This is a genomic window from Streptosporangium sp. NPDC002524 (assembly GCF_040295985.1).
Classification (GTDB): domain Bacteria; phylum Actinomycetota; class Actinomycetes; order Streptosporangiales; family Streptosporangiaceae; genus Streptosporangium.
This window is the reverse complement of sequence record NZ_JBEOWK010000018.1, coordinates 115,343-173,013: the sequence shown is the minus strand read 5'-3', so window position 1 is coordinate 173,013 and position 57,671 is coordinate 115,343. Positions and strand designations below refer to the sequence as shown.

Genomic DNA, 57,671 nt, shown 5'->3' with positions numbered 1-57,671 from the left:
GAGTTCGTCCGGTGGGAGGGGCGTGCCCGTCCGGTGGGCGGGGACGGCGGCGCGAGGTTCACTCGCCGGACGGGGTTCCCGGGGTTCTAGGTCTCCGGCTGGCGGGGTTCCCGGACGCTCCCGGGACCGTCAGGGTTCCTTGGCCTCGCCGAACGTCATGGCCAGGTGGGAGATCGTGCTGGTCGCGAGGGCGCGCTTGGGCAGGCCGAGCTCGCTCAGCTCCCTGGCGATCGGGTGGTTGCCCAGGCGGATGAGGGCGCCGCCGGGGCGCGTGCGGATCCCCCGGGGGGTCAGCGACCAGGGGATGCGGCGGGTGACGCCGTCCAGGTGGCTGTAGGCGTCGAGGGCGGTCACCATGCCGGTGCCCGGCACCGGGACGCCGGGTTTGATCAGCAGGTCCAGCACCAGGCGGCCGTCCTTGCGGACGATGCACCGCTTGTAGGGGGAGGACATGCGCAGGTCGATGTCGGCGAGCTCCTTGGGGAAGCCCCAGATGGCGCGGCCCGCCTCCAGGGTGAAGCCCTGGTCGACCGGGAGCCAGTGGACGAACACCCCGGCGCCGGTGCGGCGCAGCTCGGACAGGTTCGCGCGCAGCCCCCCGCCGGGAACGTGGCCCGAGCCCGGGGGCCTGGCCAGGAAGGCGACGCCGAACTCGTGGTAGCGGTCGAGGTCGCTGTCGAGATAGTCGGCGAACACCAGCGTGCACAGGGCCTTGCGGGGCAGCACCTCGGCGACGTCCAGATGCGAATAGGCGATCACCGCCCGCGCGGCGTCCGCCCTGACCAGGTAGGACGCGCTGCAGACCATGACGTCGCGGACGCGGACCGGCATGGTGACCTCGCGCCCCTGGATCAGATGGCGTGCCATGCCTCCAGTACACCAATCTCCTGGCTCGACGTCACTGGTTTACCCGCCCATTCCTCCAGCCATCCGACGAAAGCGCCCGCGTGGTCCGGCCAGTTGTGGTGGGCCAGGGCCTCGGCGTGGCCGCGCGCGCCCATCGCGGCCGTCCCTTCCGGGTCGTCCCGCAACGCCAGCACCGCGCGTACCGTCGCCCGCGCGTCCCGGAAGGGGACGACGACGCCGCACCCGATCCCCTCGACGACGGACGCCGCCGCGGGCAGGGGGGTGGTGATCACCGGGACGCCCCGGGACATGTAGTCGATGATCTTGGCCGGTACGGGCCGGGGGCCGGGCGCGTCGTGCGGGAGCGACAGTCCGGCGATCGCCCCCTCGGCCATCCGCAGCGCGTGCCGGTTGGGCACGTAGCCGTACCAGTCGAGCAGGCCCTCCCGCTGCGCGTCCCGCAGCATCGGCCTGATCCGGACGTCCGCGGAGCCGATCAGGTCGAGCCTGACGCCGTGCGGGAGCAGCAGCCGGGCCGTCTCCACCAGCTCGGCCACGCCTCCGGCCTCGGAGAGGTGGCCGACGTGGACCACCCGGTTCCGGCCGGGCCGCGCGGGCGGCGCCGAGGGCACGTAGGCGGCGTTGGGCACGACCGGGTGGGGGCCGGAGAACCGCTCCCGGTAGGAGTCCTCGGCCAGGATCAGGTGCAGGCGGTGCTCCGCGCGGGCCTCGACCCGGCGTACCAGCGCGGGCAGGGCCCGGCGCAGGTGGCCGGGGGCCGCGCCCCAGGCGGTCCCGACGTCCCCGCGCACGTCCCAGACGGTGACGGGGCGGCTCCTGGGCAGGCGGAACAGCAGCTCCATGTCGTGGACGACCAGCAGGTCGGCGCCCTCCACCCCGCGCTTGAGGGCTCCCCGGGCGGCCTTCAGCGACCGCCTGCGGCGCCCGGCGGTCGCCCGGGGCACGTCGATCGCCCGGATCCCGGGATCCGGGGTGACGTTGCAGTCGGTGAAAGGGGCGACATAGGTGATCTCATGCCCGGCGTCGAGGAGCGACCGGATCTGCCGATGCATGATCCGGGCGTCCTCTGGGTGATGAGCGATTGTCACGACGCATACCCGCATATCCCGATGCTGAGTGTTCGTTCCGTCATCACCGGATGTGTGGGGTTAATTACCGGGTAACTGACGCTGAACTCTCCCTGGCGGCGGGCGTGGCGTCGGCCGATGGGGTGGTAGCGGCGATGGTGCCGGCGGGAGGGGAGGGCCGGCGGTAGAGCCATACCAGGCGGGGTTCGAGCATCCACTTGAAGAGCCTGCGGGTCTCCGGCAGGCACAGCACGATGGCGAGGGCGAGCGAGCTGCACGCGATCGCCGCCACGCCCAGCGGGCCGTACAGCCAGGGGAAGCTCAGCCAGCCCTGGTCCTTGGCGATGACCACCACGACGCCGTGGAGCAGGTAGGCGTACAGGGTGCGGGTGCCGAGGTCGGAGAACCAGGTCTCGCCCCGGGGCACCAGCGCGAGCACCGCGACCGTCATGACCAGCGCCGCGACCAGCACGGCGCCGCGCACGCCGAAGCCCAGCCACCAGGACATGTCCATGGCCTTGAAGCTGTAGCGGAAGTAGATCGGGTCGAGCGGGACGCGGGGCGCGATGACGATCGCCACCCCGGCGGCGCCGACGAGGACGACCGCTGAGGTGATCTTGACCCAGAGGGGCTTGAGCAGGTCGAAGTGCTCCGGCTTGAGCAGCAGGCCGAGCACGTAGAACGGCAGCAGGCCGAAGAAGCGGTCGATGCTGAAGTCGCCGGAGATCTCCGAGAAGCCCGCGGCCATGTAGATGACCACCGCGACCAGCAGCGGCTGCCGCATCCGCGTCCAGATGGGCGTGGAGATCCGCCAGAGGACCAGGGCCAGCAGATACCAGTTAAGCCAGGCCGGATCAATTATCGTCAGCGTCCACTTCTGGCCAAGCCCGTAGCGGAGCAGCGCGTAGCCGATCTCCACGACCACGTACGGGATCAGCAGGGTGTCGACCAGCTTGTTGATCTTCGCGTTGGAGTTCCAGAAGTTGCGCCCCAGATAGCCGCTGATCAGCACGAACGCCGGCATGTGGAACATGTAGATGAACAGGTACGCGGACTCCGCCGAGTGCGCCTTGAGGGTGGGGACCAGCGAGTGGCCCGTCACCACCAGGGCGATCAGGACGAACTTCACGTTGTCGAGGTAGGGCTCGCGCTTCTTCCTGGCCGGAGGGGCCGGGGTCTCCTCCTCGACGACCGGCTCGCGCTCGCGCTCCGCCCGCAGCTCCTGCTCGGCCTGCGGGCCCTGGCTCCAGAACGAGGGCTCGCTCTCCCGGTTGCTCCTCTCCCTCTCCCAGTAGGAGAAGGGACGCTCACCGGCCGGCCGGGGCTCCTGCCGGGGGCGCGGGGGGGACGGCGGCCGTGCCGGGTCCGGGAACCGTACGGGAGCCTGGGGCTCGCCGGGCAGCCGTGGCCGTCCGGGCAGCTGGGAGTCTCCGGGGACGCCGGGCTGCGCCGGGGCGGGCATCTGGCCGTGAGCCTGGCGGGGGGCCTGGCCGGGGGTCTGAGGGCGCCCTCCCGGCGCGGCTCCTCCCAGCGGGGCTCCCGGCTGGGGGACGCGCGGCGGCGTGGGCGGCGGGGCCCAGTCGGGCCGGGGGATCGGCGCCTGGGGGGCGCCCTGCGGGGGAGTGGGGCCGTCCTGCGCCCACGACGGCAGGGACGAGGGGGAGTCCTCCCGTGCGCGCGGCGACGCCGAAGGGGAGGAGCCCTCCCGTGCGCGCGGCGGGATCGGGGGAGGGGTGCCCTCCCGTGCGCGCGGCGGCGCCGGGGGATCCTCCTGGGCCCACGACGCCTGCGCCCAGGACGATTCCTGCGCCCACGCCGGCCCTTCCTGGGACCAGGTGGGCTCCTCGCGGATCCACGAGGGCTCCTGGGGGACCGGCTCGGCCTCCAGGGGCTTGGACAGGTCGAGCGGGTCGTGGGAGCCGTGAGGGCCACCGGTGTGGGGCTCGCGGTACGCGGGATAGCCTCCCCATTCGGTGACCTCGCCGGGACTCTCCTCCCAGCCGTCCCCGGCGTCGCGCCGGGACGCCCTGCCGGAGGTGGCCGGACCCGCACCCGGCGGCTCGGGCCACGAGGGCTGGGACCCGCCGGGCGCCTGCGTCTGGCCGGGCGTGGGCCACGGGGCGGATCTCCGGCCCTGCCCGCCGGTGGACCCACCGGAGCCGGGGTCGGAGCCGCCGTCGTCCTGGGGGGCCGGCACCTGGAAGGATCGGATGTCGCTCACGAGGGGAAGGCTCAGCTATCTGTCGGAGACCGGGGAGTAGTCGGGCAGATCGGCGGGGCGCCCGGGTGGAGGGGCCGGGAGTGCGGGCAGGCGTTCGCCTCGCCGCCTTGAACAACCCTAAACCGACTGTGCGCCCTCTGTCGCACGCGCGCACTTCGATTCGGGCGGTTCTCGGGTAATCGTGACTGTCCACAATCCCGTGAACGGCCGGTTCCCGGCACCTCTCCCTGCGGGGGCTTCCCGTCACCCGGGCACGGTGCCCGGTTCGCCGGGTTCAACCGGCTGGTTCCGGCCGCTTCCCGCTGATTCCCGTCGCTTCCCGTCGCTTCTCCGGGCGAGGGCTTCCTGTCACCCGGGCATGGTGTCCGGTTCGCCGGGTTCAACCGGCTGGGTCCGGGGCTTCCCGTGGCTTCCCCTGGCGAGGGCTTCCCGTCACCCGGGCATGGTGTCCGGCTCGCCAGGTTCAGCTGTCGCCGTCACCTTCGCCGTCCTCTCCGTCCGTACGGTCGGACTCCGCCCGGCCGTCAGGTGCAGGGGTTGGTCTTGCTGTCGACGACCTTGTCCGTGAGGGCGTCGGGGATCTTCGGGAGGGCGCGGACGCCCGGCCAGTCGGCGCCGATGACCAGCTGGACGACCGGCCCGGTCGGGGCCTTGCCCCCCGGGGTGGGCGGGGGCGCCACGGACGGGACGTACTTCTCGGTGGTGACCGGCTTGACCTTGCCCGCGACCGCGGCGCGCTTGTCGCCGGAGAGCCTGGCGGCCAGCGCGTCGCCGTACGAGACGCCGTCGGCGGTGTCCTTCTTGGCGTAGCGGATCGTGGTGGTGGGCACGTTGCCGGTCGCCGGGCGGGCGTTGCCGACGTGGGTGACCACGAAGCCCTGGTCGGCCAGCTCGGCGGCGACCTCCCTGGCCCTGTTCGGGGTGTCCGTGCCGTTGAACACCTGGACCCTGACCTGCTCGCGCTTGACGGCGGGCTTGGCCTTGGGGTCCGGGGGCGGGGTGACCTCGGTGTCGCTCTTGATCGCGGCGAACAGCTGGTTCGCGTACGGCTGCACCCAGGCGACCCGGTTGGGGTCGTCGGGGTGGGGCCCCCACGGGACGGTGATCAGCTTGACGCCGCCCGCGGTCAGCTTCTGGGCGCTCTGCCCGATCTGCAGCAGGGTGCCGGTGTCCTTGGCCAGCTCCTCGTCCATCCGGACGGACTTGGCGGCGGTGTTGATGAAGTTCAGCATCTTGCCGGGGTCGGTCAGCAGCTCGCTGCTGGTGGCCTTCTTCACCACCTGGCTGAGGAAGACCTGCTGGCGCTTGATGCGGCCGATGTCGCTGCCGTCGCCGTAGCCGCGCAGCCGGACGTAGCCCAGGGCCTCCTCGCCCGCCAGGAGGTGCCAGCCCGCCGTGAGGGTGAGCTTGGCCTTCTTGTCGTCGACCGGTTTGGTCAGGCAGACCCTGACGCCGCCGAGGGCGTCCACGATGTTCTTGAAACCGGTGAAGTCGACCTCGACGAAGTGGTCGATGCGGATGTCGGTGAGCGCCTCGATCGTGGTGATCGTGCAGGTGATGCCGCCCTCGTTGTAGGCGGCGTTGATCATCTCGGTGCGGGCCGCCACCGGCGCGCCCGTCTCGGACTCGCAGGCGGGCATGTCGACCACCGAGTCGCGGGGGAAGCTGACGAACGTCGCCTTGTCGCGGTCGGGGGCGATGTGCATGAGGATGATCGTGTCGGTGCGCTTGCCCGCGTTGGCCATCTTCTGGCCGTACTTGAGGTTGTCGCCCTCGCGGGTGTCGGAACCCACGATCAGCACGTTGAGCGCGCCCTTGACGGCCGCGGGCCGGTTGTCGCCGAGCTTGTCGTCGATCTTGAGGCCGCTGATGTTGCCGACCGTGTTGCGGTAGACCCCGTATCCGCCCAGGGTGCCGAGCACCAGCAGGCCGGTCGCCGCGATGCCGGCCCAGGCGCCGACGGTGAGCCGCCCCTGCTTGCGGCCCTTGCCCCTCGGGGCCGCCTCCTTGGGCTGCGTCGGGAAGTCTCTCGGCGGGCTCTCCGGGGGAGGGCCGTCCCCTCCCGCGCGCCGCGCGCCCCGGCGGCCGTGGGAGGCGGGTTCGCTCCGGCGGTCTCTGACGGCCGCCTGCCGGTGGTCGCTCATGCGATCCTCCCGCTAGGCGGCGTCGTCCGGTGCCCGTGCTCGATCATCGAGCTCAAAGGGTAGATCACGAGGTGCGCGCCAGGAGTCGTGATGATGCGAACTTGGCCAAGACCGCCCCCTGACACCGCCATGATGGATCCGGCGGCCAGCATACTCAAATACGGACATTAGTAGGAATGTTACTGAAATTAGGTTTACGTACGGCAAGTGCCGCCGCGAGGCAGGCGGCGGGCACGGCCGGCAGCACGTACCGGTAGTCGAACTCCGCCACCGCCGCCGGCATCACCAGCAGCACCACCGCCACCGACCAGGGCAGCGCCCACGCCGTGGAGTCCGGGCGAAAGCGCCGGACGCACGCCGCCGCGGGCGGTAGCAGCAGGATCACCAGGACCGCCGCGCCAGGCAGTCCCGCGATTCCCTGATAGGTACGGATCCAGCCCGCGTACGGTTCGACGATCCGGGTGGAGATCGGGCCCTGTTCGTAGCGCTTCGCGGCCTCGGCGCCCACGGTCGCCGGATAGCGCCCCGGCGGCGCCGGCGGTGTGGCGGGGAACTGGTAGTAGTCGTAGATCTCCTGGTCCGGGTAGACCGGGCGGCCCACGGTGAACGACCGGGCCAGCTCCGAGGTGACCGAGCCGAGATAGTCCAGCGGCTGGCTCAGGATCGCCAGCGACGCGAACCGCCCGGCCAGCGTGTCGTTCGTCCTGGTGAAGGTGATGCCGGGCAGTTTGACCAGCGGTGAGTCCTGCGCCCAGACGTACTCCTGCGCGGGAGGCCGCCGCGCCGCCGGGCGGGGGTCGCAGAGCACGGCCAGGTCGGGCGGCGGGCGCATCACGCCGCAGTCGGCGAAGGTCATCGTCTTGCCGTACAGGAAGACGCCGTTCGCGCCCACGATGCCGATCCGCTGGTACGTCGCGTGGAACCAGGCCCCGTACCCGAGGATGGGCACCGTCGCCGCGGCGAGCATCACCCCCGCCGCGAGCACCCGGCCGCGCTCCCTGAAGATCAGCCAGGCCGCGAAGAGGGCCACCAGCGGCAGCCCGACGGTCCTGGTCAGCGTCGCCGCCGCGAGCAGCAGGCCGATCCCGCACGCCGTACGCCATCCGACGGAGCCGCGCACGGCCAGGCAGGCCGCCGACATGACCAGGACCGCGAACAGGGTGTCGGAGACCAGCAGGTGCTCCAGCTGGATCTGGTACGCGTCCAGGAGGGAGGGCACGGACGCGAGCGTGGCCGCCCAGCCGGGCGCCCCCAGGCGCCGCGCGGTGAGATAGACCAGCACGCCGACCAGCAGCCCGAGCAGGTGCTGGGCCAGCGCGACGACGGCGAACTCGTGGAACGGTTCGAGCAGCCGCATGAACATCGAGTATCCGGCGGGACGGACCAGGTCGGGCCGGGGTTTCAGGGCGGTGACGACGTAGGTGTAGGAGTCGGGGAACCAGAGCGCGGGCCGGTATCCGAGCATGGTGATCACCCGCAGCGCGACCCCCGCGGCCAGCACGACCAGGAACCAGCGGTGCTCCATGAGCCGGTGCCGCCTCCGGAACCGGCTGCCCCGGGGCTCGCGACCGCCTTGGAGCCTGCGGTCGTCCCGGAGCCCGTGGTCGTCCTGGGGCGTGCGGTCGCCTTGGGGCTCGTGGTCGTCCTGGAGTTCGCGATCGCCTTGGAGTTCGCGACCGTTCCGGAGCTCGCGGTTGTCCTGGAGCTCGTGGTCGTCCTGGAGTTCGCGGTCGCCTTGGAGTTCGCGACCGTTCCGGAGCTCGCGGTTGTCCTGGAGTTCGCGACCGCCCGGGAGCCCGCGGTTGTCCTGGAGCCCGCGGCGGTCAGGAAATCCGCGGTCGCCCCGAGACCCGCGATACCGCCGCACCCACCCGATCACTCGTCCCCCTCCTCGCACGCTGCGCGTACGCTACCGGCTTCCACCTGCCCCCGCGCCCGCGCCGGGGCCCGTGTCCACGTCCCCGCCGACGCCCCGGTCCCGTTCCCGGACCCGGCCGCGTCCCCCGGCACCGGTCTCGCCGGGTCCCGTGCCTGTCCGGTCCTCGCCCAAGCCCGGTCCCGCCCGGACCCATGCCCGTCTGGGACACATACCCGCCAGGACCAGGACCAGGACCAGGACCAGGACCCGTCCAGGCACGGCGTGCCGGGTGTGGGCCGGAAGTGGCACTACGCTCGGTTCGAATCATGACCACCGGCTGGCTGGACCGTACGCGCAGGCCCTCGGCGGGCCGGGTGCTCGCCGTGGTCTCCGTCGTGCCCGCGCTCGTCCTGGCGGGCTGGCTGCTGGCCGGGCTGCCGCTGCTGCTGCTCGGCTGGTTCCGGCCGCTCGCCGCGGTCCCGCTGGGGCTGGCGGCCGTCACGCTGCTGTGCCGGTACGGCCTGCGCCGCCTGCCGGAGACCGTCGAGGCGACCGCCTGGCAGGTCGCCGGGGTGGTCGCCGCCGCCCTGGGCTCCGGGATCTTCAACGGCCTGCTCCACGGCGAGCAGCTGATCGTCCGCCGCGACCCCGCCACCTACGCGCAGTACGGCGTCTGGCTGGCCCGGCACGGCTCGCTGCCGATCCCCTTCCAGGAGCAGGCGTTCGGCGGCGCCGACCCGGCGCTCCACTTCGACAGCGTGGGCTTCTACGCCTCCGGCGGCGCGGTCGTGCCGCAGTTCATGCCGGGGGCGCCGATGCTCCACGCGGTGGGCGCCTGGCTGGGTGACGTCGCGGGGCTGCTGCTGGTGCCGCCGGTGCTGGGGGCGGCGGCCGTGCTGGTCCTCGCGGGGGTCGTCGCCCGGCTCGTCGGGGCCCGCTGGGCGCCCCTCGCCGCGCTGGCCTTCGCCGTCTGCCTCCCGATCCTCTACACCTCGCGGACGACCTTCAGCGAGATCCCGTCCCTGGTCCTGCTCTTCGGCGGCCTCGCCCTGCTGTACGACGCCGAGGCCAGGATCCGCTCGGGGGCCGGTGGTGCCTCGCCACCCGTGCCTTCCGGCTCGGCCCCTGGCTCCGATTCGGCCCCCGGCTCCGGCTCGGGTTCCGGTTCGGCCCCCGGCTCCGGTTCCAGCTCGGGTTCCGGTTCCGGTTCCGGCGAGGGAGCGGCGCGGGCGGGGGCCGCCCTGGCGGGGCTGGTGTTCGGGCTCGCCGTCCTGGTCAGGATCGACGGGCTGCGCGATGTGCTCCCCGTGCTCGTCTACGCCGGGCTGCTCATCGCCCTGAGCCGGGTGGGGAACCGCGACGGGGGGCGGCTGGGCGTGCCGCTGCTCGGCGGGCTGGTGGCGGGGGCCGGGCTGGGGCTCGCCGCCGCCTACCTGCTGTCCAGGCCGTACCTGGACTATCTCTCGGACTCGGTCGTCCCGCTGCTGGCGATCTGCGGCGCGGTCGGGGTCCTCACCGTGGTGGCGGCGGCGCTCGCCCCGTGGCTCGCGGTCCCGCTGCGGCGGGTGGCCGGTGTCCCGAGACTGCCCGAGATCGCCGCCGGCCTGGTCGCGCTGGTCGCGGCGGCCTTCGCCGCCCGCCCGTGGCTGGAGACCGTGGTCCGGCGGCCCGTCACGCCGGACGACAAGGTGACCGCGCAGTTCATCGAGGGCGTCCAGCGGATCAACCGCCTGCCGCTCGACGGCTCCCGGCTCTACTACGAGAACTCTGCGCACTGGGTGGTCTGGTACGTCGGGCTCCCCGTGGCGCTCCTGGCCGTCCTCGCCGCGGCCCTGCTCGCGCGCGGGCTGGTCAGGGGGACGGCTCCCGGCTGGCTGCTGCCGCTCGCCGTCATCGGCTGGACCACGGTCACCACGCTCTACCGGCCCGGCATCACCCCCGACCACCCGTGGGCCGCCCGGCGGCTGGTCCCCGTCGTCATCCCCGGCCTGATCCTGCTCGCCGTCTGGGGCCTGCGCTGGACGCGCGACAGGGTGAGGAGGTCGGGGTACGGCCAGGGCGCGCGCAAGGGCCTCGTCGCGGCCGGTACGGTCCTCTTCCTCGTCCCCCCGGTGATCACCTCGGGGGGGACGGCGTTCAGCCCGGTCGACCGCGGCGAGCTCGCCGCGGTCGAGAACATGTGCGCGGCCCTCCCGGCCCGCGCCTCGGTGCTCGTCGTCGAGCGCGTCACCGCCGCCCGCTTCACCCAGGTCGTCCGGGGCGTCTGCGGCCTCCCGGCCGCCCGGCTCACGATCTACCGCTCCGACATCCCCAGGTCCGCCGACGTCGCCCGGCTGGCCGCCCGCGTCCGCGCCGCCGGACGCACCCCGGTCCTGCTCGCCGCCGAGTCCCGGCAGCTCTCCGGGTACGGCGTCCCCGTCCACATCATGAACCTCCGCACCCGCCAGGACGACCGCTCCCTCGTCGACGCCCCCAACGGCACCTGGTCCCTGGCCGCCGACGTCTGGATGACCGTCCCGCGTGCGAACACGGACACATGAGATCGAGGATGCAGAGGCGATCCTGGACACGATGGCGGCAACCCGTGGCCGTACATCTGCCGTGACCTGGCACATCCATTATTGATGATTGAAAAAGGGGCGTTTCTGTCAGGATATTGAGCTGAATATCGAGCTATCACTGTGGGTGACAGGGTGAATGCGACGGATCCGGCGGCCGGTTCGGATAACGGGAACGAGATCCCCGTAGTCGAGGAGCTCTCCTTCGGGGACCCTGAGCGGGAGGCCCCGGCCGGAAAAGGCCTCAGGATCCAACGTGTCCTGCTGGCCGGTGTGATGGCCGTCCTGCTGCTCGGCGTGGCGGGCACCGCGGGATGGTACGCCTACCAGAACTCCGCCCGGGTGCTCCCGCCGCCGGACGGCCCCTGGCCCGAGGGCGGGACGTTCACCGTCTTCCTCTGCAAGGACGACGACGTCTACGAGCGGTGCCGCAAGCAGGCGATCACCCCGGAACAGCGGCGGTCGATCGAGGAGAGACTGCGCGCGATGCCCGAGGTGGCGGAAATGGCGTTCGAATCCCAGGAGACGGCATGGGCGAACCTCGTGAACCAGTTCGCCGACGACTGGGCGACGGCTTCGGCCTTCGACGTCGACGACCTGCCCGAGTCGTTCAAGGGCAGGCTTCACCGGCGAGCCGACTTCGAGTCCTTCGGAACCATCATGGGCGGCACGCCGGGCGTTTCCAACGTCGCCGCCTTCGGTCGCCACTTCTGGGAGGGCAAGGCCGACATTTCCATCATGCTGTGCCCGCCCCAGGACGCGGAGCCTGACAGGACGGAAGAGAAGTCCGACCCCTGCGCGGGCCGGGGAGCGGCGACGGCGGAGGAGAAGAAGGCCGTCGAGGCCAGACTCCTGGCGCTCGAAGGGATCGAGCACGTCTATTTCGAGAACGCCGCCCATGCTCGCCGGGTCCTGGAGCATCTGGCGGTGAGCCGTGACTCCCTCCTCATCGGTTTCCTCGCGGCGAGCCCCGCGCCGGAGAGCTATTTCGTCAAGCTCGCGGATCCGGGAGCCGTGCGGACGGTCGTCGACGCGGTGAAGGACATGCCGGGTGTCGGCGAGGCCGGACCTCCGGATGTCGACTGAGGAAGCCGGGCCGTGCCCGAAGGGGCGATGTGCGCTCGGGGGCCTGCCGGGCAGAGTATCCTCGCCCGTCGAGAGCATGCCCGAGAGCCCGAGAGTGGATCAGCTGTGGACGCAACGCCGTACGTGACCATCGTCCTGCCGTGTTACAACGAGCAGGACCACGTCATCGCCGAGGTCGAGCGCATCTGCGAGGCGATGGACCACAGCGGATACACCTACGAGCTCGTGGCGGTCGACGACTTCTCCACCGACGAGACGCTGGCCAGGCTGCAGGAGGCCGCGCCCAGGTTCCCGAACATGCGGATCAGGGCCTTCCACCGCAACGGCGGCTCGGGCACGGTGCGCAGGATCGGCACCCAGGAGGCGAACGGCGAGATCGTCGTGTGGACCGACGCCGACATGACCTACCCCAACGAGCGCATCCCCGAGCTCATCCAGATCCTGGAGAAGGACCCGGCGATCGACCAGGTCGTGGGCGCGCGGACGAGCGAGGAGGGCTCGCACAAGTTCCTGCGGGTCCCGGCCAAGTGGTTCATCCGCAAGGTGGCCGAGCGGCTCGCCGGGCAGAAGATCCCCGACCTCAACAGCGGGCTGCGGGCCTTCCGCAAGTCGGTCGCCAAGCCCTATCTGAGGCTGCTGCCCCCCGGCTTCTCCTGCGTCACGACGATCACGCTGTCGTTCCTGTCGAACCAGCACGACGTCTACTACCTGCCGATCGGCTACAGCAAGCGGGCGGGCAAGTCCAAGTTCAGCTTCGTCTCCGACGCATACCGCTACATCCTGCAGGTGCTGCGGATGGTCATGTACTTCAACCCGCTCAAGGTCCTCATGCCGCCCGCGCTCTGGCTGGTCGGCATCGGCCTGGTCAAGGGCGTCGTCGACATCGTCCGCTACGGGTTCTACCTGACCAGCAACACCATCGTGATCTTCCTGTCCGGCCTGCTCATCGGCTCGCTGGCGCTGCTGGCCGACCTCATCGTGCGCTCCAGGAGCGAGTAGTGCGGATCGCCGTCGTCGGGCCGACGTACCCCTACAAGGGCGGCGGGGCCGCGCACACCACCGAGCTCGCCCACCGGCTGCGGGCCGCCGGGCACGACGTGGTGATCGAGTCGTGGCGGGCGCAGTACCCCGCCTTCCTGTATCCGGGGAAGCAGACCGCCGACACGCCCGACGGCGAGCCGTTCCCGCACGTCCTGCGCGACCTCGACTGGCGCCGCCCGGACGGCTGGGTCCGCGCCGGGAGGCGGCTCAGGAGCGCCGACCTGGTCGTCCTCGCCGTCCTCAGCCCGGTGCAGGTCCCCCCCTACCTCGGCATCCTGTACGGCCTGCGCCGCCGGACCCGGGTCGTGGCGCTCTGCCACAACGTCCTGCCGCACGAGCGCAAGCCCTACGACGCGCCGCTGATGAAGGCGCTGCTGCGCCGGGTCGACGCGGTGCTCGTCCACTCCGAGGGGCAGGCGGAGAAGGCCCGCGACCTGGCGGCCACGCCCGTGCGGGTGGCCGAGATGGCGCCGCACCTGCCGTCGGGGACCGAGCGGCGCGGCCCGGGGGAGGGCGTGCACGACAGGCTGCTGTTCTTCGGCCTCGTCCGGCCGTACAAGGGGCTGGACCTGCTGCTCCGCGCGCTGCCCGAGGGGGTGTCGCTGCGGGTCGCCGGGGAGTTCTGGGGCGACCTGGAGAAGACGACCAGGGCGCTGATCACCGAGCTGGGCCTGGACGGGCGGGTGGAGCTGCGGCCGGGGTACGTCGCCTCGGCCGACGTCCCGGGGCTGTTCGCGGACGTGGACGCGCTCGTCCTGCCCTACCGGAGCGGGACGGCGAGCCAGCAGGTGTGGCTCGGCCACGAGCACGGGGTGCCGGTCGTCGCCAGCCGGGCGGGCACGCTCGGCGACCACGTCACCGACGGGGTGGACGGGCTGCTGGTCGAGCCGGGCTCGGTGGAGGGGCTGCGCGCCGCGCTGGCCGCGTTCTACCGGCCGGGCGAGCCCGAGCGGCTGCGCGCCGGGGTGAAGGCCGTCGACCCCGAGCCCTACTGGACCTCCTACGTCGAGACGCTGGTCTCCGGCCCCTCGCGCTGACGTCAGGGCCGTCGGCCCCGAGCCCCGCCGGACCTCCTACGTCGAGACGCCGGTCTCATCGCGCCGACCCGCGGGGCCGGAGAGGCGTCCCCACAGGAAGCCGATCCCGGCCCAGCTCAGGTCGGTCAGGGTGAACATCACCCTCGACACCACCGCGGCCACCAGCGCCCTGGGGGTGTCGAGGACCGGCGCGAGGGCGAGCACCAGCGCCCCCTCGCGAACGCCGATCCCGGCGGGGACGATCACCGTGACGATGCCCGTCGCCCAGGCCAGCGCGTAGGCGCCGACCGCCACCGGGTACAGGGAGGCGCCCGAGGCGCCCAGGTCGGCCATCGGGAGCAGCAGGTGGGGGCCGTACGCCAGCCAGCCGGTGACGGTGAGGGCGACCGCGGCGAGCACGGCCCCGCCGCCGAGCAGCCGTCCCTGGCCGAGGGGCTCCTGGCGGGCGATCCGCAGGGCCAGGTTGAGCCCGAAGGTGAGCACCGCGGGGTGCAGGCAGACGGCGATGACGGGGATCAGCGCCAGCAGGTACCACGCCTGGGCCGCCCGGGTCAGGGTCTCGCGCAGGGTCACCGCCGCGACGAGCAGGGCGCAGCCCAGGGAGACCAGCAGGGCGAGGGAGACGGAGCCGAACATGCGCCGGGGCGGCACGTCGTGGTCGCGGCCGAGCTCCATCATCGCGGCGTACGCCCAGACGCTGCCCGGCACGTACTTGCCGAGCTGGCCGACGAAGAACACCCTCGCGGCGCTCCCGAGGGGGAGCGGAGAGCCCATCCCGGCCAGCACCGTCCGCCAGGCCAGCGCCATGACGCCGATCCCGGCCATCACCGAGAGGTAGGACCCGGCGAGCGACCACCACGACAGCTGCGAGATCGCGGCCGCCGTCTCGTCACGGTTCCTGACCAGGCCGTAGCCGAGGAAACCCACCGCGACCAGCGCGAGCAGCACCCGGAGGAGGCGGCTTGACCGCAGTCGGCTGAGCATCCGCCCAGGGTACGGCTGTCTCCTTACCCGGCGGTAGGGCGGCGGGCCACCGGTACTCTTGGGCGGCGTGGCGGAGTGGTGGCGGACCGCGTCACGCGGAGGGAAGAAGAGGAACGGTGAGCGAGTGATGAGCGCCGAGCGGGTCGCGCAGCTTGAGTACTCCGAGTTCCAGGCGGCGATGCTGGACGAGGAGAAGCGCCGCAGGAAGGCCGCGAAGATCGTCGCGGTGCTCGGGCACTTCCTCGGCAGGGACAAGGACGTCCTCGCCGGTCTGACGGTCGCCGACATCGGCTGCTCGGCGGGCTTCATCGCCGACGAGCTCGCCGCGGCGGGCGCGCGCCACACGTTCGGCGTCGACATCGACGTGCCGGGCCTGCGCAAGGCGTCCCAGAGGTTCGGCGAGCGGGTCGAGTTCGTGTGCGCCGACGGCACCGCGCTGCCCTTCCCCGACGGCTCGGTCGACGTGCTGGTCTTCAACCACATCTACGAGCACGTGGTCGACCCGGACGCGATCATGGCCGAGATGCGCCGGGTGCTCTCCGACGACGGCGTCCTCTACCTGGGGCTGGGCAACCGGCTCGGGGTGATGGAGCCGCACTACAAGCTGCCGTTCCTGTCCTACCTGCCGCCCGCGCTGGCCGACCGCTACGTGCGGCTCTCCGGCCGGGCCGACAGCTACTACGAGCGCTACCGGACCCGCCGGGGCCTGCGGAGGATGGTGCGCGGCCTGCGGGTGTGGGACTACACCTTCCCCGTGCTCGCCACCCCCGCCGCGTTCGCCGGGAACGAGCTCTTCCCCGGCCTGGTGGGACGGGTGGCGGGCGGGGTGCTGTCGAGGCTGCCCCGCCCGGTGCTGCGGGCCCTGCTGCCGGTGGTGCCCACCTACCTGTGGGTCGCGACCAAGGGCGGCCGCCGCCCGGCCGGACCCTCCCTGCCCCGGCCGCCAGAGCCGGTACGCCCCCTGTGAGCGGCTCCGCACGGGCTTCCCGCGCGTTCTCACCCGGCCGCGCCACGACCTCCGTGAGCCCTTCGCGGGCCTCCCGCGAGTTCTCACCCGGTCGTGCCGTGACCTCCGTGGGCTCTTCGCGGGCTTCCCGCGACCCCTCACCCGGCCGTGCCACGACCTCCGTGGGCTCTTCGCGGGCCTTTCGCGACCCCTCACCCGGTCGTGCCGTGACCACCGACGCCGCCGCGACCCCCGTGGGTCTCCGGTGAGCGCGGGCACCGGAGCCGGTACGTCCGTCCTGAAGCGCGTGGTCCGGATCGCCTTCCTGCTCGTCGCGCTCGGGTTCGGCGCGTGGGTGGTGGTGGGCCAGTGGGACGAGATCCGCGCGGGGTTCGCCCGGCTGTCGTGGACCTCGCTCGCGCTGTCGCTGGTCGCGGTGCTCGCCGCGCTGTGCGGCGGGATGATGACGTGGCGGGCGCTGCTGGCCGACCTGGGCTCGCCGCTGCCCCTGCGCGAGGGGGCGAAGGTCTTCTTCGTGGGCCAGCTGGGCAAGTACATCCCGGGCTCGCTGTGGCCGGTGATCGCCCAGATGGAGATGGGCCGGGAGCTGGGCGTGCCCCGCTCCCGGAGCGCGGCGGCGTTCTTCCTCACGCTGCCGGTGCAGCTCGGCAGCGGGCTGGTGGTCTCGGGGGTGACCCTGCTGGCGGCGCTGCCGGGGTCGGTGGCGCCGTACGCCTGGGTGTTCCTGCTGATCCCGGTGCTCGCGGTGGCCTTCGAGCCGAGGGTGGTCAACGCGGTCCTCGGGTTCGGTCTGCGGAAGCTCAAGCGCGAGCCGCTGGAGCGCCCGCTCACCCGCGGGGGCATGCTCACCGCGCTGGGCTGGGCACTGCTCGGCTGGATCGCGTACGGGCTGCACCTGGCGGCGATCGTCCACGACCTCGGATCCTCCGGTTTCCCGGCGGTCCTGTTCTCGATCGGCGCGTTCGCGCTGTCGTGGTGCCTGGGGATCATGACGTTCGTCGTCCCGGCGGGGGCGGGGGTGCGCGAGGTGGCGATGGTGGCCGTCCTGGCGCCGGTCCTGGACCAGGGAACGGCCATCGCGGCGGCGCTCTGCTCCCGGATCGTGATCGTTCTCGGCGATCTCCTCTGCGCGGGTCTCGCGGGTCTGGTGGCGCGCCGCGCCGAGGGGTCCCGGAAGGACCACGCTTCGGGAAAAGCAGTGTGATTTCCCCCACGGTTTCCGAGACTCTGGCAATAGAGTAAACAGAGGAAGGGGACGGTCGTCCCGCTGTGGATCTTGAGGGGAGCGATCCTTCTTGCCGCCGAGAGTGCTCGTCGACGCGGCCGCGGTTCCGGCCGACCGCGGCGCGCTGATCAGGTACGTCGACGGACTCGTCGCCGCGCTTGACAGGGCAGGCGCTGATCTCGCGGTCGTCTGCCAGCGCGCCGACGCCGCCAGATACGCCGGCCTGGCGCCCTCCGCCCGAATCGTGCCGGGGCCTCACGGGATCACCAACCGGGCCGCCCGCCTGACGTGGGAGCAGACGGGCCTGCCGTTCCTCGCCCGGCAGGTCGGCGCCGAGGTCATCCACGCCCCCTACTACTCGATACCGCTGAGCTCGGGCCTGCCGACCGTGGCGACCGTCCACGACCTCACCTGCTTCACCGAGCCGCTGCAGCACGACGCGGTCAAGGCGGCGTTCTTCCGCGCCGCGACCCGCACCGCGGTCCGGCACGCCGCCCGGGTGATCGTGCCCTCCAAGGCGACCAGGGACGAGCTGATCAGGATCCTCTCGGCCGACCCGACCCGCATCGACGTCGCCTACCACGGTGTCGACCCGGCGCTGTTCCACCCGCCGTCCGAGCGCGAGATCACCCACGCCTCCGACCGGCTCGGCCTGCACGGCACCCCGTACGTCGCCTTCCTCGGCCCGCTGGAGCCGCGTAAGAACGTGCCAAACCTGATCCGCGGCTTCGTGCGGGCCGTCGAGAACCTCCCGGCCCCGCCCGCCCTGGTGCTCGCCGGGGGCATCCGCGACGTCGAGGTGGACGCCGCGGTGGAGGAGGTCCCCTCGACCGTACGGGTGCTCCGTCCCGGCTTCCTGTCGTTCGCCGACCTGTGCGGCTTCCTCGGCGGGGCGGTGGTCGCGGCGTTCCCGTCGCGGGGCGAGGGTTTCGGGCTGCCGGTGCTGGAGGCCATGGCCTGCGGCGCGCCGGTGCTCACCACCCACCGCACCTCGCTGCCCGAGGTGGGCGGCGACGCGGTCGCCTACACCGAGCCCGACGCCGAGAGCATCGCCGAGGCGCTGCGCACGCTGCTCTCGTCGCCCGAGCGCAGGGAGGCGCTGTCCGTGGCCGGGATCGCCCGCGCCAAGGAGTTCACCTGGGACGCCTCGGCCGAGGCGCACCTGCTCTCCTACCAGCGCGCGGCCGAGTAGTGAGCTAACCTCGCGGAATGATGGAGACCCCCTTGCCCGATCTAGAGGCGATTCTCCTTGTCGGTGGACGAGGGACGCGCCTGCGTCCGATGACGCTCGGCACCCCGAAACCCCTGCTGCCCACGGCGGGGGTTCCCTTCCTCGCCCACCAGCTCGCCAGGGCGCGGGCCTTCGGCGTGCGGCGCATCGTGTTCGCCACCTCCTACCGGGCGGAGATGTTCTCCGAGGCCTTCGGGGACGGCGAGGCGTTCGGCCTCTCGCTCGAATACATGACCGAGGAGGTCCCGCTCGGCACGGGCGGGGCCATCCGCAACGCGGCCGAGGCGCTGACCTGCGGCCCTGACGCCCCGGTGCTGGTCCTCAACGGCGACATCCTGTCCGGTCACGACATCGGCGAGCAGATCGCGACGCACGTCGCGAGGAAGGCCGCCGTCACCCTGCACCTGACCGAGGTGGAGGACCCCTCGCGTTTCGGCTGCGTGCCGACCGACGAGGACGGGCGGGTGACCGCCTTCCTGGAGAAGACCCCCAACCCGGTCACCAACCGGATCAACGCCGGGTGTTACGTCTTCACCCGCTCGGTGATCGACACGATCCCGGCGGGCGAGGTCGTCTCGGTCGAGCGCGAGACCTTCCCCGGCCTGATCGAGGCCGGTGCCCTGGTGCTCGGTTTCGCCGACGCCTCCTACTGGCTCGACGTCGGCACGCCCGCCGCCTTCGTGAAGGGCTCCCGCGACCTGGTCCTCGGCCGGCTCGCCTCGCCCGCCCTGCCGGGGCCCACCGGTGACTTCCTCGCCCTGCCCGGCGCCATGATCTCGCCGGAGGCCAAGGTCTCCGGGGGTTCCGTGATCGGCGCCCGCGCGATCGTGGAGTCGGGGGCGCAGATCAGCGGCAGCGTGCTCGGCGACGACTGCGTCGTGCACTCGGGAGCGGTCGTGGTCGACTCGGTGGTCGGCATCGGGGCGAGGGTCAACGCCGGAGCGGTCCTGCGGGACGTGGTCCTCGGCGACGGCGCCGTGGTCGGCTCGGGCAACGAGCTGATCGCGGGCAGCCGGGTCTGGCCGGGCGTCGTGCTCCCCGAGTTCGCGATCCGCTTCTCCAGCGACATCTGATCGTTCGCGGCGCGGGCACCTTCGTGAGGCGACGTGAGTGGTGCCCGCCGTGGCCGGTCGACCTGACGCTGGCGCTCGACCCGCACCGGCGCGGGACCGGCGACCCCACCCTGAGGCCGGCGCCCGGCGGGGCCTTCTGGCGGACCTCGCGTACGCCCGACGGGCCGGGGACGCTGCGCGTGGCCCCGCTGGACGGCGGGGTGGCCGCCACGGCGTGGGGGCCGGGGGCGGAGTGGATGCTGGAGACGCTTCCCGCGCTGCTCGGCGCCGGTGATGACATGTCGGGGTTCGTTCCCGGGCACGAGGTTCTAAGGAACGCGGCGAGACGCTATCCGGGGCTCAGGATCGGCAGGACGTCGCGGGTGTTCGAGGCGCTGGTCCCGGCCGTACTGGAGCAGAAGGTGGTCTCCACCGAGGCGTGGCGGGCGTGGCGGTGGCTGCTGGGCCGCTACGGCGAGCCCGCGCCGGGTCCCGCGCCCGAGGGGATGAGGGTCTTCCCCGAGCCCGAGGTGTGGCGGTCGATCCCCTCGTGGGACTGGCACCGCGCGGGGGCGGAGGCGGTGCGGGCCCGTACGATCGCGAACGCCGCCCGGCACGCGGGGAAGCTGGAGGCGATCGAGGGCAGCGCCGACGCGGACCGGCTGCTGAGGGCGCTGCCCGGGATCGGGGTGTGGACGTCCGCCGAGGTGCGCCAGCGCGCGCACGGCGACGCGGACGCCGTCTCGGTGGGCGACTTCCACCTGCCGTCGCTGGTCGGCTGGTCGCTCAGCGGTGAGCGGGTGGACGACGCGCGGATGCTGCGGCTGCTCGCTCCCTACCGGGGGCATCGGCACCGGGTCAGCCGGCTGCTGGGGTTGGGCGGTGTGCGGCCACCCGCTCACGGGCCGAGAATGCCCGTGCGCGACTACCGGTCGTTCTGAGCGCCCCCTCGTCGGGAGCGGGTTCGTCGCGATGCCAGTCGAGGCTGTCGCGCGTGTCGGCGCCGATCAGCGGGGCGAGGACGGCGACGGCGACGAGGACGATGAGAAACCAGATCATTTTCGGCTCCTGGGGGACGGGGTCCGAGGGGATCGCCTCGGGGTGGTCCGGAGGGGTTTCCCGCTGGTGCGGGGGGCTCCGGCTGATGTCTCTAATTTATGCATCTGCAAGTATTTACGTCTATCGAGACTTGCTTGACCGCATGCTTAAGGAGATCTGAAGTGTCGAGCCCCCGGCCCGGTACTCGCCGTCCGGCACGGGAAGGGGTCAGGGGGATAGCGCTCACGTATGGGGAGGGGCCGTGGGAGGGCGCCCGCGTATGTGGGGACAGGGTCCGCGAGAGGGGGCTCACGTATGGAGGGCGGGTCCGCGAGAGGGCACCCGCGTATGTGGGGACAGGGGCCGTGAAAGGCGCTCACGTATGGGGCGCAGCCCCGCGAGAGGGCACCCGCCGCCCCGCGGGTTCGTGTCGCGCCGTACTGTGCCGTCATGAGCGCTAACCCCACCGACAACGCGATGCGCCGGGCTCTGGCCAGGGCCCGCGACGGCAAAGCTCTCGATACCGCCGAAGCCACCGTCCTGCTGCACGCGCGGGACGAACATCTGGAAACCCTCCTCGACCACGCGGGGAGGGTGAGGGACGCGGGCCTGGAGGCGGTCGGACGGCAAGGGATCATCACCTACAGCCGCAAGGTCTTCATCCCCCTGACACGCCTCTGCCGCGACCGCTGCGGATACTGCACGTTCGCCACCGCCCCGCACAAGCTGGAAAGCATGTTCCTGAGCCCCGACGAGGTGCTGGAGATCGCCAGGCAGGGGGCGGCGCTGGGGTGCAAGGAGGCGCTGTTCACCCTGGGCGACCGGCCGGAGGACCGCTGGCACCAGGCCCGCGAGTGGCTGGACGCGCACGGCTACGACGACACGCTGTCCTACGTCCGCGCGATGGCCGTGCGGGTGCTGGAGGAGACCGGGCTGCTGCCGCACCTGAACCCGGGCGTGATGACCTGGCAGGACCTGCAGCGGCTCAAGCCGGTCGCGCCCTCCATGGGCATGATGCTGGAGACCACCTCGCGGCGGCTCTTCGAGGAGAAGGGGCAGGCGCACCACGGCTCGCCCGACAAGGACCCCGCCGTGCGGCTGCGCGTGCTGGAGGACGCCGGGCGGACGAACGTGCCGTTCACCAGCGGCATCCTCATCGGCATCGGGGAGACGGTCGAGGACCGCGCCGAGTCGCTGTTCGCGCTGCGCAGGGTGGCGCGCGAGTACGGCGGCATCCAGGAGATCATCGTCCAGAACTTCCGCGCCAAGCCCGACACCGCGATGCGCGGCATGCCCGACGCCGACCTGCAGGAGCTGGCCGCCGCCATCGCGGTGACCCGGCTGGTGCTGGGGCCGAAGATGCGGGTGCAGGCCCCGCCGAACCTGGTCGACTCCGAGTACGAGCTGATGATCAGGGCGGGCATCGACGACTGGGGCGGCGTCTCGCCGCTCACGCCCGACCACGTCAACCCCGAGCGCCCCTGGCCGCAGATCGACGACCTCGCCGCCCGTACGGCCGCCGCCGGGTTCGCGCTGCGCGAGCGGCTCACCATCTACCCCGAGTTCGTGCTGGCCGGGGAGCCCTGGCTCGACCCGAGGCTGAACGCGCACGTGGCCGCCCTGGCGGACCCGGAGACCGGGCTCGCCCGCGAGGACGCGGTCCTGACCGGCCGCCCCTGGCAGGAGCCGGACGGCGGTTTCGTCTCCGTGGGACGCGTCGACCTGCACACGGCCGTCGACACCGAGGGCCGCAGCGCCGACCGCCGCGACGACTTCGACAACGTGTACGGCGACTGGGACGCGCTCAGGGAGCGCCTGCCCGCCGCCTCCTCGATCGTGCGGGGCGACGTGCGGGAGGCGCTGAGGCAGGCCGAGAGCGACCCGGCGGGGCTCAGCGACGACCAGGCGCTCGTCCTGCTGGACCTCGCCGGGGACCAGAACGGCGTGGGCGCCGACGACGCCGCGCTGGACGAGCTCTGCCGGATCGCCGACGGCCTGCGCAGGGAGGCGGCCGGAGACGACGTCACCTACGTGGTGAACCGGAACATCAACTTCACCAACGTCTGCTACACCGGCTGCCGCTTCTGCGCCTTCGCGCAGCGCCGTACCGACGCCGACGCCTACACCCTGTCGCTGGAGCAGGTCGCCGACCGCGCCTGGGAGGGGTGGCAGGCCGGGGCGACCGAGGTGTGCATGCAGGGCGGCATCCACCCCGACATGCCCGGCACCGCGTACTTCGACATCGCCAAGGCGGTGAAGGCCAGGGTGCCGGAGATGCACGTCCACGCGTTCTCGCCGATGGAGGTCATCAACGGCGCCAGCCGTACCAACCTGTCCATCGAGGACTGGCTGGTCGCCGCACGGGAGGCGGGCGTCGACTCGCTCCCGGGCACAGCGGCCGAGATCCTCGACGACGACGTCCGCTGGGTGCTGACCAAGGGCAAGCTCCCGACCAGGGAGTGGGTCGAGGTGATCTCCACCGCGCACCGGGTGGGCATCCCGACGACCTCCACGATGATGTACGGCCACGTCGACAACCACGCGCACTGGGTGCAGCACATCCGGCTGATCCGCCGCATCCAGGAGGAGACCGGCGGGTTCTCCGAGTTCGTGCTGCTGCCGTTCGTGCACCACAGCGCGCCCATCTACCTGGCGGGGATCGCCCGCCCCGGGCCGACGGCACGGGAGAACCGGGCCGTGCACGCGCTCGCCCGCGTGCTGCTGCACGGCGCGATCGCCAACATCCAGTGCTCGTGGGTGAAGCTCCAGGACGGGCTCTGCCGCGAGGTGCTGCTGGGCGGGGTGAACGACCTCGGCGGCACGCTGATGGAGGAGACGATCAGCAGGATGGCCGGGTCGGAGAACGGCTCGTTCAAGACGATCAGCGAGATCGAGGCCATGGTCGCCCCGGCCGGGAGGCCGGTCCGGCAGCGGACCACCTCCTACGGCGTGCCGGACGCCGAGCGGGTGGCCGCGGCCAGGGCGAGCGACGGCGTCTGCCGCAGCGTCCGCCCCAACGCCCTCCCGCTGCTCTCCCTGGAGCCGTCGGCGAAGTTATAACGAGTTCTACGTCCGGCCGTCTTTCGTGAGAGGTTCGTGGGCACAATCATCATTCCCTTGTAGGCGTATGTAGGGAGAGGTACGGGTTTGTCCTCCTCCGGTCGACACCGGGTGGCCGCGGGCATCGCGCGGCGCCGGCGGCAGGCCCGCCTGCGCCTGTCGCTGGCGGCGGTCGCGATCGCGGTCGCCCTGGCGGGCGGTGCCGCCCTGGTGTCCGGCCGGGTGGGGAACTCGTGCTCGGCCCGCGACCCGGTGCTGGTCGGCGTCGCCGCGGCCGTCGACATCGCCCCGACCGTGATGGAGGCGGCGGGGCGGTTCAACCGGAGCCGGACGGGCGTCGACGGCCGGTGCGTGCTCGTGCAGGTGACCGAGCAGCCGCCCGCCACCGTGCTGCGGACCCTGCTGGGCGGCACCGCGGGGGTGCTCAGCAGCCGCCCCGACGGCTGGATCTCCGACTCCTCGGCCTGGCTCCGCCTCGCCCGCAAGCAGGGCGCCGCGGACCTGGCCGGGACCGAGACCGTCGTGGCGACCTCGCCCCTCGTCTTCGCCACCCGCAAGTCCCTCGCCCGGCGCTTCGCCCTGGGCAGGACCGACATGAACTGGCGGATGGTCTTCCCCGCGACCACCCGCGGCCGGATCCAGCCGAACGAGAACGAGCCCGACATGGTCCGCGTCCCCGACCCGTCGCTCGCGGGGGCCGGGATCGCCACCGTGGCCGCGGCCAGGGACGTGGTCGGCAGCGGCCCCGAGGCCGACCGGGCGCTCACCGCGTTCGTCCGCTGGGCGCAGGCGGGGTCGGCGCCCGACTACAGGAGCATGCTCGCCACCGTCGACGACCGTTCCTTCTGGAAGCGGCCGGTGGTGATCGTGCCGGAGTCGGCGGTGTGGGCGCACAACCGCCTGCCGTCCGACGACCCGGTGGTCGCCCTGCACCCCCGCGAGGGGACGATCAACCTCGACTACCCGTACGTGGTCACCTCCTCCGACGAGGCGAAGGCGGGCGGGTCGCGGGCCTTCGCCGCCTGGCTGCGCTCCGCGGAGACCCAGGAGGGGGCCCGCAGGGCGGGTTTCCGCTCGGCGGACGGCTCCCTGGGCCCGTACTCACCCGGACCCGGGATCCCCACCGAGGCGCCCCGCACCCGCCCGACCATCCTGCCCGCCATGATCGACGAGGCGCTGGAGGCGTGGAGCAGGCTCGCCCCGCCGACCAACATCCTGGTCATGGCCGACACCGGCAGGCACATGGCGGAGCCGATCAGGGGACGGAAGGGGAGGACCAGGCTCGCCGTCGCACTGGAGGCCGCCAGGCTCGGCCTGCAGCTCTTCCCCGACTCCACCCACATGGGCCTGTGGGACTTCTCCTCGGCCAAGGGCCCCGACCAGCGCGAGCGGGTGCGCGTCGGCCCGGTCGTCGAGCCCGACGGCGGGCAGGTCGTCCGGCGCGGCCGACTGGAGGAGCTGACCCGCACCCTGCGCGCCTCATCCAAGGAGCCCAGCGCCCTGTACGACTCGATCCTCGCCGGGTTCCGGGAGATGACCGAGGTCTACGACGAGGAGATGAACAACACCCTGGTCGTCATCACGGCGGGGAAGGACGACGGCAGGGGGGTCTCGGGCGCCGATCTGGTACGGGCGCTGCGCGACGAGTGGGACCCCGAGGCGCCGGTCCAGGTCGTCGTCCTCGCCTTCGGCACCGACCTCGACCGCGCCGCCCTCACCCAGGTCACCTCCGTCACCAACGGCTCCCTGCACGTCGCCCAGGGTCCGGAGGAGATCATCGACGTCTTCCTGTCCGCCCTCGCCAGGCGGCTGTGCCACCCCACCTGCCGCACCCCCGCCTGAGCGTCGCCCATCTCGCCCGCGACCAGGCGGACATGATGAAATCGTGGTGCCTTATCGGGGCATACCGCCTACGATCGCTGGGTGATCTAGAGAGAGGGCTGGGCGTGTGAGTGAGGCGAGTTCAGGGGGCGGCGGGCAGCGGCGGAGGCTGCTCATCGAGCGTGCCAAGACCTACACGGAGATGGAGCGCTTCGAGGAGGCGGCCGCGGACCTGACCGAGGTGCTCGGGCTCAATCCCGGCGACGACATCGCGTGGGCCAACCGGGGTGAGCTGTACCGGAGGATGGGGCGGTTCGAGGAGGCCGTCGCCGACTTCGACCGCGCGATCGGGATCGACCCCGGGTACGCGTTCGCGATCGGCAGCCGTGGTCAGGCGTACGCGGGGCTCGGGCGGCCCGCCGAGGCCCTGGCCGACTTCGACCGCGCGATCGAGCTGACCCCGGACCAGGTCTGGCTGCTCAGCGACAGGGCGAGGCTGCTGCGCGGGCTCGAACGGTACGACGACGCGGAGACCGACCTGATGCGGGCGATAACGGTCGCTCCCGAGGACGCCGACCTGTACAACGCCCGCGGCGACCTGTACTACCAGATGGACCGCTACGCGGACGCGATCACGGACTTCTCCCACGCCCTGAGCATGGAGCCGAACAACGTCTGGGCGCTCGTTTCGCGCGGGGAGACGCACCGCATGATGGACGCGTTCGAGGAGGCGCTCGGAGACCTGAACCACGCCCTCCAGCTGGAGCCCGACAACGACCGCGCCCTCGCGAGCCGCGGGGCGGTCATGCACGAGCTCGGGCGGAACGAGGAGTCGGTGGCCGACCTCAGCAGGGCGATCGAGATCGACCCCGAGTACACCTGGGCCTACATCCGCAGGGGCGAGGTCCTGCGCGCCCTCGGCCGCTACGAGGACTCGCTCGTCGACATCAACCGGGCGATGGAACTCGACGGGGGCGAGGAGAGCTGATCCCGGCCGGGGCCCGGCTCCGAACGGGTCTGCGCAGGTCCGAACGGGTCTGCGCAGGTCCGAACGGGGAGACCCGCCCCGGGACCGGGCTCCGACCGGAGCCGAACAGCTCCGGGCGAGGATCCGGCCCGGCCGGGACCGGGCTCCGGCCGAGCTCCGGCCGGGTCCGCACAGGTCCGCACAGGTCCGCACGGGGATCTGATCCGGTCCGACGGGAGGCCCGGCCCCGACGGGACCGGGTCGCCCGTCCGGACCGGTCCGGACAGGCGCCGGTGACGACGAGGACGACGAGGACGACGAGGACGACGAGGACGACGAGGACGACGAGGACGACGGGGACGACGGGAAGTCCTAGCGGACGACGATGAAGTCCGCCGCCCGCCTGGGGGCGCGGTCCCTGGGCGGGGCGGCGGGGTGGCCGATGGCGACGGCGCCCATCGGGTCCCAGCCCGCGGGCAGGTCGAGGACCTCGCGGACCACGTCGCGGCAGAACATCGTGGACGACACCCAGGCCGAGCCCAGGCCCTCCACCGCGAGCTGGACCAGGAAGTTCTGCACCCCCGCGCCGGTCGCGACCACGAACATCTCCCGCTCGGCCGCGTTGCGCCGGTCGTCCCGGTAGGTGTGCGAGCCGTCCGTCACCAGGCAGGGCACCGCCAGGTACGGGGCCGCGCGCAGCACGTCGCCCCGCCTGACCCGCTTGACGATCGACTCCTCGGAGAAGCCGTCCCCCCGCAGGTCGGCGATCCAGGCCTCCCGCATGGCGTCGAGCAGCTTCTCGCGGGTCCCGGCGGACTCCAGCAGGACGAACCGCCACGGGGTGGTGTGGTGCGGGGCGGGCGCGGCGATCGCGGCGTCGACCGCCCTGCGGACCAGGGCGCCGTCCACGGGCTCCGCGGAGAACTCGCGGACGGTCCTGCGGGCGAAGACCACGTCGCGCGAGCCGTACCGGAACATGTCGTCGGCGGACGGGCGGAGCAGCTCGCCGACCCCCGGCCCGTCGTCCTCGGTGGTGTACTCCGCCAGGCCCCTGATCACCGCCACCGGGGTCTGCGCGACCTTTCCCTTGACCAGGTCGGCGGCGGCGGCGAACTCGTCGGCGACCGCGGTCAGGGTGACCTCCAGCGCGTTGCCGTGGTCGTCGGACATGCCCCGGTAGTCGAGCGCGGGGGTCACCCCCGCGAGGCCGACGGCCATGTCGGTCTGGCCGTTGCGCCACGGGCGGCCGAAGGTGTCGGAGACGACCACCCCGACCGACACGCCCAGCAGCTCTTTGACGCGCGCCCGTACGGCCGAGGCGGAGGCGTCCGGGTCGGCGGGCAGCAGGACGACCGTGCCGGGGCGGGTGTTGGAGGCGTCGACCCCGGCGGCGGCCATGACGAACCCGTGCGCCGTCTCGGCGATCACGGTCTCACCCCTGCGGGCGACGACCCGCCTCGTCTCCGCGCCGACGGCCTCGGCGCGGCTCACGCCGCGCAGCACCCGGCCCTCGGCCTTGCTGGAGATCTTCGAGGTGACCACGAGGATGTCGCCGTCGCGCAGGTCGGGCATGGCGGTGGCGATCAGCTCCCCGACGTCGTCGCCCTCGCGCACCTCGGGGATGCCGGGGACGGGGAAGATCTCCAGCCTCACGTCGGCGGGCTCCTCCAGCCCGCGCCTGAGCCTGCTCATCGCGCGCCCTCCCCGTACGGTGCCGAGGGCGCGGCGTTCCGGCCCGCGAGCCGCACGGCCATGTCCAGGGCGGCGCGGGCGATGGCGGCGGCGGACTCGACGTCGTGCATGATCAGCGGGCGGGCCTCGACCTCGACGCCGCCGAGGGCCACCCCGGCGTCCTCCTCCGCGACCAGCCAGCCGTTCACCAGCGGCGATCCGTACAGTTCGAGGACCGCCTGCGCGGTGGTCTCCACGCCGATCGCGGTCAGGCAGGCGTCGGCCATGCCCCGGACGGGGGCGCCGCCGACGATGGGCGAGACGCCGACGACGGTCTTGCCCTCCAGGGCCTCGCGGATGCCCTTGATCTGCAGGATCGTGCCGATGCTGACGACCGGGTTGGACGGCGGGAGGATGACCGCGTCGGCGTCGGCGACGGCCTCCAGCACGCCGGGGGCGGGGGAGGCCTGGTCGGCGCCGACCAGGATGATCTGCTCGGCCGGGACCGAGGCGCGCAGCCGCACCCACCACTCCTGGAAGTGGACGGCGCGGCGGCCCCGCTCGTCGGAGATGACCACGTGGGTCTCGGTCCTGTCGTCGCTCATCGGGATCAGGCGCACGCCCGGCCGCCAGCGGGCGCACAGCGCCTCGGTGACCGCGGACAGGGGATATCCGGCGTCGAGCATCTGGGTGCGGACGATGTGGGTGGCGAAGTCGCGGTCGCCGAGGCCGAACCACTGCGGTTCGGCGCCGTAGGCGGCCAGCTCCTCCTTGACGACGTGCGACTCCTGCCGCCGCCCCCAGCCCTGCTCCTCGTCGATGCCGCCGCCCAGCGTGTACATCACGGTGTCGAGGTCGGGGCAGACCCGCAGGCCGTAGAGGCTGATGTCGTCACCGGTGTTGCCGATGACGGTGATCTCGGAATCGGGGGCCGTGGTGAGGAGGCCCCGCAGGAAACGGGCGCCGCCGATGCCGCCGGCGAGGGACACGATGCGCATGGCGTCCAGTGTTCCACTAGGTCACCGAGCCTGTCGGCGGGGTGTCGGCGGGCGGTCCGCAGTAGTCTTTTCATGATCGTTACGGGAGGGGGGCGCCCTGGCCGGATCGCCTGATTGGCCGCCCGAAATGTGGGCTTATAGGGTGTAATGGAGTACTTATGGGACTGGTGGGCTTCCTGGGACCACCGGCAACAAAGTCAGCCATGTGCAAAACTGACCCGGGTTTACCTAAAGACCCTATGGGGGTAGTTGTGATCAATGTCGAGGCAGTCCGGCTCCGTGAACCGGCGGCGTGGCTCATGGTCGCCGTCGCGTCCACGAGCGTTCTCGTCGGCATCGAACGCCTGCTGGTGGGGGGCGGATCGTCGTCCTTCGCCGAGCGCGCGGCTGACTCCCTGGGACGGCTCACCTCGCCGCTCGTCCCCGCGTTGCTCGTCGGCGGAGTGCTGCTGGCGACCAACCTCGGCCCGGTGATCCAGCGGCTGAAGGCGATGGCCCTCGTGGTGGCCGGCACGCTCGGGCTCTCCGTGCTGTTCGGCCTGATCGGCCTGGTCAGCGGGTTGTTCGGCGGGGGCGAGGGTTTCCTGAGGAAGGTCGAGTTCCTCCTCGTCAACCTGCCCGCCCTCGCGCTGGCCGCGGTCGCGCTGCTGTACGTGCTGCCGAAGGCGGTCCCCGCGGGCTCGCGCGCCGACGCCTTCCGCGAGGACGGCGGCTTCGGCCGCTCCCCGGAGCACCGGCAGGACCAGCGGTACGACGCCTACGGCCGGCCGCCCGTTCCCGCGCAGGGACAGGCCCCTTTCCAGGAGCACCCCCAGGGTCCGCAGGGACCGCAGGGTCCTCAGGGCGCGTACCCCCACCCCCAGGGCGGCGTCCACCCCCAGGGGCCGCAGGGCCCGCAGGGTCCCGGTCTCCAGGGTCCGCAGGGTCCCGGTCCGCAGGGTGGTCACGGCTACCCGCAGGACCAGGGTCCCCAAGGCCCGCAGGGTGGTCACGGTCATCCGCAGGACCAGGGGCCGCGGAACGGCCAGGGTTACCCGCAGGAGGCTCCGCCCGTTCCGGCCCCGCAGCCCCCGTACAACCGCCCCGCGCTTCCGCCCGCGCCCTCCCACAGCTCCGCCGGGGCTCCGGAGGGGTACGGCCGGCAGGCGCCCTCCCACGCGCAGCCCGTCCCGCAGGCGTCCCCCGGGCCGCAGGCCGGTGACGGGTACGCCCAGGCCCCCTACGCGCCGCCCGCCGAGAACCAGCCGTACGCCCCCCAGGCCGACTCCTACCCGCAGCCGGAACCCCAGGGACAGGGACAGGGACAGGGACAGGGCTATCCGCAGCCGTCGCAGCCCGCGGATCCGGCCTCGGGCTACACGCCGAGCCCGTACGTCGCGGCGGACGTCCAGCCCCCGGCCCCGGCGAAGCCGTACGACCCGCCGGCCGCGGCCTACGACCCGCCGGTCTACGCCGCCCCCGTGGAGCCGCAGGCCCAGACGGAACCCCGGCTGCCGAGCTACCCCCAGTTCCCCGACTCCTCGTCGTACGGGCAGGAGTCGTACGGGCAGCCCGACTCGTCCTACGGGCAGCCGGAGTCGCAGGGCTTCGGCCAGCAGGCCGAGCCTCCGACCTCCCCAGCCGCTCCGGTCTCCCCGGCCTCTCCGGTTCCCCTGGCGGCTCCGGTCTCCCAGGCTTCCCCGGCCTCTCCCGCGTACGGGCAGGAGCCGCAGTCGTCGAGCTCCGGGCGGCACTCCAGCCCCCAGCTCCCGAGCTACTCCCAGTACTCGGAATCCACGTCGTACGGGCAGACCGACTCCTCGTACGGCCAGCGCTCTGACCGGCAGCAGGCCGACTACGGGCAGGGCGCGTCCTCCGGGCAGTTCGACCCGCTCTTCGGCCAGCAGGCCGGGCCTCCGACCTCCCCGGTATCCCCGATCTCGCCGGTATCCCCGGCTTCCCCGTCGTACGGGCAGGAGCCGTCGGGTTCCCGGCGGCAGCCCGAGCAGCAGGGGTACCAGCAGCCGGAGCCGCAGGGCTACCCGCAGACCGACCCCCAGGCCGACCCGCTGGGCTACCAGCGGTCCGAGCCCCAGGGCTTCGGCAGGCAGCAGGACCAGGGCTTCGGGCAGCAGGAGCAGTCGTCCGGGTACGGTCACCAGCCCGAGCAGCAGGCCCCCGCGCCCTACCCGCCCGCCGACGGGCGCCAGGGACAGCCGCTCGACGACCGGCCGCGCCCGCCGTTCGACGGCCAGCAGCCGCAGTCCTTCCCGCAGCCCCCGGAGAACTACGGCCAGCCGTTCAGCGGTTACTCCGGCGCGGAGTTCGGACGCCAGGCCGAGCAGGGCCCGTCCTACCCCGCGCCCGACCCGGTGGACCTCAGGTCCCAGCAGATGGCCCAGGCTTACCAGCAGGCGGAGAGCTACCAGCAGCAGGCCCAGCAGGGCGGCACCGAGTCCCAGCCGCGCGTCTCCGAGTACGGCTCCGCGAGCTACGAGAGCCCGTTCGGGCACCCGCAGAATCCCCAGCACTCCCAGCACCCCCAGCCCGCGCAGAACCCGCAGAACCCGCAGAACCCGCAGGTTCCCCAGCCCTCCCCGTCCTCCCCGCCCTCCCAGGGTTCGCAGACGCCGCCGTACCAGGCCCAGTCCCAGGCCCCGTCCCAGGCGCAGTCCCACCAGTGGGACCCCCAGTCGGAGGCGACGCTCCGGTTCGACCCGAACGCCTACCAGGGCGACCCGCTGAGCGGTCCCGCGCCCGCCGCCAGGACCTGGGACTCGCAGCCGATAGACCCCACGGCGATCTACAAGCCCGAACAACGCCCAGGTCAGGTCACGGATGAGGAAACCCCGGATAGAGAGAGGGTGGGCCCCGGTCAGGATCAGAACATGTCCTGGTACGGTTCCGACCGCCGAGAGCACTGAGCCCCTGGCGGTCGAAGCGATCACCTGGTGCAATTGCCGTCGTGGCAGGCACACGACCCACAACCGGGGAGAGCAGGTCTTTCCCCGGATACCAGCATGCCGCTTGACGCCACACCGGGCACGCGCGTGTAATTACACACGTGTTGTTACGCCTTCCTCTGGGTGGGTAAGGGGGAGGCGTTCATAGGGGGGCTCCAATTTTGCGGGCGTGCGGCAGGGAGGTGTGCAGTGGCCGACCTGGTCATCGCACAGGAGAGCATCGCTGAAGAGCAGCTTGGCTGGCAGGAGCGCGCCTTGTGCGCGCAGACCGACCCGGAGGCGTTCTTCCCGGAGAAGGGAGGGTCCACCCGCGAGGCCAAGAAGGTTTGCCGCTCCTGCGAGGTGCGTGCCGAGTGTCTTGAGTACGCACTCGAGCATGACGAGCGGTTCGGAATCTGGGGTGGGTTGTCGGAGCGTGAACGCCGCCGGATCAAGCGCGAGGCGGTCTGAGCCGTCCGTGACCGGAAGGCCGGAGGGCCGGAAGGTTTAGAGCGCTCCGGGATCCGGCCGGTCCGGACGTCCGAGCACCGACGAACACTATGAACACTGATCCAACTGACCCAACCGATCGACACGAACACGACGAACACCCGCACCACGAACACCGGTCGGCACCGACGCGCACGGAAGACGTGCCGGAGGCGGTCGAGCGGTCTGACAGAGATATGTGACGCCTCTCCGAGGCGCTTGACGAATATGTCCACGGGGTCACGTGACCGTCGGTCGCGTGACCCTTTTTTCGTGCGCGCGACCAGGTGTAAGACATAGTCAGACAGAGGGTGCCGTATCGTTGTCGCGCCGATCACCACCACTCCTGAACACGGGACGTATGTCCATCACCGACCCCCCGCACCCCCAGCGCCCCCAGCACACCGTCACCGCGATCGTCGTCTCCCACGACGGATCCCGCTGGCTGGGAGAGACCCTGGAAGCCCTGCTCAGGCAGACCCGCCCGGTGGACCGGGCCGTCGGGGTCGACAACGGCAGCAGGGACGGCAGCGCCGCGCTGCTGACCGAGGCCCTCGGCGACAGGGCGGTGCTCACCCTGCCGCGCTCGACCGGCTTCGGCGAGGCCGTCGCCGAGGTCCTCGACCGGCTCGGCCCCGGCGGCGGCCGGGAGTGGATCTGGCTGCTGCACGACGACTGCGCCCCGGACGTCCACGCCCTGCGGCTCCTGCTGGAGGCCGCCGACGCCGACCCCAAGGCGGCGGTGCTCGGCCCCAAGCTCCGCGACTGGCTCGACCGGCGGCTCCTGCTGGAGGTCGGCGTCACCGTCGACCGTACCGGCCGCAGGGACACCGGGCTGGAGCCCCGCGAGTTCGACCAGGGGCAGTACGACGGGACCAGGGACGTCCTCTCGGTCTCCACCGCGGGCATGCTGATCCGCAGGGACGTCTGGGAGGAGGTCGGCGGGCTCGACCCCGCGCTGCCGCTGTTCCGCGACGACCTCGACCTGTGCTGGCGCGTCAGGACCGCCGGGTACCGCGTGCAGAACGTCACCCGGGCGGTCGCCTGGCACGCCGAGGCCGCCACCCGGCGACGGCGCCGCATCACCGCCAGCGGCGACCACCCCCGCCGCCTGGACCGCCGCAACGCCCTCTTCGTCGTGATGGCGAACCTGCCCGCCCGGCCGCTGCTGTGGGCGCTGGTGCGCAACGCGTTCGGGTCGCTCTTCCGCACGGCGCTGTTCCTGGTGGCCAAGCAGCCCGCCAACGCGCTGGACGAGTTCCTCGCCTTCGGCTCGGTCTTCGGCCACCCCGTCCGGATGATCAAAGCCCGGCGGGCGCGGGCCAAGGGCAGACGGCAGGCGTACGCGGCGGTCAGCAGGCTGCTCACCCCGTCCGGCGCCGGTTACCGGCGGCTCGTCGAACGGGCCCAGAGCTACCTGGCCGGGGGCGGGTTCGTGGCGTCCGAGGGCCGCCACCACGCCGTGGCCGCCTCGCCGAACGCGCAGGAGGACGGCGAGGAGCTGCTCACCGACGCCGGGGTGATGCAGCGCGTCTTCGGCAACCCCGGCGTCCTGCTCTTCATCGCGCTCCTCGTGGTCACGCTGGTCGCCGAGCGCGCGGTGACGGGCGGCGCCAGGCTGGGCGGCGGAGCGCTCGTCCCGGTGATCGGCGGGGCCTCCGACCTGTGGAACCTCTACCGCGAGAGCTACCACCAGGTGGGCCTGGGCACCGACGCGTGGACCCCGCCCTACGTGGCGGTGCTGGCCGTGCTCTCCACGTTGCTGTTCGGCAAGACGTGGCTCGCGGTGTCGCTGCTGCTGCTCGGCTGCGTGCCGCTGGCGGGCGTCTCCGCGTACGTGGCCACCCGGTCGATGATCCCCGGCCGCTGGACCAGAGTCTGGCTCGCCTCCTCGTACGCCCTCCTGCCGGTCGCCACCGGAGCGGTCGCCGCGGGGCGGCTCGGTACCGCGGTGGTCTTCGTGCTGCTGCCCGTCTACGCGGCGCTCGCCACCACGGTGCTCACCGGGGAGCGGCGCCGCGCCCGTCGCGCCGCCTGGGGGCTGGGACTCCTCCTCGCCGTCGGCACGGCCTTCGCCCCGCTGGTCTACCCGCTGACCGCGATCCTCGGCGCGCTGGCCGCGCTCGCCTTCCCGCGCAGGGGCGTCGCGGTCTCGATGCTCGTGGCGTTCGCCGTCCCGGTGGCCCTGCTGTTCCCCTGGATGGCCCAGGTGGCCGCCGACCCGGGGCAGCTCCTGCTGGAGGCCGGGCTGCACCAGCCCGCGCTGGTCGACCCCGGGCTGCCCGCCGGGTCGCTGCTGCTGCTCAGCCCCGGCGGCCCCGGCCTGCCGCCGCTCTGGGTGACCGGCGGCCTCCTCGCCGCCTGCCTGCTCGCGCTGCTGATGCGCCGCAACCGGATGGTCATCGCGGTCGGCTGGGGTGTCGCGCTCTTCGGCGTGCTGGTGGCGATCCTGGTGAGCAGGACCACCGTCACCTCGATCAACGGCGACGTCGAGGCGCCCGCCTGGCCGGGCGTGCCGCTCGCCTTCGCCGCCACCGGCATGCTCGTGGTGGCGGCACTCACCGCCGACAGGGTCGTGGAGTTCCGGCGGGCAGGGGGCCTGCGCAGGGTCGCCGCGTTCGGCGTCGTGCTGGTCGCGTTCTCCACGCCGCTGCTCGCGGCGGGCATGTGGATGACCAAGGGCGTGGACGGCCCCCTCCGCGGGACCGTACGCGACGTCGTGCCCGCCCTCGCCGCGGAGAACTCCGCGAGCGGCGAGCGGACCCTGCTGCTGCGCGCCTCGCCGGGCGGCCTGCTCTTCACCGTGCTGCGCGGACGCACCCCGGTGATCGGCGAGGCCGACATCCCCGTCCCCGACGGTCCCAGGGAGCTGGTCCGGGTCGCCGCGGCCGGGCTGGTGTCCGGCAGGGGCGGTGACGACGCCCGGGTCCTCGCCGCCCACGGCGTGCGGTTCGTCGTGGTGACCGCGCCCGTCGACCCGGAGATCAGCCACGCGCTCGACTCGCAGCCCTCGCTCGCGAGGATGAGCCTGTCCCGCGCGGTCGGCGTGTGGCGGCTCACCCAGCCGATCGCCCTTCCCATCACGCCGCCCGGCGACCCCTGGCACGGCCGCTGGCTCTGGGCCCAGGCCGTGCTGGTGCTGATCGTCTCGGTCCTGGCCGCGCCGGGGTCGCGCGCCGAGCCCGACGAGCCCGCCGTCGCCCAGGACCTGTCCGAGCCTCGCAGAGAGCTGGCCGCCCGGTGAAATCCCTGATCGAGAACCGGTTCAGCCTGCTGGTGCTGGTCCTGGTGGCCCTGCTCGCCCTGTACGGGGTCGCCTACGCCACCCAGCCGCCGGCCGTCACCGCCCCCGCGCCGGGGTTCGAGAGGGTGCCCGTCGCCTCGGTGACGGCCGTCTGCCCGGCGCCCGGCGACACCTCCGTCGGCGTGGTCGCCCCGCCCGGCAGCCGGGAGCCGGGCTCCGCGACGCTCGTCACCGGGGACAAGACCCTGGCCACCGTCGACGTCCCCGGCCGTCTCTGGCACGACGAGGTGCCGGCCTCCTCGCCGCCCCTCGTCGTCGCGGCCGACGGGAGCATGGCCGCGGGCCTGGAGGTGGCGCAGACCCGCAGGGAGAAGTCGGGGGAGCATCGGGGACTGGCCGGGACGCGCTGTGCCGAGCCGGTGGCGAGCACCTGGCTGATCGGGCCGGGACCGGCCGCGGCGGACGTCACGCTGTACCTGACCAACGCCGACCTCGCCCCGGCCGTCGCGGAGATCCTGGTCTACACGGGTGAGGGCCCGGTGTTCGACGACACCGGCGGCGTGTTCACCCTCAAGCCGGGGCAGAGCCGCACGATCAAGGTCCTGGATCTCGCGCCCTCCGCGCTCGTCCTGGCGATACAGGTCCGTACCAGCTCCGGGCGGGTCACCGCCGCGGCGCGGGCGATGATGAACGACGGGCGCGGCGTGGACTGGCTGCCCGTCTCCGCCGCCCCCGCCACCCGTGTCGTCGTGCCGGGCATCCCCGGCGGCGGCGGGAAGCGCGAGCTGCTCGTCGCCTCCGCCGAGGAGGTCGACACGCTGGTGGAGGTCAAGGCCCTCACCCCCGAGGGGACGTACGCGCTGGAGGGCCGCGAGCTCGTCGAGGTGCCCGCCGGTTCCGTCGCCGCCGTCGACCTGTCCAGCGGGATCGGCGGCCAGCCGTCCGCGCTGGTGCTCACCTCGGAGACCCCGATCGTCGCCGGGCTCGTCGCCACCGGCACCGGTTCGAAGACCGACGTGGCCTTCACCGCCGGGGCGGGCCCCATCGACCTGGGCAGCGTCGTGGCGGACAACCGCGCGGGCGGCAAGACGGGTTCCCGGCTGCTGCTGACCGCGCCGGACGCGGCGGGCGCGGTGAGCGTGCAGGTGATCCCGCGCGAGGGCGAGCCGGGGGAGCCGTTCGAGGTGGAGGTACCCGCCTCGCGGACCAAGCAGGTCTCGCTCAAGAAGATGGACGGGTCCTTCGCGGTGGTCGTACAGCCGCTGCCCGGCTCGGGGCCGGTCTACGGCGGGCGTGTCATGGAGGAGCGGCTCAAGGACGGGCTCGCGCTGACCGTGCAGCCGCTCGCCCCCGCCCGCATGTGGGCCCTGGTCCCCCCGATCGCCGAGTCCGCCGCGACCGTCCTGCCCTGAGGCCCTGAGAGCTTGGGGGACGGCTGGAACGTCGGGTCGCCCTCGATGCCCGGCGGGTCAGGCGTGGTCCCGCCACGGGACGTGGCGGGGGCGGTCGTGGCCGCCCTGCGAGGCGTGGGTCAGTCGTGGTCGTCGAAACCGGGGTCGACCGACTCGGGGGAGAGGCCGAACAGGCCCGCGACCTGCTCCACCACCGCCTCGTGGACCATCGCGCCCAGGTGGTCGCGGTCGCGTGCCCTGCTCTCCAGGGGGCGGCGGTAGATGATCACGACGGCCGGGCGGGTCCCCGCGGCGGGCTCCGCGCGCCCGAACGGGATGGGCTCGCCGGTCAGCAGCCCGGGGCCGTCGCCCAGCTCGCTGATCGGCGGGACCTCCTCGACCGCGAACTCCACGGCCGACAGCTGCTTGGCCCATCGGGGCTTGAGCCGGTCGACGGCGTCGAGGACGAGATCGTCGAACCGCTCGCTGCGGGCCTTGGCGATCGGCACGTGCGAGGGCGCCAGCGGGCCGCGCAGGCCGCGACCGTGCCTGTCGCGCCTGCGGGGAGAACGGGGTCTGCCGGGTGCCGGGCTCACGGCCCCAGCTTAGACGTGACCCGGACGGGGGCGGGAGGTGCCGTAGGCCGGAGCGCGGGCGGCGCCGGGGGCGGGAGACGGCGGGGCCCGGACGGGAGGAGGTGCCGTGACGGTGGGGGCGTGGGTGGGGGGAGGTGCTGTGACGGGAACGCGGCCGGGCGGGAGCCGTGACAGCGGGTGCGTGAGTGGCGGGAGGTACCACCGGGAGGACGACGGCGATGCGCGGGTGGGGGAGGCGCGGACGAGTGGGACCCCTGACGGCGGGAACGCGGCCGAGCGGGAGTCGTGACGGCGGGTGCGTGGGTGGGGGGGAGGTGCCGCCGGGGGACGTGCGGACAGGGGGTGTAAGCCGTACAGGCGGGTGGAAGCCGGGACACGTGTCCGAATTGTGGCGACACGCTCGTTAAGAGCGCTCAGATAGTGGCGCCCCGGACGCTTACCGGATACGGTCCCACCGTGAGCCCCGTCCGCCGCTGTTCCCGCACCGCGTGCAGTCAGCCTGCCGTTTTCACGCTCACGTACGTCTACGCCGATTCGACCGCTGTTCTCGGGCCCTTGGCGACGTACGCCGAGCCGCACTGCTACGACCTGTGTGCCGAGCACGCCGAGCGGCTCACCGCCCCCAGAGGCTGGGAGGTGGTGCGCCTGCCGACCGACGGTGCCCCGCCGAGCACCGACGACCTGGAGGCCCTCGCCAACGCGGTCCGCGAGGCGGCCAGACCCGCGCCGAGCGGTGGCACCGAGCCGGTCGGCCAGGGGGTCGAGGTCGGCCGCCGAGGTCATCTGCGAGTGCTGCGCTCCGCTCAGCCCCAGCGCGACCGCTGACCCTACTAGGCTGGGGGTCACGAACACGACGCAAAGGGTGGAGCTGGAGTGGGCGACCTCGCCAAGATCTTCAAGGCGTACGACGTCCGTGGTGTCGTGCCGGACGAGTTCGACGAGGAGACCGCCGAGGCGGTCGGCGCGGCCTTCGTCGAGGTGACCGGGGCCGAGACCGCCGTCGTGGCGTACGACATGCGCGAGTCGTCGGTGCCGCTGGCCGCGGCCTTCACCCGGGGGGCGACCTCGCGGGGGGCCGACGTGATCAACGCGGGCCTGGGCTCCACGGACCTGCTCTACTACGCGAGCGGCAGCCTCGGCCTGCCCGGCGTGATGTTCACCGCCAGCCACAATCCGGCCCGCTACAACGGCATGAAGATGTGCAGGGCGGGTGCCGTGCCGATCGGCGGCGCCACCGGGCTCGTCGAGATCCGCGACCGGGCCGCCGCGATCCTGGCCTCGGGCGGCCTCGGCGGCGAGGGCGGCGGGACGGTCTCCGAGCGCGACCTGCTGCGCGGCTACGCCGACCACCTGCGCACCCTGGTCGACCTGTCCGGCATCCGGCCGCTGCGGGTCGTGGTCGACGCGGGCAACGGGATGGGCGGCCACACGGTCCCGACGGTGTTCGAGGGGCTGCCGGTCGAGCTGACCGCCCTCTACTTCGAGCTCGACGGCACCTTCCCCAACCACGAGGCCAACCCCATCGAGCCCGACAACCTGCGCGACCTGCAGAAGGCCGTGCTCGACGTGGGCGCCGACATCGGCCTCGCCTTCGACGGCGACGCCGACCGCTGCTGGGTGGTCGACGAGCGCGGCGAGTCCGTCTCCCCGTCCACGATCACCGCCCTGGTCGCGGTCCGCGAGCTGGGCAGGCACCCCGGGGCCGCGATCATCCACAACCTGATCACCTCCAGGGGCGTCCCGGAGATCGTCGCCGAGCACGGCGGCCGTCCGGTCCGCACCCGCGTGGGCCACTCGTTCATCAAGGCCGAGATGGCCGCGACCGGCGCGGTCTTCGGCGGCGAGCACTCCGCTCACTACTACTTCAAGGACTTCTGGTTCGCCGACTCCGGCATGCTGGCCGCGCTGCACGTGCTGGCCGCGCTGGGGGAGCAGGAGAAGCCGCTTTCGGACATTCTTCTCGAATACACTCGTTACGCAGCCTCCGGGGAGATCAACAGCACGGTCGCCGACCAGAGCGCGGCGACGGAGCGGGTCCGGGAGGTCTTCGCGGCCCGCGACGACGTCACCTTCGACGAGCTGGACGGCCTCACCGTCTCCGGTCCCGGATGGTGGTTCAACCTTCGTCCGTCCAACACAGAGCCGCTGCTCAGGCTGAACGCCGAGGCGGCCGACGAGATTCAGATGGCAGCGATCAGGGACGAGGTCCTTGCTGTCGTGAGGAGCTGAACGAGTGAAGATCGACGACTGGCTGCTGGAGATCCTGGCCTGTCCCAACTGCAAGTCCCCCCTGCGAGCCGAGCCCGAGGTGGACGAGCTGTCCTGCACCTCCGCCTCGTGCGGCCTGGTCTACCCGGTCCGGGACGACATCCCGGTCCTGCTTGTCGACGAGGCCCGGAAGTCGTGAACTGGGAGCCAGATCGGCTCGACGACCAGAAACGGCTGACCGAGGGCGACCCGGCGGGCATGCTGCGGGCGGTGGCCGACTCGGCCGCGCAGGTCCGCACCTCCCGCAGGGCCGCCCTGGAGGCGGGCCTGTCCTCGCTCGCCGGAGACGGCCGGCCCCGGGCGATCGTGGTGGCCGGCGTGGGCGGTTCGGGCATCGCCGGTGACATCCTCAACGTGGTGTGCGGCCACGGCGCCCCGCTGCCGATCGTGACCGTCAGGTCCCACCGGCTGCCCGGCTGGGTCGGCGCGACCGACCTGGTGATCGCGGTGTCGCGCTCCGGCCGGACCGAGGAGACGCTCGCGGTGGCCGCCGAGGCGGTCCGCCGGGGCTGCCGCCTGCTCGCTGTCGGCGGGCCCGACTCGCCGCTCCACGCGATCGCCAGGCAGGCGGGAGCGTCGTTCGTGCCCGTCGGGGGCGGAGGGCAGGCGCGCGCCGCGGTCTGGGCGCTGTCGGTCCCGCTGGTCGTCGCCGCCGCCGAGCTCGGGCTGGTCGAGGCCGGCGAGGCGGTGTTCGAGGAGGTGGCCAAGCGTCTTGAGGACCTCGCCCACCGCTGCCGCCCGGCGAGCGAGTCGTTCATCAACCCGGGCAAGACGCTCGCCATGGAGCTCGCCGAGACCGTGCCGATGATCTGGGGCTCCTCCCCGCTGGCGGCCGTCGCGGCCCGCCGGTGGGCAGGACAGCTCAACACGAACGGCAAGTATCCGGCGATGTGGGGTGAGCTCCCCGAGGCCGGTCACGATCAGGTGGCCGCCCTCGACGGCCCGCTCGCCCAGCGCGACATCTTCGCCGACGAGAGCGGCAGGTCCCTCCGGCTGTTCGTGCTGCGCGACGTGGAGGAGCACCCCCGGGTCGTACGGCAGCGGGAGGTGTCGGTGCGGATCGCGCAGGATCGCGGCGTCCCGGTCACGCAGCTCGCCGCGGAGGGGGCGCACCCGCTGGAGCGGCTCGCCACGCTGATCGCGCTCGGGGATTTCGCGAGTACGTACCTCGCTCTCGGGTACGGGGTCGACCCGGCCACTGTGTCGGCGATCACAGAACTCAAGGCAAGGGTTTCGCAATAGGATCCTTGTCTCGTCTTTCCTGAACGAACAAGCTTTTCCCCAACGAGCTGAGCGGAGGCTGCCGTGAGCGCGGGCGGCGGTACTAAGGCAATCATCGCGGCGTTGGCGGCCAACCTGGCGATCGCCGTGGCCAAATTCGTGGCGTTTCTCTTCACGGGTTCGTCATCGATGATCGCCGAGTCGGTCCACTCGGTGGCCGACTCGGGCAACCAGGCGCTGCTGCTCCTGGGCGGCAAGCGCGCGCAGCGGGCGCGCACGCCCCAGCACCCCTTCGGGTACGGCCGGGAGCGCTACTTCTACGCGTTCGTGGTGGCGGTGGTGCTGTTCACCATCGGCGCGGTGTTCTCGCTCTACGAGGGCTGGCACAAGATCTCCGCTCCGGAGCCGCTCACGTCCCCCCAGTGGGCCTTCGGCGTGCTGATCTTCGCGATCGTCGCCGAGTCGTTCTCGTTCCGGACGGCGATCATCGAGTCCAACCACGTCCGGGGCAACCAGTCGTGGGTGCAGTTCATCCGCCGCTCCAAGTCGCCCGAGCTGCCGGTCATCGTCCTTGAGGACCTGGGCGCGCTGCTCGGCCTGATCTTCGCGCTCTTCGGCGTGACCATGGCCGTGGTAACCGGCAACCCCGTCTGGGACGGCATCGGCACGATCATGATCGGTGTCCTGCTCGCGGTGATCGCGGTCGTCCTGGCGATCGAGACCAAGTCGCTGCTGATCGGCGAGGGCGCGGGGCCCGAGGTCGAGACCCGCATCACGGACGCCCTGGAGAGCGCGCCCGAGGTGAGCCGGGTGATCCACATGCGCACGCTCCACCTGGGTCCCGAGGAGATCCTGGTCGCCGCCAAGATCGCGGTGGACCACGACGACACGGCCGCCGACGTGGCCCGCGGCATCGACGAGGCCGAGCAGCGCATCCGCGCGGCCGTCCCGGAGGCCCGCGTCATCTACCTGGAGCCCGACCTCGACAGGAGCAGCGTCAACGGCTCCGTCTGACCCCGCTTCCTGACCCCGCTTCCTGACCCCGCTTCGCCGTTCGCCCGCGCCTCGCGGCGCGGATCCCGGCGCGGATCCCGGCTCGGACGAAGGACCCCGGCGCACGCCGCCGGGGTCCTTCGTCTTCCCGGACGACGGGGTGGAACGGGGTGGCCGGGGGTTTCCCGGATGACGAGGTGATCGGGAGGCTTCCCGGATGACGGGGTGGGTCGGGAGATCTCCCGGACCTCGGGGTGATCAGGAGGTCTCACGGACCGCAGGGTGACCGGGAGAGGCGGGACGCGAGGTCCGCGAAGCGGGCATCGCCCCCGGGCACACGGCCCCCGGGCGTCAGCCCTGGGTGCGGCGCTGGAGCAGGCGCAGTGCCTTCTCCTTCTCGAAGTCCAGTGCCCTACGGGGGGCCTGCAGGCGGCCGATCCGCAGCCCCAGGTCCCGTACGGCCTGGGCGACCGCGGGTTCGCTCAGCGTCCGCAGGGCGAAGGCGAGCTCGGCGGGGGAGATGTCGAACCGCTTCTCCAGCTCGACGCTCTGGGCGACGGCCGAGAGCTCGTCGGGGCCGAACCGCCGGTGCGCGCCCTGGTTCCTGACCGGGGGGAGCAGCCCGAGCGCCTCGCGGTAGCGAAGCATCCGGGGGGACATGCCCAGCTTTCCGGCGGCCTCGGTGATTCGCATCGGTGACCTCTTTCCAGCGGTTTTGCGGGAAACCTTACATTCTTGTGTCAGGTTACCCGTTCAAAGGGTGCGCGGAGGCGTTCCGGGCGCCTAAACTCGCATGCGTCGACTGTTCCGATGGAACGGCGAGCCCGGCCTTGGAGCGAGGCCCGATCGCGGGACGAGCGCGACGGGCGAGGGTGTGAGGCGAACGCCGCCATCAACCAGAGGGGTAACCACACATGGACTTCAAGGTCGCCGACCTTTCTCTTGCGGCCTTCGGGCGCAGGGAGATCCAGCTCGCCGAGCACGAGATGCCGGGCCTGATGGCCGTCCGCAAGGAGTACGCCGCGGCCCAGCCGCTGGCCGGCGCGAAGATCATGGGCTCGCTGCACATGACCATCCAGACCGCCGTGCTCATCGAGACCCTCGTCGCGCTCGGCGCGGAGGTCCGCTGGGTGAGCTGCAACATCTTCTCCACCCAGGACCACGCCGCCGCCGCCGTGGTCGTCGGCCCCGAGGGCACGACGGAGAACCCCCAGGGTGTCCCGGTCTTCGCCTGGAAGGGCGAGACCCTGGAGGAGTACTGGTGGTGCACCGAGCAGGCCCTGACGTGGCCCGGTGCCGACGGTCCCAACATGATCCTCGACGACGGCGGCGACGCCACCATGCTCGTCCACAAGGGCAGCGAGTACGAGAAGGCCGGCGCCGTTCCCAGCACCGGTGAGAACGACCCCGAGGAGTGGGGCGTCGTCCTCGACCTGCTCCGCCGCACGGTCTCCGACGAGGGCCGCTGGACCAAGGTCGCCTCGAACATCAAGGGCGTCACCGAGGAGACCACCACCGGCGTGCACCGCCTGTACGAGATGTTCAAGACCGGCACCCTGCTCTTCCCGGCGATCAACGTCAACGACTCGGTGACCAAGTCCAAGTTCGACAACAAGTACGGCTGCCGCCACTCGGTGATCGACGGCCTCAACCGCGCCACCGACGTGCTGATCGGCGGCAAGGTGGCGCTCGTCGCCGGGTACGGCGACGTCGGCAAGGGCTGCGCCGAGGCGCTCAAGGGCCAGGGCGCCCGCGTCATCGTCACCGAGATCGACCCGATCTGCGCGCTGCAGGCCGCCATGGACGGCTTCCAGGTCACCACCCTGGACGAGGTCGTCGGCCTCGTCGACATCTTCGTCACGACGACCGGCAACTTCGACATCATCACGGCCGACCACATGGCCCGGATGAAGCACAACGCGATCGTGTCCAACATCGGTCACTTCGACAACGAGATCGACATGAGCGGCCTGGCTCGGATCCCGGGCATCGAGAAGACCGAGGTCAAGCCGCAGGTCCACACCTGGCGCTTCCCCGACGGCAAGCAGATCATCGTGCTCGCCGAGGGCCGCCTGATGAACCTGGGCTGCGCCACCGGCCACCCCTCGTTCGTCATGTCCAACTCCTTCACCAACCAGGTGATCGCGCAGATCGAGCTGTTCACCAAGACCGACGAGTACCCGATCGGCGTCTACGTGCTGCCCAAGCACCTGGACGAGAAGGTCGCCCGCCTCCACCTCGACGCCCTGGGTGTGAAGCTCACCACGCTCACCAAGGCCCAGGCCGAGTACATCGGTGTCGCCGTCGAGGGCCCCTACAAGTCCGACCACTACCGTTACTGACATTCGCGGTCGAGGTTCCAACGGCCCCCGCGGCTTCGCGGGGGCCTTCGGGCCATCCGGGCTCGGAACGGTCCGGGGTTCCGGAGCCCGGGAGCCAAGGAAGTTCCCGGGTTCCGGCGGCTCCAGGATCCCGCCGGGCCGAGGGTCCGGTGATCCGGGGCTCGGAACGGTCCGGGCTTCCGGTGGTTCGGGGTTATGGTCATCCGGAACCCGGGCGGATCCGGAGTTCCGGCGTTCCGGGGGTTCGGTAGTCCAAGGGTTTTCGGCAATCTGGGGAGAGACGTGGACAGCGCTCTGGTGGCCGCGGGTGAGCTAAGGATCGGGTGGGCGGCGCGGGCGATGCCGGTGCTCACCGCCCTCGGTGAGCGGTTCGCCGCCGAGCGGCCCTTCGAGGGGCTGCGGATCGCCGCGTGCCTGCACGTCACCGCCGAGACCGCCGTCCTCATGGGCACCCTCAAGGCGGGCGGGGCCGAGATCGCCCTGGCCGCGTCGAACCCCCTGTCGACCCAGGACGACGTCGCCGAGGCGCTCCGTGACTACGGCGTCGTCGTGCACGCGCAGGCCGGGGTGACGATGGACGCCTACTACCACCACATCCACCAGGCGCTCGACATCGTCCCGGACATCGTCCTCGACGACGGCTGCGACCTCGTCAACATCCTGCACACGGAGCGGACCGAGCTGCTGGAGACGGTCTCCGGCGGATGCGAGGAGACCACCACCGGGATCATCAGGCTCCGCCAGATGGCCACGGAGAAGGCCCTCAGGTTCCCCGTGGTGGCGGTCAACGACACGCGGACCAAGCGGATGTTCGACAACCGCTACGGCACCGGCCAGTCGACCATGGACGGGATCATGCGCGCCACGAACACCCTGCTCGCGGGCAAGACCGTGGTGGTCGCCGGATTCGGCTACTGCGGCCGGGGCGTCGCCGAGCGGGCGAGGGGCCTGGGGGCGCGGGTCGTGGTGACCGAGATCGACCCCGTCAAGGCGCTGGACGCCTCGCTGCAGGGCTACGACGTACGGTCGATGGCGGCGGCCGCCCGCGCCGGGGACGTGTTCGTCACGGTCACCGGCAACCGCGACGTGATCAGGGGCGAGCACCTGGCGGAGATGAAGGACGGCGCGATCCTGGCCAACGCCGGGCACTTCGACGTCGAGATCGACGTCCGCGCCCTGGACGACCTGGCGCACGCCGTCCATCGGGGGGTGCGCCCCAACACCGACGAGTACGTCCTCGCCGACGGCCGCCGGCTCCTGCTGCTCGCCGAGGGCCGCCTGGTGAACCTGACCGCCGCCGAGGGGCATCCGGCCGCCGTGATGGACATGTCCTTCTCCGCGCAGGTGCTCTCGGTGGCGTGGCTGGTCCGCGAGCGGGCGCGGCTGGAGCCGGGGGTCTACGACGTGCCGGGGGAGGTCGACGTGGAGGTGGCGCGGCTCAAGCTGGCCGCGGCCGGGATCGAGACGGACGAGCTCACCTCCGAGCAGGAGGAGTATCTCCACTCGTGGCGGCTCGGCTCGTAGCCACGCCCTTCGCCGTCGTCAGAGCTCGGCCTGTATCTCCTGCATCCTGCGGATCTCGGCGCTCTGTCCGGCCGAGACGTCGTTGGCCAGCTCCTCGATCCGGATGTGCGAGCCGGAGGTCAGGACCTGCTCGGACATCTTGAGCGCGCCCTGGTGGTGCGCGGTCATGAGCTGGATGAAGAGCCGGTCGAACTCCCTGCCCGAGGCGGCCTTGAGCGCCTCCATCTGCTCGGGCGAGGCCATGCCGGGCATGCTGTCGTGCTCGGCGTGGTGCTCGGGGGCCTTCAGGCCCTGCTGCTGGAGCCAGGAGATCATGAACTGGATCTCCGGCCCCTGCGAGTCCTTGATGCGCGAGGCGAGGCTCTTCAGCCTGACGTGCTGCCCCCGGGTCGGGGCCAGGGAGGCCATGTCGAGGGCCTGTCGGTGGTGGACGACCATCTTCTGGACGTACGTCACGTCGGCCGCGTTGGGGGTGGGCGTGGGCACGAGCGTGGCGGCCTCGCTCGGGCCGACGGTCCTGGCGACCTCACCCGGCCTGCCGGGGACGATGATCGGCGCCGACGCCTGGGCGGACGGGACCGGCTCGGGCTCCGAGCTGCACGCGCTGAGGGACAGGGCGGCGATCACGACGATGAGCGCGACGCGCACCCGGCCTCCTTCGTGAATGTCCAGTGACGAAAGACCGTAACCCCTCCTGGGTAGGCCCGTAAAGACCACACACCGGCAACAGTTGCTGACACTGTGACGGCTTGCCGGATGGCCGCGCAGCGTGAACCATTTAAGCATTTATGCACCTTTTATTTGGGTGTATGTGTCAAGGAGGTTCACGAGTGTCCACCCCCCTCAGGAAGGGCCTGACCGGCCGCTTCCTGTTCGTGGCCGGGGTTGCCGTCGCGACGGCGCTGTCCGCGTTCCCCGCGCAGGCCGCCGATATCCCGGCTCCCGGTGAGATCGCCAAGAGCGCGAACATCGAGCATGTCCTGAACGTGCCCAAGCCCGCCGCGCTGACGGACATCAACACCGACATGGCGTTCCAGGACGACTACGCCTATGTCGGCAACTACACCGGCTTCTCGATCTACGACATCAAGAGGCCCAGCAGGACCTCGCTGGTCAGCTCGGTGGTCTGCCCCGGCGGTCAGATGGACGTGTCGGTCTACGGCAACCTTCTCTTCGGCGCGGTCGACTCCTCGCGCAACAACGACTCCTGCAGCAGCGTCGGCCAGTCCGCCAGCGTCAAGGAGTCGTGGGAGGGCGTCCGGATCTTCGACATCAAGGACAAGAAGAACCCCAAGTACATCAAGGCCGTCGAGACCAACTGCGGCTCGCACACGCTGACGGTCGTCCCGGGCAAGGGGAGGGACCGCAAGAGCGTCTTCCTGTACGTCTCCTCCTACAGCCCGAACGCGTCGTTCCCCGACTGCCAGCCGCCGCACGACAAGATCTCGATCATCAAGGTGCCGCTGAGCGACCCGGCGTCCGCCTCGGTCGTCGCCACGCCGGTCCTGTTCCCCGACGGCGGCAACCCGGGTGAGAGCCTGCCCTACCCCGAGCGCACCTCGGCCACGAGCGGCTGCCACGACATCACCGCCTACCCGGAGAAGAACATCGCCGCCGGAGCCTGCATGGGCGAGGGCGTCCTGTTCGACATTTCCAACCCGGCCGAGCCGAAGGTCACCGCCACCGTCCGCGACGACCAGAACTTCGCGTTCTGGCACTCGGCGACGTTCAGCAACAACGGCAACAAGGTGATCTTCACCGACGAGCTCGGCGGCGGCACCTCGGCCACCTGCAACGAGGCGATCGGCCCGAACCGCGGCGCCAACGCCTACTACGACATCGAGGACGGCCAGCTCACCTTCAAGAGCTACTTCAAGATCGCCCGTCACCAGGCCGACACCGAGAACTGCGTCGCGCACAACGGCTCGCTCATCCCGGTCAAGAACAAGGACATCATGGTCCAGGCCTGGTACCAGGGCGGCATCTCGGTCGTCGACTTCACCGACTCCAGCAACCCGCAGGAGATCGCGTTCTTCGAGCGCGGCCCCGACAGCACCGCCCCCGCGCTCAGCGGCGGCTTCTGGTCCGCGTACTACTACAACGGCCACATCTACGGCAGCGACTTCAACCTCGGCCTCGACGTCCTGAAGATCAACGACAGTCGTATGGGCAGGGCCGAGAAGGTCAAGTTCGACATCCTGAACGCGCAGACCCAGGAGTTCTACCGTGGTCGTGGTCACGACAACTGATCTCTGACGGCGGTAACGGCCCTCGACCTCTGACGACGGCCGCGACCACCACCCGACGACGGCCACCGGGCGCCCGACAGGCGCCCGGTGGCCGTCGCACGTACGGGGGCCGTTAGGCCCGAAACGATCACAAAGGGGCATGGATCGTAAACTTTTTTCGGACCTCAGTAAAGAGTTCACCACATATTTTATTGTGACAAAGTCATGATGCGTCGATCCGGCTGTCAGGAGGGGCGATTTGCTAATTTATGCATGCCTTATGTCCGCTCCAAGGAGGCACCCGAGTGTTCGCTCCCCGAAGGACCGTTCGGGCGTTGGTAGTGGCGGCGACGGCCGCCGCGATGCTGATGTCCACGGTTTCGGCCCAGGCCGCCGACATTCCTCCGCCCGGTGAGATCGTCACCAGCCCCAACGTGACGCACGTGGGCACCCTGCCCAAGCTCCCCGGCCTCGAGGCCACCACCAACAGCGACATCGCCTTCCAGGGTGACTACGCCTACGTGGGCAACTACGGCGGTTTCTCGATCTACGACATCAGGAACCCGAGGCGTGCCAAGCTCGTCAGCGGCGTGCTGTGCCCCGGCTCGCAGATGGACGTGTCCGTCTACGAGAACCTGCTGTTCGCCGCGGTCGACAACTCCCGCAACGACGACTCCTGCAGCAGCGTCGCCCAGCCCGCCACCGTCAAGGAGTCGTGGGAAGGGGTTCGGATCTTCGACATCAGCGACAAGAAGAACCCCAAGTACATCAAGTCGGTCGAGACCGACTGCGGCTCGCACACGCTGACACTCGTTCCCGGCAAGGGCAGGGACCGGCGCAACGTCTACCTGTACGCCTCCTCCTACAACCCGAACGCCACGTTCCCGGACTGCCAGCCGCCGCACGACAAGATCTCGGTCATCAAGGTGCCGCTGCGCACCCCGACCGCCGCGGCCGTGGTCAAGACGCCGGTCGTCTTCCCCGACGGCGGCAACGAGACGCAGCCGGGCCTGCTGCTGCCGACCAGCGGCTGCCACGACATCACCGTCTACGCGGAGAAGGACATCGCGGCCGGGGCCTGCATGGGTGACGGCGTCCTGTTCGACATCTCCGACCGGGAGAACCCGGTGATCACCGCGCGGACGACCGACCCGAACTTCGCCTTCTGGCACTCGGCGACGTTCAGCAACAACGGCAAGAAGGTCATCTTCACCGACGAGCTCGGCGGCGGCGGCCAGGCCACCTGCAACGAGGCCACCGGCCCGAACCGCGGCGCCAACGCCTACTACGACATCGTCCGCGGCAAGCTGGTCTTCAAGGGCTACTTCAAGATCACTCGCTACCAGGCCGACACCGAGAACTGCGTCGCGCACAACGGCTCGCTGATCCCGGTCAAGGGCAAGGACATCATGGTCCAGGCCTGGTACCAGGGCGGTGTCTCCTTCGTGGACTTCACCGACTCCAGCAAGCCGAAGGAGATCGGCTTCTTCGAGCGCGGTCCCGAGCCCGACGGCGGAGGCGGCGGCATCTGGTCCGCGTACTACTACAACGGCTACGTCTACGCCAGCGACTTCCGCAGGGGCCTGGACGTCCTCAAGATCGAAGACCGTCGCACCGACCCGGCCAAGGGCGTCCGCCTGGACCGGCTGAACGTGCAGACCCAGGCCTCCTACGACGACCGCGGCCACGGTCACGGTCACTGACGCGTGGTCGCCCGCGAGGGCGAGCGGCGCCGATGAGAGACCCGTGGCGGTTTCACGGGTCTCGTGATCCACAGGATCAACAGGTTTCATGAGGAGAGGGACGGCGGATCCTCCGCCGTCCCTCTTCGCGTTCCCGCCGCGTCCCCACCGACGTGCCCGTACGGGCACCGACCGCACCGGTGAGGGGTGGGAGGGGACGGGCGGTGTCAGGCGGGCGGTCAGGCGGGGGGGACGAATCCGCCGGGTGTGGGACCGGCCTCCCGCGTGAGGGGCCCGGTCGCGGGCGACGGGGGCGCCGAGGGCGGCGGGGACACCGGGGACACCGGGGACGCGGGCTCCGCCGGGGGAGGGAGCGGGATCCGCGGCTGCGGCGCCGGATGCGCGGGCCGGGCGTGGGACCCGGGCACCGTCCCGGGAGGCGCGTACGGCCCCTCTCCGGCCCTCGGGGGCGGGTACGAGGCGTACGGCCCCTCCCCGGCGCCCTGGGGCGCGTACGGCCCGGTCTCCGGGGGCGCGTACGAAGGGGGCGCGTACGACGGGGGCGGCACGGACGGATAGGGCCGAGGCGACGCCGGGTGAGCCTGGTGGGGCGGGGGCACGACGTGGCCGGGCCATCCCTGGCCGGTCTGCTGTCCACCGGACCACTGCTCGCCAGGCCATCCCTGGCCGGTCTGCTGCCCGCCGGGCCATCCTTGGCCGTTCGGCTGTCCACCGGGCCATCCCTGGCCGGGCCGCTGCTCGCCGGAGCGCTGCCGGTCGTGCCACTGCTGGGCGAGGCGCGCCTGCTCGCGGCGGCGGCGCTCGGCCAGCACGGCGGTCAGGTAGGCGAACGGCGGCACGCCGGGCGGGGCGGGCGGGGACACGAAGGCCGACATCTCGGTGGCGATGCGCACGCCCATCTCGTGCTGGACGGCGGGGGCCAGGTCGTGCCAGCGCATGAGGTACTGCCTCGCGGTGGCCGCGACCTGCTCGGGCAGCCGTGACAGCTCCAGCGTCGCCGCCCACGACGCGAGCATCGGCGGCATGTCCAGCGGCGGCCCGTACTGGCGCGGGGCACGTTCGGAGATCACGATGGTGCCGGAGAAGAGGTCGCCGAGCCGCTTGCCCTTCTCCGAGATCAGCGAGCTGATCAGCGCGGGGGCGCCGCTGAGCATCCAGAATTCCAGGACCCCCGCCAGCCCCCGGAACAGGGCCTGCCGGAACCGCTCGGGGCCGCCGTCGTCGCTGACGACCCGGAGCCCCAGCGCGAGCTTGCCCAGGCTGCGCCCGCGCGAGAGCGTCTCGAAGGCCACCGGGTAGCCGACGATCACGAGCACGGTGAGCACGATGTAGACCATCGTGGTCAGCGCCGGATCGTTCAGGAATCCCAGGCTGCCGACCAGCAGGGAGGCGCCGAGCAGCGTCACGACCTGGACCGTCATGTCGATCAGCAGCGCCGCGGCCCTGCTCGGGAGCTGGGCGACACGGACCTCGACGACGACGGCCTCGCCGGTTACGACATCGGACACAATCAGCACCCTACCTTCGACTGGATAGGCTGCCCGCGTGGACATCGACGCCTTCGTCACCGCGCACCGGCCCGCCTGGGACCGCCTGGAGAACCTGGTCCGGCGGCGCGGCTCGCTGGACGGCGCCGAGGTCGACGAGCTGGTCGACCTCTACCAGCGGGTCGCCACGCACCTGTCCCTCGTCCGCTCCGCCTCCGCCGACCCGATCCTGGTGGGCCGCCTGTCGGCGCTCGTCGCCCGCGCCCGCTCCGCCGTGACCGGGGCGCACACCCCGGCCTGGCGGGAGTTCGTCCGCTTCTTCACGGTCTCCTTCCCGGTGGTCGCCTACCGGGCCCGCTGGTGGTGGCTGGCCACGAGCGTCGCGTTCCTGCTGGTCGCCACGGTCGTCGCCGTCTGGGTGGGGGAGAACCCCGGGGTCCAGGCGGCGATCGCCACCCCCGAGGAGATCACCCAGCTCGTCGAACACGACTTCGCCGACTACTACTCGGAGAACCCCGCGACCTCCTTCGCCGGACAGGTCTGGGTCAACAACGCCTGGCTCTCGATGCAGGTCATCATCATGTCGGTCCTGCTCGGCCTGCCGATCCCGTACGTCCTGTGGGAGAACGCGCTCAACGTGGCCGTCTCCGCCGGGCTGATGGCCTCGCGCGGCAAGCTCGACATCTTCTTCGGGCTGATCACCCCGCACGGCCTGCTGGAGCTGACCGCGGTGTTCCTCGCCGCGGCCGTCGGCATGCGCCTCGGCTGGACGGTCGTCGACCCCGGCCCGCGCAGGCGTGCCGAGGCCATCGCCGAGCAGGGCAGGGCCGTGATGAGCGTGGCCCTCGGCCTGATCGTGGTGCTGCTCGTCTCGGGGCTCATCGAGGGCCTGGTCACCCCCTCGGGGCTGCCCACCTGGGCGCGGATCGGCATCGGGGTGTTCGCGGAGGCCGCCTTCCTCGCCTACGTGATCTTCTTCGGCCGCCGGGCCGTGGCCGCGGGCGAGAGCGGCGACGTGGAACGCGCCCCCGACCTGGCCCCCAGCGCGGGCTGAGCCCCGGCCTGGCCTCCAGTGCGGGCTGAGCCCGGCCTGGCCTCCAGTGCGGGCTGAGCCCCGATCCGGCCTCCGGTAAGGGCCTGAGTCCCGGCCTGGTCCCCGGCGCGGGCTGAGCACCCCGGTTCCGACCGGATCCCGGCCCGGCTCCGGCCTGAGCGGCCGGACCCCCGAGAGCCCCCGGAAGAGCCCGGGAGAACCGGTGAGGACCAGGGAGAGCCGGGGAGACGGTGTCAGAGCCGGCCGGCCGCCTTCAGTGCGAGGTAGGCGTCGGCCAGGGCCGGGGCGATCTGCTCGGGGGCGGTGTCCACGACCTCCACGCCCTGGCGGCGCAGCAGGGCGGTGATCCTGCGCCGTCCCGCGCTCAGCTGCTCGGCCGCCGCCGCGCCGTAGACCAGCTCGGAGGTGCCGCGCCCGGCGGCCATCTCCGCCACCTGCGGGTCGGAGACGGCGGCCAGGAGCACCAGATGCCGCGAGGAGAGGCGGGGCAGGACCGGCAGCAGGCCCTCCTCCAGCGCCGCCGGGTTGAGGTCGGTCAGCACGACGACCAGACAGCGCCGCCTGGCCCGCGACATGACGGCCGCGACCATCCCTGCGGAGTCGGCCTCGACCAGCTCCGCCTCGATCGGGGCCATCGTGTTGACCAGCGACGACAGCAGCTCCGTACGGCCGGTGCCGGACACCCAGGCGCGTACCCCGCGGTCGTGGGCCATGAAGTCGACCCGGTCGCCCGCGCGGGAGGCCAGGGCGGCCAGCAGCAGCGCCGCGTCCATCGACCAGTCGAGGCGGGGCCAGCCGGGCACGACCCGCGACCCCGCGCCCCCGCCGGTCCCACCGGTCCCGCTGCCTCCGCCGCCCCCGCCGTTCCTCGGCACCTCTCCCGCCAGCGGGATCGGCGCGGTGCCCACCCGCCCGGCCGAGGTGCGGCCGGTGTCGAGCACGATCAGCACCCGGCGGTCGCGCTCGGGCCGCCAGGTGCGGACCACGACGTCGTCGCGGCGCGCGGTGGCCCGCCAGTCGATCGAACGGACGTCGTCGCCGACCACGTACTCCCGCAGCGAGTCGAACTCGGTGCCCTGCCCCCGGATCATCGACGGGTGCCTGCCCTCCAGCTCCCTGAGCCTGGACAGCTTGGCGGGCAGGTGCTTGCGGCTGAGGAAGGGCGGCAGCACCCGGACCGACCAGGGCACCCGGTGCGAGCCCTGGCGGGCCGCCACGCCCAGCGGGCCCAGCGACCGTACGGTCACCGTGACCGCCTCGCGGTCGCCCCTGCGGGTGGGGGTGAGCGTCGTGACCAGCCGCCTGCGCTCGCCCGGGGGCACGTCCAGCGGCAGGTGCCGGGGCGTGGCGCCCGCGGACGGCGGCCAGGCGTCCCTGAGCACGCCGCGCGCCCGGCGGGTGCCGGGGTTCTCCACGATCAGCTCGACCGTGACCGACTCGCCGAGCCGTACCAGCCGCTCGCCCGAGCGGGTGAAGCGCAGCGGGCGCACGCTCCCGGCCAGCAGCAGGTCGGCCACGACCAGTGCCACGATCAGCAGCGTCACCCCGGCCACGGCGAGCCCCGGCCGGGGGGCGAACAGCACGGCCAGGGTGCCCAGCAGTGCCAGCAGCGCGGCCCGTCCCGTCAGCGCCATGGTCAGCGGGGGACGGGGACGGAGGCGAGGATGGCGTCGATGAGGCCGTCGGCGGTCGCGCCCTCCAGCTCGGCCTCGGGACGTATCTGGATCCGGTGCCGCATCGCGGGCCTGGCCAGCGCCTTGACGTCGTCGGGCGTCACGTAGCCGCGGCCGGACAGCCACGCCCAGGCCCGCGCCCCGGCCAGCAGCGCGGTGGCGCCGCGCGGGGAGACGCCGAGCTGGAGCGAGGGCGACTGGCGGGTGGCCCTGGCGATGTCCACGATGTAGCCGAGCACCTCGGGCCCCACGTGCACCTGGCCGACCGCCGCGCGTCCCGCGGCGAGGTCGGCGGCGGTGGCCACGGCCTTGACGTACGACAGGTCGCGCGGGTCGAAGCCGAGCGCGTGCCGCTCCAGCACCGCGATCTCCTGGTCGCGGGGCGGCAGCGGGACGGTCAGCTTGAGCAGGAACCGGTCGAGCTGCGCCTCGGGCAGCTGGTAGGTGCCCTCGTACTCGACGGGGTTCTGGGTGGCGGCCACGATGAACGGGTCGGGCAGCCCGCGCGCCGACCCCTCCACGCTGACCTGGCGCTCCTCCATCGCCTCCAGCAGCGCGGCCTGCGTCTTCGGCGGCGTGCGGTTGATCTCGTCGGCGAGCAGGAGGTTGGTGAAGACCGGCCCCTCGCGGAACTCGAACTCCGACGTCTTCGCGTCGTAGATCAGCGAGCCGGTGATGTCGCCCGGCATGAGGTCGGGGGTGAACTGCACCCGCTTGAAATCGAGCGAGAGCGCCGCCGCCAGCGTCCTGACGAGCAGGGTCTTGGCGACGCCGGGCACGCCTTCGAGCAGCACGTGGCCCCGGCAGAGCAGCGCGATCACCAGCCCGGTGACCACGGCGTCCTGGCCGACGACCGCCTTGGAGACCTCGGCGCGCAGGGCTCCCAGCGCCTCCCTGGCGCGGTCCGCGCCCTGCGCGGCGGGTACGGCGGGCACGGCGGGTGCGCCGGGCGCGGTCCTGACGACGGAGGTCGCCTCGGCGGGACCGCCGTTCCCCGGTGGTGTGGTCACGACTTTCCGACCTGCCTTTCCACGATGTCCATGTATTCGGCCAGGGCTACCAGCCCCGCCTCGTCGACCGGCGGCGGTCCGTACAGGGCGGCGCCCACGTGCGACGCCGCCTGGCCGGTCCGCTCGGCGATCGCGTTCACCAGCGCGTCGGGACCCGTCCCCGAGGGCAGCCCGAGACGGGGGGTGACCCGGTCGGTGAAGCCCGCCCGCAGGGCCGCGGCGGCCCGGTCGCGGGCCCGTCGCGCCCGGTAGAGCCTGGCACGTCCCTCGACGGTCTCGGCCGCCCGCACGACGACGGGCAGCCGCTCGGCCACCACGGGGCCGAGCCTGCGGCCCCGCCAGAGTGCCAGCAGCAGCACCGCGACGAGCACCTGCGCCAGGGCCCATTTGATCCCCTCGGGGACCAGGGCGTAGAGACTCGTCTTGCCGCCGCCCGCCGGGGCCGCGCTCTCGGGGGGCGTCAGCCAGATCAGGGTGGGCCGCCCACCGGCGAGGTTCTCCGCCAGCGCGGCGTTGCCGTCCTCGGCGAGCCGCAGGTTGGTCATGAACTGCCCGTCGCCCGTGACGGTGACCGTCCGGCCCGCGCCGCTGAAGGAGACCAGGGTGGGCACCCCGCCGGCGGGGTAGCAGCCGATCGACCCCGGGGGCGCGGTGAGGGCCACGCCACCGGCGTAGGCGCTGCCCGCCCTCTCCGCGGCGGGCAGCCCGCACCGGGGCTCGCGGGAACGCGCCCGCGCCTCCCGCCTCGGGGCGATTCCCGGCGCGAGCAGGTCCAGATGGGGCCGTACGCCCACCACCAGCAGGTCCGAGGGGAGGGCGGCGAGCCGCTTCGCCTCGTCGTCGTCGAGCGGGAAGGTGCCGCCCAGCAGCACGGTGCTGCCCGCGGGACCCGCCCGCCCGGCCAGTGTCCCGGCCTCGGCGACCGAGGTGACCCGCTCGACCCGCACGCCGCGCGCCCGCAGCAGCGTGGCCAGGCCCTTGCCTCCCGACAGCGAGGCGTCGTCGGGGTCGAGGGACCTTCCCGGCCCGCCGGAGCCGCCGAGCAGCACGCCCGTGACGGCGACGCCGACCACGAGGAGCGCCACCAGCAGGACGCCCCTGCCGCCGCGCCAGAGGCCACCGGCGGTCGGCGAGGTGGAGGAGGTGGAGGTCGTCGCGGCGGTCCGCGCCGCGGCCTCGGAAGCGGTCCCGGATTCGGCTTCGGAGGAGGGCGGTTCCAGCCGTCCGGGCGCGGCCGGGGTCATGGCGCGTCCGCCCGTGCGGCGGGCGCGGGCCTGGCCGCGCGCAGGTGGTCGTCGAGGTCGCGCATGATCCCGTACGCCTCGGGCGTGCCGGGCACCTCGCCGTAGGTCACGTCGTCGAACACCCGGGCCGCCGAGGCCAGCTCGTCGGCGAGCGCGGGCAGCGCGCGGCCGGCCTCGGCGGCGAGCTCACCGGCGGTGCGGCCGGGCGTGTAGTCGATGATCACGCGGTCCTCCAGGTCGCGGGCGACGGCCCGGAGCCGTTCGCGGACCGCCTCGGCCCACCGGCTCTCCGCCGCGAGCCGCTCGGCGGCCTCGCGGTGCTCGGCGGCGGTGAGGCGGCGGTCCCCGAAGATCCCCTTCGCGCGGGAGGCGCCGCCCCTGGCGGTCCTGCGGGCGATCAGGAGCAGCCAGACGACGATCGCGATCACGATCGCGAGGAGGACCGCCCGCGCGGCCACGCTTCCGGCGGCGCCCAGGGACTCCTGGTCGAGCAGGTCGCCGATGAACTGGTTGACGTTCCGCCAGAGGCGGTCGACCAGGGACTCCCTGGCGTACTCGGATCCGAGCAGCTCCCGGATCGCCTGGCGCCGCGCCTCCTCGCGCTCGACGTCGATCGGGGACGTCAGGAGTGGGACCACGGGGCTCCCTGGCCGGGGGACCCGTACCGCGAGGGGCCCGAGGGAGTGACGGCGGGATCCCACAGGTCGTCGGCCGACGCGTGGACCCAGCCCTGCCGCTGCTGCTCGATCGCCGCGGTCTGGAGCACCAGGTCGAACGCCTCGGAGCGCATCCGCCGATCGGCGTAGAGCAGGCCGTTGACCGTCGCCCGGAGGGGGTAGGCGATCATCGAGCCGAGGGTGACGCCCACGGCGATGAGGATCGCGGAGAGGATCTGCGCGCCGGTGGACCCGCCGCCGAGGAGGGCGAGGAAGCTCGCGCCCAGGACGAAGGGAAAGGCGAGCACCTGGCCGATCAGGAACGCGATGAACTGGGTGAGTATCAGGATGCCGAGCGTCCGCCAGAAGCCGCCGGAGACCAGCTGCCAGGACCTGCGCAGGGAGTCGGCGACGCCGCGCCGCTCCAGCACCGCGGCCGCCGGGGCGAGCGCCAGCCGGGTGGAGACGAAGAAGGCGTAGACCACGAAGGCCACCACCGCCGCCACGCCCGCGACCGCCACCACGGAGGTCCCGGCCCCCGCCGCGCCGAGCGCGAGGAGCAGGCCGACGACCAGGGCCAGCGGGACGAGCAGGGCCACGAGGGTGACGACGACCACCCCGAACAGCGTGGGCACCCGGCTCCGGGTCAGCGTCCAGGCCTCGCCGGCCGTCATCCTGCCGCCGAAGACCGCGCGGCCCAGGATGCGGGTCAGCACGCCGGTCAGCAGCGTCAC

44 protein-coding genes (1 of these 44 cut by a window edge) are annotated in these 57,671 nt (G+C 72.3%); 27 read left to right on the top strand and 17 right to left on the bottom strand.

Annotated elements, in window-relative coordinates; genetic code table 11:
- Positions 1 to 129: 129 nt before the first annotated feature.
- The 5 genes from ABT053_RS29145 to ABT053_RS29125 all read right to left on the bottom strand — a co-directional run bounded on the left by ABT053_RS29145 (position 130) and on the right by ABT053_RS29125 (position 7,824).
- The gene (locus ABT053_RS29145) at positions 130 to 867 is read right to left on the bottom strand and encodes an acetoacetate decarboxylase family protein (protein WP_350973135.1); all 738 of its coding nucleotides are present in this window, start codon (positions 865 to 867) and stop codon (positions 130 to 132) included.
- Complete coding sequence (locus tag ABT053_RS29140) at positions 852 to 1,919, bottom strand: glycosyltransferase (protein WP_350973134.1); 1,068 nt, start codon at positions 1,917 to 1,919, stop codon at positions 852 to 854. The genes ABT053_RS29145 and ABT053_RS29140 overlap by 16 nt, the downstream gene beginning before the upstream one ends.
- Before the next feature lie 100 nt (positions 1,920 to 2,019).
- On the bottom strand, positions 2,020 to 4,155 hold the full coding sequence (locus tag ABT053_RS29135; protein ID WP_350973132.1) for an acyltransferase family protein: 2,136 nt from the start codon (positions 4,153 to 4,155) through the stop codon (positions 2,020 to 2,022).
- Positions 4,156 to 4,679: 524 nt separating this feature from the next.
- Positions 4,680 to 6,299, bottom strand: a complete 1,620-nt coding sequence (locus ABT053_RS29130; RefSeq protein ID WP_350973130.1) for an LCP family protein — start codon at positions 6,297 to 6,299, stop codon at positions 4,680 to 4,682.
- 154 nt (positions 6,300 to 6,453) lie between these two features.
- The gene (locus ABT053_RS29125) at positions 6,454 to 7,824 is read right to left on the bottom strand and encodes a hypothetical protein (RefSeq protein WP_350973128.1); all 1,371 of its coding nucleotides are present in this window, start codon (positions 7,822 to 7,824) and stop codon (positions 6,454 to 6,456) included.
- On the opposite strand from ABT053_RS29125, the gene ABT053_RS29120 reads away from it, so the two are divergent.
- The 5 genes from ABT053_RS29120 (at position 7,816) to ABT053_RS29100 (ending at position 13,879) form a co-directional block, all read left to right on the top strand.
- Complete coding sequence (locus ABT053_RS29120; RefSeq protein WP_350973127.1) at positions 7,816 to 8,487, top strand: hypothetical protein; 672 nt, start codon at positions 7,816 to 7,818, stop codon at positions 8,485 to 8,487. The two genes, ABT053_RS29125 and ABT053_RS29120, sit on opposite strands and share 9 nt — an antisense overlap.
- Complete coding sequence (locus ABT053_RS29115) at positions 8,484 to 10,697, top strand: hypothetical protein (protein ID WP_350973126.1); 2,214 nt, start codon at positions 8,484 to 8,486, stop codon at positions 10,695 to 10,697. The genes ABT053_RS29120 and ABT053_RS29115 overlap by 4 nt, the downstream gene beginning before the upstream one ends.
- Positions 10,698 to 10,850: 153 nt before the next feature.
- Complete coding sequence (locus ABT053_RS29110) at positions 10,851 to 11,801, top strand: permease-like cell division protein FtsX (RefSeq protein ID WP_350973124.1); 951 nt, start codon at positions 10,851 to 10,853, stop codon at positions 11,799 to 11,801.
- 105 nt (positions 11,802 to 11,906) lie between these two features.
- Entirely contained in the window at positions 11,907 to 12,800 is an 894-nt protein-coding gene (locus tag ABT053_RS29105) for a glycosyltransferase family 2 protein (RefSeq protein WP_350973122.1), read from the top strand.
- Positions 12,800 to 13,879: a glycosyltransferase family 4 protein gene (locus tag ABT053_RS29100; RefSeq protein ID WP_350973121.1), complete on the top strand. Its 1,080-nt coding sequence runs from the start codon at positions 12,800 to 12,802 to the stop codon at positions 13,877 to 13,879. Before ABT053_RS29105 ends, ABT053_RS29100 begins: the two co-directional genes overlap by 1 nt.
- A gap of 36 nt (positions 13,880 to 13,915) precedes the next feature.
- On the opposite strand, the gene ABT053_RS29095 is transcribed toward ABT053_RS29100, so the two are convergent.
- Positions 13,916 to 14,863: a lysylphosphatidylglycerol synthase domain-containing protein gene (locus ABT053_RS29095; protein ID WP_350973120.1), complete on the bottom strand. Its 948-nt coding sequence runs from the start codon at positions 14,861 to 14,863 to the stop codon at positions 13,916 to 13,918.
- A gap of 127 nt (positions 14,864 to 14,990) precedes the next feature.
- Here ABT053_RS29095 and ABT053_RS29090 point away from each other — a divergent pair, with 127 nt between their 5' ends.
- From ABT053_RS29090 to ABT053_RS29055, 8 genes are all read left to right on the top strand, one after another.
- Positions 14,991 to 15,830, top strand: coding sequence for a class I SAM-dependent methyltransferase (locus ABT053_RS29090; RefSeq protein WP_350973118.1), 840 nt, complete (start codon positions 14,991 to 14,993; stop codon positions 15,828 to 15,830).
- A gap of 244 nt (positions 15,831 to 16,074) precedes the next feature.
- Positions 16,075 to 17,034 carry a lysylphosphatidylglycerol synthase transmembrane domain-containing protein gene (locus ABT053_RS29085; protein WP_350973117.1) on the top strand — a complete coding sequence of 320 codons (960 nt, stop codon included), beginning with the start codon at positions 16,075 to 16,077 and terminating at the stop codon, positions 17,032 to 17,034.
- A 91-nt stretch (positions 17,035 to 17,125) separates the two neighbouring features.
- A complete protein-coding gene (locus tag ABT053_RS29080; RefSeq protein WP_350973115.1) occupies positions 17,126 to 18,247 on the top strand; it encodes a glycosyltransferase family 4 protein in 1,122 nt (373 codons plus the stop codon).
- A gap of 17 nt (positions 18,248 to 18,264) precedes the next feature.
- Positions 18,265 to 19,359, top strand: a complete 1,095-nt coding sequence (gene manB / locus ABT053_RS29075) for a mannose-1-phosphate guanylyltransferase (protein WP_350973113.1) — start codon at positions 18,265 to 18,267, stop codon at positions 19,357 to 19,359.
- A gap of 23 nt (positions 19,360 to 19,382) precedes the next feature.
- On the top strand, positions 19,383 to 20,279 hold the full coding sequence (locus tag ABT053_RS29070) for a DNA-3-methyladenine glycosylase family protein (RefSeq protein WP_350973112.1): 897 nt from the start codon (positions 19,383 to 19,385) through the stop codon (positions 20,277 to 20,279).
- A gap of 547 nt (positions 20,280 to 20,826) precedes the next feature.
- Complete coding sequence (locus tag ABT053_RS29065; protein ID WP_350973110.1) at positions 20,827 to 23,436, top strand: bifunctional FO biosynthesis protein CofGH; 2,610 nt, start codon at positions 20,827 to 20,829, stop codon at positions 23,434 to 23,436.
- An 87-nt stretch (positions 23,437 to 23,523) separates the two neighbouring features.
- Positions 23,524 to 25,278, top strand: coding sequence for a substrate-binding and VWA domain-containing protein (locus ABT053_RS29060; RefSeq protein WP_350973108.1), 1,755 nt, complete (start codon positions 23,524 to 23,526; stop codon positions 25,276 to 25,278).
- A gap of 106 nt (positions 25,279 to 25,384) precedes the next feature.
- Positions 25,385 to 26,245, top strand: a complete 861-nt coding sequence (locus ABT053_RS29055; RefSeq protein WP_350973106.1) for a tetratricopeptide repeat protein — start codon at positions 25,385 to 25,387, stop codon at positions 26,243 to 26,245.
- A gap of 351 nt (positions 26,246 to 26,596) precedes the next feature.
- Here ABT053_RS29055 and ABT053_RS29050 read toward each other — a convergent pair whose 3' ends face one another.
- Both ABT053_RS29050 and cofD read right to left on the bottom strand, forming a co-directional pair.
- Positions 26,597 to 27,916, bottom strand: a complete 1,320-nt coding sequence (locus ABT053_RS29050; RefSeq protein ID WP_350973104.1) for a coenzyme F420-0:L-glutamate ligase — start codon at positions 27,914 to 27,916, stop codon at positions 26,597 to 26,599.
- Positions 27,913 to 28,893, bottom strand: a complete 981-nt coding sequence (gene cofD / locus ABT053_RS29045) for a 2-phospho-L-lactate transferase (RefSeq protein ID WP_350973103.1) — start codon at positions 28,891 to 28,893, stop codon at positions 27,913 to 27,915. The genes ABT053_RS29050 and cofD overlap by 4 nt, the downstream gene beginning before the upstream one ends.
- Positions 28,894 to 29,144: 251 nt before the next feature.
- On the opposite strand from cofD, the gene ABT053_RS29040 reads away from it, so the two are divergent.
- From ABT053_RS29040 to ABT053_RS29025, 4 genes are all read left to right on the top strand, one after another.
- Positions 29,145 to 31,796 carry a hypothetical protein gene (locus tag ABT053_RS29040; protein ID WP_350973102.1) on the top strand — a complete coding sequence of 884 codons (2,652 nt, stop codon included), beginning with the start codon at positions 29,145 to 29,147 and terminating at the stop codon, positions 31,794 to 31,796.
- 228 nt (positions 31,797 to 32,024) lie between these two features.
- Complete coding sequence (locus ABT053_RS29035; protein WP_037969494.1) at positions 32,025 to 32,285, top strand: WhiB family transcriptional regulator; 261 nt, start codon at positions 32,025 to 32,027, stop codon at positions 32,283 to 32,285.
- A 379-nt stretch (positions 32,286 to 32,664) separates the two neighbouring features.
- Entirely contained in the window at positions 32,665 to 35,547 is a 2,883-nt protein-coding gene (locus ABT053_RS29030; protein WP_350973100.1) for a glycosyltransferase, read from the top strand.
- Complete coding sequence (locus ABT053_RS29025; protein ID WP_350973099.1) at positions 35,544 to 36,959, top strand: DUF5719 family protein; 1,416 nt, start codon at positions 35,544 to 35,546, stop codon at positions 36,957 to 36,959. The genes ABT053_RS29030 and ABT053_RS29025 overlap by 4 nt, the downstream gene beginning before the upstream one ends.
- 119 nt (positions 36,960 to 37,078) lie before the next feature.
- Here the strand turns inward: ABT053_RS29025 and ABT053_RS29020 are convergent, their stop codons facing one another.
- A complete protein-coding gene (locus ABT053_RS29020) occupies positions 37,079 to 37,534 on the bottom strand; it encodes a metallopeptidase family protein (protein WP_350973096.1) in 456 nt (151 codons plus the stop codon).
- 456 nt (positions 37,535 to 37,990) lie between these two features.
- Here ABT053_RS29020 and ABT053_RS29015 point away from each other — a divergent pair, with 456 nt between their 5' ends.
- The 5 genes from ABT053_RS29015 (at position 37,991) to ABT053_RS28995 (ending at position 42,037) form a co-directional block, all read left to right on the top strand.
- A complete protein-coding gene (locus tag ABT053_RS29015; RefSeq protein ID WP_329090499.1) occupies positions 37,991 to 38,359 on the top strand; it encodes a DUF3499 domain-containing protein in 369 nt (122 codons plus the stop codon).
- Positions 38,360 to 38,407: 48 nt separating this feature from the next.
- Complete coding sequence (locus ABT053_RS29010; protein ID WP_350973095.1) at positions 38,408 to 39,763, top strand: phosphomannomutase/phosphoglucomutase; 1,356 nt, start codon at positions 38,408 to 38,410, stop codon at positions 39,761 to 39,763.
- Between the two features lie 4 nt (positions 39,764 to 39,767).
- Positions 39,768 to 39,941 carry a Trm112 family protein gene (locus tag ABT053_RS29005; protein WP_012888128.1) on the top strand — a complete coding sequence of 58 codons (174 nt, stop codon included), beginning with the start codon at positions 39,768 to 39,770 and terminating at the stop codon, positions 39,939 to 39,941.
- Entirely contained in the window at positions 39,938 to 41,044 is a 1,107-nt protein-coding gene (locus ABT053_RS29000) for an SIS domain-containing protein (protein WP_350973094.1), read from the top strand. Before ABT053_RS29005 ends, ABT053_RS29000 begins: the two co-directional genes overlap by 4 nt.
- Positions 41,045 to 41,107: 63 nt before the next feature.
- On the top strand, positions 41,108 to 42,037 hold the full coding sequence (locus ABT053_RS28995) for a cation diffusion facilitator family transporter (RefSeq protein WP_350973092.1): 930 nt from the start codon (positions 41,108 to 41,110) through the stop codon (positions 42,035 to 42,037).
- A gap of 330 nt (positions 42,038 to 42,367) precedes the next feature.
- Here the strand turns inward: ABT053_RS28995 and ABT053_RS28990 are convergent, their stop codons facing one another.
- Positions 42,368 to 42,709, bottom strand: a complete 342-nt coding sequence (locus ABT053_RS28990) for a MerR family transcriptional regulator (RefSeq protein WP_350973090.1) — start codon at positions 42,707 to 42,709, stop codon at positions 42,368 to 42,370.
- A 221-nt stretch (positions 42,710 to 42,930) separates the two neighbouring features.
- Here ABT053_RS28990 and ahcY point away from each other — a divergent pair, with 221 nt between their 5' ends.
- Positions 42,931 to 44,358: an adenosylhomocysteinase gene (ahcY, locus tag ABT053_RS28985; protein ID WP_350973088.1), complete on the top strand. Its 1,428-nt coding sequence runs from the start codon at positions 42,931 to 42,933 to the stop codon at positions 44,356 to 44,358.
- Between the two features lie 282 nt (positions 44,359 to 44,640).
- The gene (locus ABT053_RS28980) at positions 44,641 to 45,882 is read left to right on the top strand and encodes an adenosylhomocysteinase (RefSeq protein WP_350973087.1); all 1,242 of its coding nucleotides are present in this window, start codon (positions 44,641 to 44,643) and stop codon (positions 45,880 to 45,882) included.
- A gap of 18 nt (positions 45,883 to 45,900) precedes the next feature.
- On the opposite strand, the gene ABT053_RS28975 is transcribed toward ABT053_RS28980, so the two are convergent.
- Positions 45,901 to 46,530 (bottom strand): DUF305 domain-containing protein, encoded by a 630-nt coding sequence (locus tag ABT053_RS28975; RefSeq protein ID WP_350973085.1) that lies wholly within the window; start codon positions 46,528 to 46,530, stop codon positions 45,901 to 45,903.
- 182 nt (positions 46,531 to 46,712) lie between these two features.
- Between ABT053_RS28975 and ABT053_RS28970 the strand changes: the two genes are divergently transcribed.
- A complete protein-coding gene (locus ABT053_RS28970) occupies positions 46,713 to 48,131 on the top strand; it encodes an LVIVD repeat-containing protein (RefSeq protein WP_350973084.1) in 1,419 nt (472 codons plus the stop codon).
- A 284-nt stretch (positions 48,132 to 48,415) separates the two neighbouring features.
- Positions 48,416 to 49,813: an LVIVD repeat-containing protein gene (locus ABT053_RS28965; protein WP_350973082.1), complete on the top strand. Its 1,398-nt coding sequence runs from the start codon at positions 48,416 to 48,418 to the stop codon at positions 49,811 to 49,813.
- Between the two features lie 218 nt (positions 49,814 to 50,031).
- On the opposite strand, the gene ABT053_RS28960 is transcribed toward ABT053_RS28965, so the two are convergent.
- Positions 50,032 to 51,321, bottom strand: a complete 1,290-nt coding sequence (locus ABT053_RS28960; RefSeq protein WP_350973081.1) for an RDD family protein — start codon at positions 51,319 to 51,321, stop codon at positions 50,032 to 50,034.
- A gap of 37 nt (positions 51,322 to 51,358) precedes the next feature.
- Here ABT053_RS28960 and ABT053_RS28955 point away from each other — a divergent pair, with 37 nt between their 5' ends.
- Positions 51,359 to 52,354: a stage II sporulation protein M gene (locus ABT053_RS28955; RefSeq protein WP_350973079.1), complete on the top strand. Its 996-nt coding sequence runs from the start codon at positions 51,359 to 51,361 to the stop codon at positions 52,352 to 52,354.
- A gap of 233 nt (positions 52,355 to 52,587) precedes the next feature.
- On the opposite strand, the gene ABT053_RS28950 is transcribed toward ABT053_RS28955, so the two are convergent.
- The 5 genes from ABT053_RS28950 to ABT053_RS28930 form a co-directional block, all read right to left on the bottom strand.
- Positions 52,588 to 53,988, bottom strand: a complete 1,401-nt coding sequence (locus tag ABT053_RS28950) for a DUF58 domain-containing protein (RefSeq protein WP_350973078.1) — start codon at positions 53,986 to 53,988, stop codon at positions 52,588 to 52,590.
- 2 nt (positions 53,989 to 53,990) lie between these two features.
- Entirely contained in the window at positions 53,991 to 54,962 is a 972-nt protein-coding gene (locus ABT053_RS28945; RefSeq protein ID WP_350973191.1) for an AAA family ATPase, read from the bottom strand.
- 71 nt (positions 54,963 to 55,033) lie between these two features.
- Complete coding sequence (locus tag ABT053_RS28940) at positions 55,034 to 56,281, bottom strand: DUF4350 domain-containing protein (protein WP_350973076.1); 1,248 nt, start codon at positions 56,279 to 56,281, stop codon at positions 55,034 to 55,036.
- Positions 56,278 to 56,919: a DUF4129 domain-containing protein gene (locus tag ABT053_RS28935; RefSeq protein ID WP_350973075.1), complete on the bottom strand. Its 642-nt coding sequence runs from the start codon at positions 56,917 to 56,919 to the stop codon at positions 56,278 to 56,280. Before ABT053_RS28935 ends, ABT053_RS28940 begins: the two co-directional genes overlap by 4 nt.
- Positions 56,904 to 57,671: the 3' portion of a DUF7847 domain-containing protein gene (locus ABT053_RS28930; protein WP_350973073.1), read on the bottom strand. Its footprint extends 588 nt past the window's final position; the window shows 768 of its 1,356 coding nt (coding positions 589-1,356); the start codon falls outside the window, past its right edge; it ends in the stop codon at positions 56,904 to 56,906. The genes ABT053_RS28935 and ABT053_RS28930 overlap by 16 nt, the downstream gene beginning before the upstream one ends.

Coding starts and splice junctions, on each gene's coding strand:
- ABT053_RS29145 (WP_350973135.1), bottom strand. CDS start 867: ATGGCACGCCATCTGATCCAGGGGCGCGAGGTCACCATGCCGGTCCGC.
- ABT053_RS29140 (WP_350973134.1), bottom strand. CDS start 1,919: ATGCATCGGCAGATCCGGTCGCTCCTCGACGCCGGGCATGAGATCACC.
- ABT053_RS29130 (WP_350973130.1), bottom strand. CDS start 6,299: ATGAGCGACCACCGGCAGGCGGCCGTCAGAGACCGCCGGAGCGAACCC.
- ABT053_RS29125 (WP_350973128.1), bottom strand. CDS start 7,824: ATGGAGCACCGCTGGTTCCTGGTCGTGCTGGCCGCGGGGGTCGCGCTG.
- ABT053_RS29115 (WP_350973126.1), top strand. CDS start 8,484: ATGACCACCGGCTGGCTGGACCGTACGCGCAGGCCCTCGGCGGGCCGG.
- ABT053_RS29095 (WP_350973120.1), bottom strand. CDS start 14,863: ATGCTCAGCCGACTGCGGTCAAGCCGCCTCCTCCGGGTGCTGCTCGCG.
- ABT053_RS29090 (WP_350973118.1), top strand. CDS start 14,991: ATGAGCGCCGAGCGGGTCGCGCAGCTTGAGTACTCCGAGTTCCAGGCG.
- manB (WP_350973113.1), top strand. CDS start 18,265: ATGATGGAGACCCCCTTGCCCGATCTAGAGGCGATTCTCCTTGTCGGT.
- ABT053_RS29065 (WP_350973110.1), top strand. CDS start 20,827: ATGAGCGCTAACCCCACCGACAACGCGATGCGCCGGGCTCTGGCCAGG.
- ABT053_RS29050 (WP_350973104.1), bottom strand. CDS start 27,916: ATGAGCAGGCTCAGGCGCGGGCTGGAGGAGCCCGCCGACGTGAGGCTG.
- cofD (WP_350973103.1), bottom strand. CDS start 28,893: ATGCGCATCGTGTCCCTCGCCGGCGGCATCGGCGGCGCCCGTTTCCTG.
- ABT053_RS29030 (WP_350973100.1), top strand. CDS start 32,665: ATGTCCATCACCGACCCCCCGCACCCCCAGCGCCCCCAGCACACCGTC.
- ABT053_RS28990 (WP_350973090.1), bottom strand. CDS start 42,709: ATGCGAATCACCGAGGCCGCCGGAAAGCTGGGCATGTCCCCCCGGATG.
- ahcY (WP_350973088.1), top strand. CDS start 42,931: ATGGACTTCAAGGTCGCCGACCTTTCTCTTGCGGCCTTCGGGCGCAGG.
- ABT053_RS28950 (WP_350973078.1), bottom strand. CDS start 53,988: ATGGCGCTGACGGGACGGGCCGCGCTGCTGGCACTGCTGGGCACCCTG.
- ABT053_RS28940 (WP_350973076.1), bottom strand. CDS start 56,281: ATGACCCCGGCCGCGCCCGGACGGCTGGAACCGCCCTCCTCCGAAGCC.